Annotated in this window: 45 protein-coding genes (1 of these 45 cut by a window edge); 18 read left to right on the top strand and 27 right to left on the bottom strand. The window is 49.5% G+C overall.

The features are described from left to right. Position 1 precedes the first annotated feature (1 nt). Positions 2 to 289, bottom strand: a complete 288-nt coding sequence (locus B2952_RS10425) for a CopG family antitoxin (protein WP_073113580.1) — start codon at positions 287 to 289, stop codon at positions 2 to 4. A gap of 654 nt (positions 290 to 943) precedes the next feature. Continuing rightward, positions 944 to 2,083 carry a dTDP-4-amino-4,6-dideoxygalactose transaminase gene (rffA, locus tag B2952_RS10420; RefSeq protein WP_290736466.1) on the bottom strand — a complete coding sequence of 380 codons (1,140 nt, stop codon included), beginning with the start codon at positions 2,081 to 2,083 and terminating at the stop codon, positions 944 to 946. A 52-nt stretch (positions 2,084 to 2,135) separates the two neighbouring features. On the opposite strand from rffA, the gene B2952_RS10415 reads away from it, so the two are divergent. From B2952_RS10415 to B2952_RS10400, 4 genes are read left to right on the top strand one after another with little or no spacing between them, the layout of a single operon-like run. Then, a complete protein-coding gene (locus B2952_RS10415) occupies positions 2,136 to 3,362 on the top strand; it encodes an ATP-grasp domain-containing protein (RefSeq protein WP_290736469.1) in 1,227 nt (408 codons plus the stop codon). A gap of 14 nt (positions 3,363 to 3,376) precedes the next feature. Further along, the gene (locus tag B2952_RS10410; protein WP_290736472.1) at positions 3,377 to 4,516 is read left to right on the top strand and encodes a Gfo/Idh/MocA family protein; all 1,140 of its coding nucleotides are present in this window, start codon (positions 3,377 to 3,379) and stop codon (positions 4,514 to 4,516) included. Continuing rightward, positions 4,517 to 5,437, top strand: a complete 921-nt coding sequence (locus B2952_RS10405) for a glycosyltransferase family 2 protein (protein WP_290725007.1) — start codon at positions 4,517 to 4,519, stop codon at positions 5,435 to 5,437. A gap of 9 nt (positions 5,438 to 5,446) precedes the next feature. After that, positions 5,447 to 6,307, top strand: coding sequence for an ABC transporter permease (locus B2952_RS10400; protein WP_290736475.1), 861 nt, complete (start codon positions 5,447 to 5,449; stop codon positions 6,305 to 6,307). Here the strand turns inward: B2952_RS10400 and B2952_RS10395 are convergent. From B2952_RS10395 to B2952_RS10370, 6 genes are all read right to left on the bottom strand, one after another. Continuing rightward, entirely contained in the window at positions 6,291 to 7,586 is a 1,296-nt protein-coding gene (locus tag B2952_RS10395; RefSeq protein WP_290736478.1) for a type II toxin-antitoxin system HipA family toxin, read from the bottom strand. The genes B2952_RS10400 and B2952_RS10395 overlap by 17 nt on opposite strands. Next, positions 7,583 to 7,888, bottom strand: coding sequence for a helix-turn-helix domain-containing protein (locus B2952_RS10390; protein ID WP_290736481.1), 306 nt, complete (start codon positions 7,886 to 7,888; stop codon positions 7,583 to 7,585). The genes B2952_RS10395 and B2952_RS10390 overlap by 4 nt, the downstream gene beginning before the upstream one ends. Before the next feature lie 145 nt (positions 7,889 to 8,033). After that, the gene (locus tag B2952_RS10385; RefSeq protein WP_290781607.1) at positions 8,034 to 8,369 is read right to left on the bottom strand and encodes a DUF4143 domain-containing protein; all 336 of its coding nucleotides are present in this window, start codon (positions 8,367 to 8,369) and stop codon (positions 8,034 to 8,036) included. A 470-nt stretch (positions 8,370 to 8,839) separates the two neighbouring features. After that, positions 8,840 to 9,646: a nucleotidyl transferase AbiEii/AbiGii toxin family protein gene (locus B2952_RS10380; protein ID WP_349679837.1), complete on the bottom strand. Its 807-nt coding sequence runs from the start codon at positions 9,644 to 9,646 to the stop codon at positions 8,840 to 8,842. Beyond that, positions 9,643 to 10,542 carry a type IV toxin-antitoxin system AbiEi family antitoxin domain-containing protein gene (locus tag B2952_RS10375; protein WP_290736490.1) on the bottom strand — a complete coding sequence of 300 codons (900 nt, stop codon included), beginning with the start codon at positions 10,540 to 10,542 and terminating at the stop codon, positions 9,643 to 9,645. The genes B2952_RS10380 and B2952_RS10375 overlap by 4 nt, the downstream gene beginning before the upstream one ends. Before the next feature lie 631 nt (positions 10,543 to 11,173). Beyond that, on the bottom strand, positions 11,174 to 11,776 hold the full coding sequence (locus B2952_RS10370; RefSeq protein ID WP_290736493.1) for a type IV toxin-antitoxin system AbiEi family antitoxin domain-containing protein: 603 nt from the start codon (positions 11,774 to 11,776) through the stop codon (positions 11,174 to 11,176). Positions 11,777 to 12,044: 268 nt separating this feature from the next. On the opposite strand from B2952_RS10370, the gene B2952_RS10365 reads away from it, so the two are divergent. Further along, positions 12,045 to 12,206, top strand: coding sequence for a hypothetical protein (locus tag B2952_RS10365; protein ID WP_290736496.1), 162 nt, complete (start codon positions 12,045 to 12,047; stop codon positions 12,204 to 12,206). Between the two features lie 180 nt (positions 12,207 to 12,386). Here B2952_RS10365 and B2952_RS10360 read toward each other — a convergent pair whose 3' ends face one another. After that, a complete protein-coding gene (locus B2952_RS10360) occupies positions 12,387 to 13,079 on the bottom strand; it encodes a hypothetical protein (protein ID WP_173381212.1) in 693 nt (230 codons plus the stop codon). Then, the gene (locus B2952_RS10355; RefSeq protein ID WP_173381211.1) at positions 13,072 to 14,463 is read right to left on the bottom strand and encodes an AAA family ATPase; all 1,392 of its coding nucleotides are present in this window, start codon (positions 14,461 to 14,463) and stop codon (positions 13,072 to 13,074) included. The genes B2952_RS10360 and B2952_RS10355 overlap by 8 nt, the downstream gene beginning before the upstream one ends. A 214-nt stretch (positions 14,464 to 14,677) precedes the next feature. Between B2952_RS10355 and B2952_RS10350 the strand changes: the two genes are divergently transcribed. The 6 genes from B2952_RS10350 (at position 14,678) to B2952_RS10325 (ending at position 21,588) form a co-directional block, all read left to right on the top strand. Next, positions 14,678 to 16,066 (top strand): ABC transporter ATP-binding protein, encoded by a 1,389-nt coding sequence (locus B2952_RS10350; protein ID WP_290736499.1) that lies wholly within the window; start codon positions 14,678 to 14,680, stop codon positions 16,064 to 16,066. Continuing rightward, positions 16,066 to 16,806, top strand: coding sequence for a hypothetical protein (locus B2952_RS10345; RefSeq protein ID WP_290736502.1), 741 nt, complete (start codon positions 16,066 to 16,068; stop codon positions 16,804 to 16,806). The genes B2952_RS10350 and B2952_RS10345 overlap by 1 nt, the downstream gene beginning before the upstream one ends. A gap of 19 nt (positions 16,807 to 16,825) precedes the next feature. Continuing rightward, entirely contained in the window at positions 16,826 to 17,977 is a 1,152-nt protein-coding gene (locus tag B2952_RS10340; protein WP_290736505.1) for a DUF262 domain-containing protein, read from the top strand. A 41-nt stretch (positions 17,978 to 18,018) separates the two neighbouring features. Beyond that, positions 18,019 to 18,708, top strand: a complete 690-nt coding sequence (locus B2952_RS10335; RefSeq protein ID WP_290781605.1) for a hypothetical protein — start codon at positions 18,019 to 18,021, stop codon at positions 18,706 to 18,708. A gap of 74 nt (positions 18,709 to 18,782) precedes the next feature. Beyond that, complete coding sequence (locus tag B2952_RS10330; RefSeq protein WP_290736510.1) at positions 18,783 to 20,264, top strand: Fic family protein; 1,482 nt, start codon at positions 18,783 to 18,785, stop codon at positions 20,262 to 20,264. Positions 20,265 to 20,424: 160 nt separating this feature from the next. Next, complete coding sequence (locus tag B2952_RS10325; RefSeq protein WP_290736513.1) at positions 20,425 to 21,588, top strand: putative phage abortive infection protein; 1,164 nt, start codon at positions 20,425 to 20,427, stop codon at positions 21,586 to 21,588. A 153-nt stretch (positions 21,589 to 21,741) separates the two neighbouring features. Here the strand turns inward: B2952_RS10325 and B2952_RS10320 are convergent, their stop codons facing one another. The 6 genes from B2952_RS10320 to B2952_RS10295 are packed head-to-tail and all read right to left on the bottom strand — an operon-like array spanning position 21,742 to position 29,637. Next, positions 21,742 to 23,358, bottom strand: coding sequence for an NAD(P)/FAD-dependent oxidoreductase (locus B2952_RS10320; protein WP_290736516.1), 1,617 nt, complete (start codon positions 23,356 to 23,358; stop codon positions 21,742 to 21,744). Positions 23,359 to 23,361: 3 nt separating this feature from the next. Continuing rightward, complete coding sequence (locus B2952_RS10315; RefSeq protein WP_290736519.1) at positions 23,362 to 23,805, bottom strand: GtrA family protein; 444 nt, start codon at positions 23,803 to 23,805, stop codon at positions 23,362 to 23,364. Beyond that, entirely contained in the window at positions 23,793 to 24,830 is a 1,038-nt protein-coding gene (locus B2952_RS10310) for an NAD-dependent epimerase/dehydratase family protein (RefSeq protein WP_290736522.1), read from the bottom strand. Before B2952_RS10310 ends, B2952_RS10315 begins: the two co-directional genes overlap by 13 nt. Before the next feature lie 12 nt (positions 24,831 to 24,842). Beyond that, entirely contained in the window at positions 24,843 to 25,808 is a 966-nt protein-coding gene (locus tag B2952_RS10305) for an acyltransferase family protein (RefSeq protein ID WP_290736525.1), read from the bottom strand. Between the two features lie 19 nt (positions 25,809 to 25,827). Next, the gene (locus B2952_RS10300; protein WP_290736528.1) at positions 25,828 to 28,044 is read right to left on the bottom strand and encodes a hypothetical protein; all 2,217 of its coding nucleotides are present in this window, start codon (positions 28,042 to 28,044) and stop codon (positions 25,828 to 25,830) included. Positions 28,045 to 28,098: 54 nt separating this feature from the next. Continuing rightward, positions 28,099 to 29,637 carry a P-loop ATPase, Sll1717 family gene (locus B2952_RS10295; protein ID WP_290736531.1) on the bottom strand — a complete coding sequence of 513 codons (1,539 nt, stop codon included), beginning with the start codon at positions 29,635 to 29,637 and terminating at the stop codon, positions 28,099 to 28,101. 123 nt (positions 29,638 to 29,760) lie between these two features. Here B2952_RS10295 and B2952_RS10290 point away from each other — a divergent pair, with 123 nt between their 5' ends. Both B2952_RS10290 and B2952_RS10285 read left to right on the top strand, forming a co-directional pair. Continuing rightward, the gene (locus tag B2952_RS10290) at positions 29,761 to 31,482 is read left to right on the top strand and encodes an LTA synthase family protein (protein ID WP_290736534.1); all 1,722 of its coding nucleotides are present in this window, start codon (positions 29,761 to 29,763) and stop codon (positions 31,480 to 31,482) included. Next, entirely contained in the window at positions 31,479 to 33,506 is a 2,028-nt protein-coding gene (locus B2952_RS10285; RefSeq protein WP_290736537.1) for a hypothetical protein, read from the top strand. The genes B2952_RS10290 and B2952_RS10285 overlap by 4 nt, the downstream gene beginning before the upstream one ends. Here B2952_RS10285 and B2952_RS10280 read toward each other — a convergent pair. Continuing rightward, positions 33,503 to 34,336 (bottom strand): site-specific integrase, encoded by an 834-nt coding sequence (locus B2952_RS10280; RefSeq protein ID WP_290736540.1) that lies wholly within the window; start codon positions 34,334 to 34,336, stop codon positions 33,503 to 33,505. The genes B2952_RS10285 and B2952_RS10280 overlap by 4 nt on opposite strands. Before the next feature lie 103 nt (positions 34,337 to 34,439). On the opposite strand from B2952_RS10280, the gene B2952_RS10275 reads away from it, so the two are divergent. After that, on the top strand, positions 34,440 to 34,736 hold the full coding sequence (locus tag B2952_RS10275) for a hypothetical protein (RefSeq protein WP_290736543.1): 297 nt from the start codon (positions 34,440 to 34,442) through the stop codon (positions 34,734 to 34,736). 75 nt (positions 34,737 to 34,811) lie between these two features. Here B2952_RS10275 and B2952_RS10270 read toward each other — a convergent pair whose 3' ends face one another. After that, the gene (locus B2952_RS10270) at positions 34,812 to 35,249 is read right to left on the bottom strand and encodes a type IV pilin protein (RefSeq protein WP_290736546.1); all 438 of its coding nucleotides are present in this window, start codon (positions 35,247 to 35,249) and stop codon (positions 34,812 to 34,814) included. Positions 35,250 to 35,643: 394 nt separating this feature from the next. On the opposite strand from B2952_RS10270, the gene B2952_RS10265 reads away from it, so the two are divergent. Together B2952_RS10265 and B2952_RS10260 are read left to right on the top strand one after the other, a co-directional pair. Continuing rightward, complete coding sequence (locus B2952_RS10265; protein WP_290781603.1) at positions 35,644 to 36,921, top strand: ATP-binding protein; 1,278 nt, start codon at positions 35,644 to 35,646, stop codon at positions 36,919 to 36,921. A 144-nt stretch (positions 36,922 to 37,065) separates the two neighbouring features. Next, complete coding sequence (locus B2952_RS10260; protein ID WP_290724950.1) at positions 37,066 to 37,242, top strand: hypothetical protein; 177 nt, start codon at positions 37,066 to 37,068, stop codon at positions 37,240 to 37,242. A 250-nt stretch (positions 37,243 to 37,492) separates the two neighbouring features. On the opposite strand, the gene B2952_RS10255 is transcribed toward B2952_RS10260, so the two are convergent. From B2952_RS10255 to B2952_RS10230, 6 genes are all read right to left on the bottom strand, one after another. Next, entirely contained in the window at positions 37,493 to 38,386 is an 894-nt protein-coding gene (locus tag B2952_RS10255; RefSeq protein ID WP_290736552.1) for an Rpn family recombination-promoting nuclease/putative transposase, read from the bottom strand. 242 nt (positions 38,387 to 38,628) lie between these two features. Continuing rightward, the gene (locus B2952_RS10250; RefSeq protein ID WP_290736555.1) at positions 38,629 to 42,126 is read right to left on the bottom strand and encodes a glycoside hydrolase family 2 TIM barrel-domain containing protein; all 3,498 of its coding nucleotides are present in this window, start codon (positions 42,124 to 42,126) and stop codon (positions 38,629 to 38,631) included. Between the two features lie 112 nt (positions 42,127 to 42,238). Next, the gene (locus B2952_RS10245; RefSeq protein WP_290736558.1) at positions 42,239 to 44,260 is read right to left on the bottom strand and encodes a M6 family metalloprotease domain-containing protein; all 2,022 of its coding nucleotides are present in this window, start codon (positions 44,258 to 44,260) and stop codon (positions 42,239 to 42,241) included. After that, positions 44,257 to 46,308 (bottom strand): hypothetical protein, encoded by a 2,052-nt coding sequence (locus B2952_RS10240; protein ID WP_290736561.1) that lies wholly within the window; start codon positions 46,306 to 46,308, stop codon positions 44,257 to 44,259. Before B2952_RS10240 ends, B2952_RS10245 begins: the two co-directional genes overlap by 4 nt. A gap of 210 nt (positions 46,309 to 46,518) precedes the next feature. Further along, positions 46,519 to 48,621, bottom strand: coding sequence for a hypothetical protein (locus tag B2952_RS10235; protein ID WP_290736564.1), 2,103 nt, complete (start codon positions 48,619 to 48,621; stop codon positions 46,519 to 46,521). 24 nt (positions 48,622 to 48,645) lie between these two features. Continuing rightward, a complete protein-coding gene (locus B2952_RS10230; protein WP_290736567.1) occupies positions 48,646 to 50,790 on the bottom strand; it encodes a glycoside hydrolase family 9 protein in 2,145 nt (714 codons plus the stop codon). A 368-nt stretch (positions 50,791 to 51,158) separates the two neighbouring features. On the opposite strand from B2952_RS10230, the gene B2952_RS10225 reads away from it, so the two are divergent. Beyond that, complete coding sequence (locus B2952_RS10225) at positions 51,159 to 52,100, top strand: aldolase catalytic domain-containing protein (protein ID WP_290724934.1); 942 nt, start codon at positions 51,159 to 51,161, stop codon at positions 52,098 to 52,100. Between the two features lie 96 nt (positions 52,101 to 52,196). Here the strand turns inward: B2952_RS10225 and B2952_RS10220 are convergent, their stop codons facing one another. Continuing rightward, the gene (locus B2952_RS10220) at positions 52,197 to 53,672 is read right to left on the bottom strand and encodes a M16 family metallopeptidase (protein ID WP_290736570.1); all 1,476 of its coding nucleotides are present in this window, start codon (positions 53,670 to 53,672) and stop codon (positions 52,197 to 52,199) included. Positions 53,673 to 53,722: 50 nt separating this feature from the next. Then, complete coding sequence (locus tag B2952_RS10215; protein WP_290736573.1) at positions 53,723 to 54,652, bottom strand: cation diffusion facilitator family transporter; 930 nt, start codon at positions 54,650 to 54,652, stop codon at positions 53,723 to 53,725. 129 nt (positions 54,653 to 54,781) lie between these two features. On the opposite strand from B2952_RS10215, the gene B2952_RS10210 reads away from it, so the two are divergent. Continuing rightward, a complete protein-coding gene (locus tag B2952_RS10210) occupies positions 54,782 to 56,131 on the top strand; it encodes an efflux RND transporter periplasmic adaptor subunit (protein WP_290736576.1) in 1,350 nt (449 codons plus the stop codon). Positions 56,132 to 56,133: 2 nt separating this feature from the next. On the opposite strand, the gene B2952_RS10205 is transcribed toward B2952_RS10210, so the two are convergent. After that, positions 56,134 to 57,671 carry the 3' portion of a CotH kinase family protein gene (locus tag B2952_RS10205; protein ID WP_290736579.1) on the bottom strand. Its footprint extends 1,291 nt past the window's final position, so only the last 1,538 of its 2,829 coding nucleotides appear in the window; its start codon lies off the right edge, out of view; it ends in the stop codon at positions 56,134 to 56,136.

Genomic DNA, 57,671 nt, shown 5'->3' with positions numbered 1-57,671 from the left:
CCTACACCGCGACCTTGAATACGATACCACCCGTCACGTAACGGTGGATGATGGAATTGATGAGCGTCTGGTACGGCATGCCAGCAGCCTTTGCCATTTTCTTGATGCCATTCAGGTCATCAAGCTGCATACGAATAGTGATGTTCTTCGCCGAAGCAGACATAATGTCAGCCCGAATCCGTTCTTCCTCCTCGTGCGAAAGCGGAACTGTTTCGTCATTTTCCACCGCTTCCATCAAAGCGCGTTCTTCGTCATCAATCGGCTCATCTATAAATTTCGAGTTCGCCATTTTCTAACCTCCTCTGATACAAACGGCTTTTGAAAGCTGTTTTGAGAAAATATGTTCCATCGTTTTCCTCAATAAACGGAACGCAATGAACATACCCATCAACAAGAACAAGAAACATCCTTTGACCCTTATGTTCTGTTTGGTTATTAACCATCCTAGTGATAAACCGGCCCGCAAGGATTTCTTGCCTTACTGATTCCATATCGATGTTATGCTTCTGCTTGACCACGAGAGCTTTCTCCGTATCAAACCGCACCTTCATCTCTATATTTATAATATACATAATTTACAAATCCCTGTCAAGTTTAATTCAATCTTTTTTGCCCCGCGAATGATGTTACATCCGCGACTTGAGCAGGTCTTATAAGGGGAATTCTAGGCTTCTTGACAAGCAACGCCTCTTTTTCATTCATCATTCACTCCTCCCCGCAAACAGGCTTGAAATTGCGGGTCTTCAATTTTTTTTCGCGAGTATCGTCTACTCACTTGTGCACTAAATATAATTTCTCAGGGCATCATTGTCAATAGGTTCGCGACAATTTTTTGAACAGCCCTCCCGGCAGCCCCTTTATGTCCAAGCAAGTTTGGCCGCGGTGAAGGCAGAACCGTGCTGTAATAGTAATTTCACTATTTGCGATTACAACAAACAGAGTCCTATAATTGAACGCCGAAGAATTCCGCGACTTTCTTGCAGACAAATTCAATGTCTTCGATTTTTAGGCCGTAGAACATGGGCAAACGCAGCAGGCGATTGCTTTCGCGGGTGGTGAACTTGTCTTCGCCGGCAAAACGGCCATAGCGCTGACCCGCAGGCGAACTATGCAGCGGCACGTAGTGGAACACCGCGAGGATACCGTTGTAGACCAGGTGCTTGAGGAGCGCCGTTCGCGTCTGCAGGTCTTCGACCTTCAGGTAGAACATGTGCGCGTTGTGCGTGCAGTGTTCCGGAATGTACGGCAGTTCGAACAGGCCCTTCGCGGCAAGCGGCGCAAGCAGTTCGCGGTACATATTCCAGCTCGCCATGCGGTTGTCGTAAATCTCGTCGGCGCATTCCAGTTCCGCATAGAGGTATGCGGCATTGAGCTCGCTCGGCAGGTAACTCGACCCGAGTTCCACCCAGGTATACTTGTCGACTTCGCCCCTGTGGAACTGGCAGCGGTTTGTACCCTTCTCGCGGATAATCTCGGCACGGTCGCAGAACTTTTTATCGTTTATCAGTAACGCGCCGCCCTCGCCCATGCTGTAGTTCTTGGTTTCGTGGTAGCTGTAGCAGCCGAAGTCCCCGAGCGTACCAAGCGCCTTGCCCTTGTAGGTGGCCATCATGCCCTGCGCGGCATCTTCCACCACGAACAAATTATGGCGTTTCGCAATCTCGTTTATCTTGTCCATCTCGCAGGCCACGCCCGCGTAGTGCACCGGCACAATCGCCTTCGTCTTCTCGGTAATAGCCGCCTCGACCAGGTTCTCGTCCAGGTTCATCGTATCGGGGCGGATGTCCACGAACACGCACTTGGCTCCCTGCGAAACAAACGCGTCGGCAGTGGAGACAAACGTGAACGAGGGCATAATCACCTCGTCGCCGGGCCCGATGTCGCAGAGCCTGGCCGACATCTCGAGCGCATGCGTGCAGCTCGTGGTAAGGAGCGCCTTCGCCGTGCCGGTGTGTTTCTCGAGCCACTCGTGGCACAGCAGGTTGTAGGTACCGTCACCGCAAATACGGCCGCTCTCGACGGCCTGTTTCACGTAGTCAAGTTCTAGCCCCACGAAAGGCGGCTTGTTGAAGGGGATCTTCATGATGCAGAAAATATATATTTTTCAGGCGTAAAAAAGATATATTGTCCATACCATGAGTTTCAAAAAGAAAATGCTGCTCCTCGGGGGCAGCCACGCAGAAATTCCGCTAATCCAGGCCGCGCAGGCGCTGGGCTGGTACGTGATAACCACGGGCAACAACCGCGACGGCCTCGGTCACCCCTACGCCGACAAGACGGTATTCGCGGATTTCAGCGACAAAGATGCGATGTTTAAACTCGCCAAGAGCGAGGACGTGCAGGCGGTCTGTTCCGGATGCAACGATTTTGCGCTGCTCAGCACCGTCTACGTCTGTGAAAAACTCGGATTGCCCGGCCACGACAGTTACACGACAAGCCTTGAAATTCACCACAAGGACAAGTACCGCGCCCTTGCCACGCGACTCGGCATTCCGACCCCGCGTGCAATTACTGTTCCCGTCACCGGCACGGATTTTGCGGCCGATAATTGCGCCAACTTCGACGCAGCCATCGCGAACCTCACCTTCCCCATCATCGTCAAGCCGGTCGACCTCACCGGTGGCAAGGGAATCCACCGTGCAAGCACCCCCGAAGAAGCACGTGAAGCCTACAAGGATGCCTGCTGCCGCACACGGCAAGACCACATCGTAGCCGAAGAATTCGTGCAAGGTTCAAACCACGGATTTTCCGCCATGCTGGTGAAAGGCAAGGTCGCATTCGCCTTCTCGGACAACGAGCAATACTTTGTCAACAAGTACCTAGTGAGCGGAGCAAACTCGCCGAGCACATCGGGCAGCGAGACTCTCGCGAAACTCCGCGACTACAGCGAACGCATCGCGCGCGAACTTAACCTGGTCGATGGCATTCTGCATATCCAATACATCGAGAAACCTGACGGCACGCCCGTCATCATCGAAATCTGTCGCCGCCCGCCCGGAGATTTATACATCAAGTTCGTGAAGTACGCGACAAGCATCGACTACCCGAAATTCATCGTGATGGCCGAAACCGGCGAGGACATTTCCGGCATTGCCGACGTGCCTACGCAAGGTTACTGGCTGCGCCACTGCATAATGGCAGGGCCCGACATCGCAAACGGCAGCACTGTCCGCGACGTCACTTTTGCGCCCGAAATTCAAGGCAACATCGTCGAAAAATTCCTGTGGTACAAGCCCGGCGAACGCATCGCCGACAGGCTCACCTACAAGGCGGGAATCGTGTTCTTCAAGTTCCGGAGCCCCGAAGAGATGGAAAACAAGATCGCCCGCATGACGAATCTTGCACATATCGTGGTGGAATGAATTATATTAAAAGCATGAAAAAGGAACCTTACCAGATTGCGTTTATCGGTGGCGGTATCAACTCGGCCATCGGCGAAGTCCACAAGGCGGCAAGCCAGATGGACGGGCACTTCGAGCTCGTAGCGGGCGCATTCAGCACCCACGCCGAAACGAACAGCGAAACAGCACGCACCTGGGGCGTCGTTGCCGACCGCACCTACGCAAACTACCGCGAACTCTTGCAAGCCGAAAAGGGCAAGCTCGACGCAGTCGTTGTGCTCGCACCGACAGACTATCACAAGGACATCGTGATCGACGCGCTGAACGCAGGGTTCCCCGTGATTTGCGAGAAGTCCCTCGCCACGAGCGTCGCGGAAGGCGAAGCCATCGCGAAGGCCGTCACCGACACGAAAGGTTTCTTCTGCACCACGTACAACTACACCGGCTACCCGATGGTGCGCGAACTCAAGCAGTTTATCGCCGACGGAAAGCTCGGCAAAATCCAGCAGGTGCAGGTAGAAATGCCGCAAGAAGGCTTCATGCGCTTGGGCTCCCACAACGAGCCGCCCAAGCCACAGGCCTGGCGCCTCAAGGATACCGTGATTCCCAAGATTTCCTTGGACCTCGGGAGCCATCTGCACAACATGATTTTCTTTTTGACCGGCGAGCGCCCTGAACGCATCGTCGCTGACCAGGCCACCTTCGGGCTCTTCCCGCAAATCGTGGACAACGTGGGCGCCTTGGCGCAGTACACGAACAACATGCGCGCCCAGGTATGGTTCAGCAAGACGGCGCTCGGCAACCGCAACGGGCTGCGCATCCGCGTGTACGGCAGCGAGGGCAGCGCCGAATGGTTCCAGCTGGAACCCGAGACGCTCAAGACCTGCGACCTGCGCGGCAACGTGAGCCTGCGCGACCGCACCGGCGACGTGAAAATTGCGAACCAGCAGCGCTACAACCGCTTCAAGGCGGGCCACCCCGCAGGCTTTATCGAAGCCTTCGCAAACTACTACAAGGACATCGCCGACTGTCTCAAGCAATACTTTGAAACCGGAAGCTTTACAAGCCAGTACGTTTGCGGCATCAAGACCTCGCTCGAAGGCCTCGCCATGATGCAGGCCGCCGCGAAGTCCGCACAAAGTAACAAGTGGGAATCCGTCCAGCAGAGGTTTTAGATGAAACTCTCATTCGTAATTCCCTGTTACCGCAGCGAAAACACCATCGAGACCGTGGTGCAAGAAATCCGCGATACCGTCGCGACGCGCCCCGGCACCGACTACGAAATCGTGCTGGTGAACGACTGCAGCCCCGACGGCGTATGGCAAGTCATCAAGCGCCTCGCCGCAAACGACAGCCACATCAAGGGAATTTGCCTTGCGAAAAACTTCGGGCAACATTGCGCCCTTATGGCAGGCTACGGGCAGGCCACCGGCGACTACATCATCAGCCTCGATGACGACGGACAGACCCCCGCCAGCGAAAGTTTCAAGCTTGTAGACAAACTAGAAGAAGGCTACGACGTTGTTTACGGCTACTACGAACACTCCGCACAGCACCTCTTCCGCCGCTTTGGCACGTGGGTCAACAAGAAAATGGCCGAAGCGATTATCGGCCAGCCCAAGACGCTTCGCACCACCAGTTTCTTCATTATGCGCAAGTTCATCGTCGATGAAATCGTGCGCTACCCCCACCCCTTCGCCTATATCAGCGGGCTCGTGTTCCGAGCGACCAAGAACCTGGGGAACGTCGCCGTCGGTCACCGCCGCCGCATCGAAGGCGAATCGGGCTACACCATCGCAGGCCTAATCGGGCTATGGATTAACGGCTTTACCGCATTCTCCGTCAAGCCGCTACGTGCCGCTACCTTTATCGGCGTTATCTGCGCCCTCGTCGGCTTTGTCGCAGGCCTCTACGTCGTTTACCAGAAATTCCTCAATCCCGAAATTCCCGTAGGTTACACAAGCATGCTCGCCACCCTGCTGTTTGTGGGTGGCATGATCATGCTATTGCTCGGGCTTATCGGCGAATACGTGGGCCGCATCTACATCAGCATCAACCAATCGCCGCAATACGTGGTGCGCGAGCGGACGTTCTAGGGAAAGCAAATGGCCGCGGCACAGACAAGCGAATGGACCACAGTCATCAAGCCGAAATCGAGCCTGCTCTCGGTAGACTTCGGCGAAATCTGGCAGTACCGCGATTTGTACCGTATGTTCGTCAAGCGCGACATTGTCACTTGGTACAAACAAACTATTCTCGGCCCGCTGTGGTTTTTCATTCAACCCATCATGACCACCGTCATGTTCATGGTCGTGTTCGGCGGCATTGCAAAAATATCGACAGACGGATTGCCGCAGCCGCTCTTTTACCTCGCAGGCATTTGCCTGTGGACCTATTTTTCGGAATGCCTGAACCAGACGAGCAAAACCTTCATCGAAAACGCGAACATGTTCGGCAAGGTGTATTTTCCGCGCCTCGTGGTGCCGCTCGCCACCGTCACGAGCAACCTCGTGCGACTCAGCATCCAGATGGGGCTATTTTTCCTGGTATTTGCGTACTACCTGATTTTTACGGACGCGCCTGTGCATCCTAATTTATACGCACTGCTCACGCCGGTGCTCATACTGCTCATCGCTGCGCTCGCCCTCGGATTCGGCGTGCTGTTCAGCAGCCTCACCACCAAGTACCGCGACCTCACGTTTTTACTGAGCTTTATCGTGCAGCTTTGGATGTACGCAACGCCCGTAATCTACCCGCTCAGTACCATCGAGAACCCGCGCCTCAAAATGCTCATGCAGGCGAACCCGCTCACCAGCATCATGGAAACGTTCAAGTTCGGCATGCTCGGCGTGGGCGAATTCAGCTGGGCAGCCCTCGGCTACACCGCTGGCTTCGCCGCCTTCATCCTCGCACTCGGCGTTGTCGTGTTCAACAAGATACAGAGAACGTTCATGGATACGGTGTAAGCAATTCCCGCGCAATCTCTTCGCGATGGTTCTCGCGAACACCGCAGTCCTTCGCAATCTCGTTCCAACAAGCGACCGCGTTTTCGACTTGGTCTATAATTCCCGCGTACTTGCGGATTCCGATGCGTTCCGCTACCGCCTTGAGATCGTCGCGCGTGATATTTTCCTGTTTCATGTTCACGGACATCTGGTGGCGATTTATCCAGCGGCTCCGTAGGTTGTTGGCATAGCACAGATCGTATGCGGGTGCCAATTTCCAGGTTCCGTATTCGTCCATCAGGAAAGATATGTTCTTGGTGTGGTCGTCATTGTTCTTTGCCAAAACGTTGAAAACCATGTAGCGGAACACTTCCTCGTCGGCCTTGGCGTCGAGCCCGAGTTTGCGCATAGCGGCAAAAGCGTCCTCGTAGGAATGGCGAGCGTCACGGTCCAGGTGAGTCAAGGCGGCAAGCGTCTGCATGTGCAGTTTGGAACCTTCGTCCGTGCGGTCGAAACGTCTGGTCACAAAGTGGCAACCGCTGCTATCTTCTAGAATGCGGCTTTCGCTCATGCGGATTCCGGCCCGTAGCGCCATCTTGTAGTACGCGTATTCGACGTTCCCTATCCCGCGAGGAATTTCGGTGATGCTGTCGTGTTCGCGGTAGCTTACGCCGTCGAACTTGAGCAGCCAATAGCCGAACCCTTTTGGCGCAGGAACCTGGCCACTGCGCACTTCGCCCGTAGATTCGTTGTACGCAATAATCGCCTTTGGCTTTGCTCCTCCGGCAGAAGTGCCGACTCGCAGGATGTCGTACAAAGTCTTGTCCTGCTGCACAAGTTTTTCCCTAAATTTTTCGCGGTCCCGAAAAACGCTCTCGGCCAGCTTTACGAGATTATCCACAAGTATTTCCGTGGATTCGTCAAGCCCTGGTGTCGGCAAGCTGGGTTCAAACTCCAAGGCGCCCATAGAACGCTTGCCGACATAGCACAGGCGTTCCAGCGGTGTCACCGTCTCTAGCGGACGGCCCATGGTCTGGAACCATTCCGAAATAATCTGGTCGCCGAACCTATCCGGGAGCGAATCCGCAATAAGCCCGGGGAGCCCGCGAAAGCAGTCATTCCTATTCTCGGCAAAAGAGAAAACGCCCTTCGTCACGGGCATCTTTATAGGGGATACCGGCAACGGATTGCGGACAAAGGCTGGCTCATATTCGAAATAGGCGATACCCCGCGACGCATCCCACGAAAGCGCACCGACAGGCGAGCCCCACAAGTGCACGTTTACGACAAGTTCGCTCATTTGGCCTTGCTCCGTTTGATACGCTGGATCTTGCCGTCCTGCAGCCTGCGCAACAGGAGTGGGCTCACGGGAGGTTCCGGCAGGAACTGCTCTAGATTTTCGAGCAAGCCAAGAGAACGCAGCACGCTCAATAGGATTTGTACAGACACGGCACCCCCGCGTTCCATCTTGGCAATTGTGCCGACGCCAACACCAGCGGACTCCGCCAGTTCAGATTGCATCAAGCCCTTCCGCAGACGGTATTCCTTGAGTCTTGCTCCCATTTCCCTCAAAATAGAGGGTGTCGTCATTTCGTTCCACATGATTATAAATATACACAATAATTATCACAAAAAGAATGATTATCGTAAAAAATAGCGATAAAAACGCTTTTTATGATAGTTATAAATGTAAAAAAGAGTCGGTGATTCTAGGGGTTTAACCCCAAAAGGGTCGAATTCGACCCCTTTAAAGGAACATCACAAAATATATCGGCAAATACAGCACCGAACCTTTCTGCACCACCTTGGAGCTATTGGACAGCACGATTCCTTTTGCGTTCTCATTTGCGGCAAGCAAATTATCAATAGCGCTATGAATCCTATAATCCCTGCCAGACTTCACCTCTATCGGGACAACGGACAGCGAATCAAAATCGTCTATCAAGAAGTCCACTTCGCCCTTGTGCCGATTATCGTAATAAAAGAGTTTCTTCCCATGAGCCTTCAGTTCTTGTGCAACGACAGTTTCATAAACCGCCCCAAGATTAATGCTGGGGACATCGTTGAGATATAGTTTCAGCAAGTTCTTGGTCGAAGACTCAATCAACGGGAACTTGACATCCGTTATTGCAGAAACTTTTGTTTTCCATCATCGATTGAATCACGTCGCCTTTGAATCTTCCGGTACAGCATTTTTCAATCACTTTTTACTATAAAAATACACACTTTTCAATCGCTTTTGGCAATACTTTTTGGCACTTTTCAATAAAACCACGAAGTTCTTTATTTTGTGAAAAAACGCCAATAGTGCGCGATATTGCTAAAAAATGGGCGATTTTTCAAGGAATTTCACCTTTTTACACCGCGACTTTGAACACGATGCCGCCCGTCACGTAACGGTGGATGATGGAATTGATGAGCGTCTGGTAAGGCATGCCCGCGGCCTTCGCCATTTTCAGTTAGTAAGGATTTCTTACATACTGATTTTCCCAAGAATTGCTCCGTGCCGAGAGGTTGTCAAATATTCCTTGACAACCTCTTTTCTAAGAGACATCACCGTCTCCGACCGGGAAGTCTTTCTATAAAAATTTCCTGAACCATCTTGAAAGCACGTTCCGGCTCAAATTTGTCCGCATCGGGCCGCAGTAGCAGTTCGGTATCGCCCAGAAATTCAGGGTCCTGCATTTTCAGTTCCATGTTCTGCATGAATTGCTTGTAGCTAGGCGGCTTTTCTACAGAAAAATCCATATACCGATTGTAGCACTCCATAACTTTTTGTACATCTACAGAACCCTTATCGAGCGCGGCCTGCAGGTCAAACAAATCGCGCCCCTTCTTGCGCTGGTACAGGGCGCGGAGTTTCGTTCCGAGCAATTCTTCAAACGCATAAGTCGTAATTTCGCAGTCGCCTCTAAACCAATTACTATCCACACTGAACGGCATGTTGCGTAAGCCAAGAATATTGAAATGCTCAAAGCAATTTATTTCTATTTTCAAACGAATCGGCAGAACCGGAGGGACCTCGGATTCCATCCGAAAAAGCACCGTATTGTTATAGCGCTTGGGTTTCGTAACCCGATCCGGCATCCAGTCTAGAACCTCGCCAAGCCGAAAAAGAATAGGCTTTATCGGTCCCGGATTTATTTGCACCAAGTCGATATCTTCACTATAGCGAGGCTGCGGTTGCAAATAAAGTTTATGTAAAGCCGTCCCTCCTCGAAACGCCAATTCATTTTTCAAAAAATCGTCACTGAAAATATCCACAAGAGCACGACAAATAATCAGGTCCTGTTCAACCATCGCAGGGTCTGTCCACGGGGCATGTTCAGCCCAAGCCATTATCGAAGCCCGATCTATCATAGGTCGTCCACCTCGATGTCGATATTGCCGTTTACATGCCAGCGGTTTGCCGGAGCCTCTTCCCGCCTGTCTTGGTCGTTGTTCAACAAGATGCTATTCCAGAAACCTTGCATCTTCAAGACCTGAAATAGTGCATCGGCTTGGTCTTGCCGCGAAAGCACACATTCAAGCAAGTAGCCTAGTCGCTGAACGGTCGCAACAGTTGTGAACGGCAAGAGTTCGCCGACCCTCCCCATGTCCACAGAATCCATGAGTTCTGCCAGCACCGTGGCCACACGCTGATAACCGCCAACATGTGACGCAAACTGCACAAGATCTACTGCGGTCAACTCCGGCCCCGAAAAGCGCAGCGTTCCTATCTCAGCATTCTTTTTCATAACAAACGTTTCAGGAATCTCTTGTCGGTAGTTCCAATCGAGCAGGGAATTCTTGCCAGACGCCTTGATTCGCGGCACGACGGTCATTACTTGCGTCTTCATAGCCCGCTGGTGTGTAGCCCCGTGCAAGGCCGCCGCAGACAACAATCCCATATAATAGGGTTTGCCGACATAATCCATAAGGCCGTCAACATAATATGCGGGAGGAACCACTCCCTTCAGCTGATACTGGACCGGAACAATGACATAGAATCCGCGATAAACAGATTGCACTCGGCCTCGAGACACCTGACGCGACAATTCCGTATTTATGCTCTTGGAAGGGCGTTCCGCAAAAGCGCCCTTTACGTCGTCAATCGAGAAAGTCGCCTTGCCACGGATTTCTCTACTATGTATCCATTCCGATATATTCATTTTATCGTCAAAATCAACAATTTTTGTTAAGTTTAACAACTTTTCAAATAAATATATATTCTTTTGGGGGGTAAAGCAACCATTTACAGGACTTTTCTTCATCATCACCTCCCTGCGGACAAGCATGAAACCGCGGCGTTTTTTTGAAATTTTGAGCACTAGAACATTTGTTCACCATTAAATATAATTCCGGAACACGTCATTGTCAATACTTAAAGACAAAAATTGGCCAAATTCGGCCATATCGCTCGGCCGTGGCCAGAACCCGGAATATTAGTGGTGGACGGCATCCCGAAGGGCAGATTATTTGGCGACCTGTCCCTCAAGATGTCCCTCAAGAAGTCCCCCAAGAATTGTTTAAACAATCCGTTGTTAGACTCAATTTTTCAAAGCCTCTATTTGTGAAATTTTGTCGTTAAAAACAACAAACCGGTCCGCTTTCTAAGTTAGTAAGGATTCCTTACACACTGAATTACTCTCAAGCAATTTGCAAAAAATGCAAATTGCTGATTCGAACCAGTTCCCAAATGGAACTAGTTGCCCATCTGCCCTCCATACGAACCTGTGCATTTTTTGCACAGGTTAATTTCAGCAATTTATTCTCTCCGATCGATTCCATTGAGGAAAGGCAATTTTTTATTGTACCAAATTCGGTATAATTAAAGGGGCTCAAAGAGCCGAGAAATCTCCGTCAAATCCAGCATCTCCTTAGCGATTCAAAGTTTTTTTTCTCATATCACAGCAGCACCTCTAAATACGCTCTGAGTTTTTTTTCTACATGAAAAGTCTTTGCAAGTTGCATCAGTTTCGGAATATTCTTTTCTTTACGGCCGACGTACGTTTTAATTGCATAGGTTATTGTTTGGATATCGGCCGCAACTTTGGCCGTCATGATTTCGCACAAGGTTCTTTCGGCAGAATAGGTGCGAACAAGATTGCCCAAAGGCGTCTTGACTTCTACAATTTCAAGAGGATAAAGATTTTTCGATGAATGCTTAACCACAATTCCATTTTTCGCTAAAGAGGGCGAATGGTAAAACCCCTTAAATGTCATCGTCCACACAAACGGAGCGCGTTCAATCAGAGAATGCAGAAACAAAGCTGTTTCGCATGAAAAGATGCCCGTCGGGCAGCGATGTTGCAAGTCCAGGAGTTCATCTTCTTGGACTGTTGCCAACTGATACACCCCTCGCGCAGCCCTTACGATTTGCCCGGCATCGGCAAGCTGTTTCAGAAACATTCTATGGATACCGGCAAGAGAAGCCTCTTTCGCTGTAATCCGCCCTCCCTTTTCCAAGAGAAGGTCCATTAGTATCTTTTCTTTGTTATTGACAATCATACTAACAAATATACAAGATATTAGTATAAACGTCAATATATCCGTTTCCTTCATCTTTCACTCCTTCCCGCAAACAAGCTTGAAATTGCGGGTCTTCAAACGGTTTTCGCAAGCACCATCTACTCACTTGAGCACTAATATAATTTTTTAGGGCATCATTGTCAATAGGTTTCCGATTTTTTTCACCGGGCCTCGAATGCCGCAATTTCGCGCATTTTTGGCCTGCATCACACCCCGCGACACGCTGATAATCTATATTACTTACATAATGACTACCGCCATCGAGTTGCAGAAACCCTCATCGCTCGGTCATGCCCACGCAAGCGTGGTCGCGACGCTCGCTCATAGGGTTTTCGAGAACATCAGCAAGCAGTACCGCCTGGGGCTAGTGAGCACCGGGACGCTCAGCCACGACCTCAACAGGTTTTGACGCCTACGGCGTCAAGTCAACGACCACCACAATTTTTATTAAAATCTTAGGGCGTTTCCCCGGCAAGCCGGGGCCGGGTTGCCGCGGTACAAAATCGCCGCCTAACACGAAATCAGGAAAAACTACCCTAAAAGCAACTACAAAAAATTGCCCAAAGTTCGTCTTTGAGCATCTCTATTTTCAGTGTTCAAACAGCAAATGAATGTTGCTATGGCGATGCAACGAATTTGTTGATTCCATGATAAAATTCCAGGAATCCCTATAATCCATCTTCACCGCAAAATCTGAACTGCTTATAAAAGCGAGAAAGTCAGAAAGACGCCCCGCATACATTTCGTCAAACTTATTTGACAAATCTTTCTTTTCGGCATCAGACAAACTTTCGGCCTTGTTATGCAAAACGTGTTCCAAGTTTCGCGACAAGTAATAGATCTCGTACGGGATTCCCTTATAAATTTGTGTAGTTGAAAACAATCTTTTCACCACAGCCGTCTTTCGAGCATTTCGCTGCTTGATCCCATCAGGATTCGATGTCAATATTTTTTCGTCTGTGTAACAAATCTGCTCGTCGCCACTTTTTTGTTCTACGCAACTTTCAGGGACAAACGCACCATCCGTATCTATAAGATGCACTATTTTCTGAATATCATCCTTCTTTAATTTTGTCGAATTAAGAAACCTATCTATGGGTTGCTTGAGTTTTGACAAGATGGTTGCTGGCGATGAAAAATCTTGCGTGGTAATATCGCAGCGAAGGACGTAGACCCGCACCTCATTATTCTCAAAAAATGATTCCCACAAGCCTTCAAAAGAAATCTCATCCGAAATTCCTTCAACCAAGAACAGCAATACCTTTTTCTTAATGTTAGCCATCCTTAACCCCAGAATTTCTCAATGCGCGACGAATAAGATGGAATTTCGTTTCTGTAGCCAGGGGCTCATCTTGCCCGCCAATATTTAGCGCACGAATGTAGCAATCCCTAAGATTATTCGTCGGGCGAATATTCTTCAAATGGATGTACCTGTTTTCGGGATTGGTCGTCGTGAAAACAATGTTCTGTTTGTCCAAAATTTCTAGCGGACGCAGATTGTGCGAAGTGAACACAAGCTGCCCCTTCCCGCTTTCCATTATGACCTTCAGCAAATCTCCAAGCAGTACTTCGAAAACCCCCGCATCAAGTTCATCTATTGCCACACAAAAAGAATCATTGTTATACATGGCGATGATAAGATTTAAAACAGATAAAATCTTGCGAACGCCTTCGGATTCATATCTAATCGGGAGCCGTTTGTCCTGACGAACAGAAACCAGTTCGTATCGAACACCCATGGAGCCATCGTTCATAAGCTCCCTTCCGTATATCATCGGCTCAATAGATAAACCCGGGACCAAGGCGCCAAGGACATCCGCCATCGACGCCAACACGCTTTCGGTCAAATCAAAAATTTGCTCGTTTACCGTTATTGGTCCCTGTTGTCCGATAGGGATATCGCCTATGGCGGTAGCATCCTTATGCCGGTACTTTACGGACAGAGGTATCACGGCATCCATACTAATAAGACCAGAATGCACCCCCGTTATCGTAAAAAGATTAAAATTTGCGTAACTATTGATAGCCTGCACAATCTCAATCATTTCCGTTTCTTCCGAATCTTTCAGCAAAGCAAAGAAATCTGGCGAAAACAACAAGGACGTTTTTTTCTCCTGGGAAATTCTCATTGCAACAGACGCCTGGATCTTTTTCTCCTGACCTTTTACAATGCTGTCGTAGCGAGCTTTCGGCGTAAAGTTTGGTTTGTCATCAAAATTCAATTCGTACGAGAATAAATTCGTCATCCGTCCAGGGATTTTCCCTGCAACTTCTGACGCGACAGAAAGTTTCTCCGCAGCAAACGCGCAACCTACCTTGTAAGTAGCTCTCTTCGCAATAGTGCCTGAATAAAGGACGTGATAGGATTTTCCGTCGTCGAACTTTATTAAAAATTTTATAGATATGGTTGCCTTGTTGCTATCGAGATTTATGCACTTTTCCATATCGGTCCACAGGGGTTGCCCCATAGCAATCTGTTTGAACAGACCCAACGCCTGGATCACGGTAGTCTTGCCGGACCCGTTCTGCCCATAGAAGCCAATAACGGACGACTGATCAAAAGCCTTCGCAGGTAAAACATCTTGCTGAAAGTCAAAACTTCCATACTGGACATTCTTTAGATGTTCAATGGAAAGGGATAGTATGCGAATTTTGCTGTTTTTCATAAAAAATCACCAGTTGCATACTATAATATACAAAATTTTCAACAAAAATCACGTATTTCGTAATAAAAAATACGTTTTTACAAAAATCAAGGTAAATCTTCGCAATACCAATTTTATAAGGGACCTGCCGGGACAGCAAAAAATGCGCGTTTTTCGCGCATTTTTTCAAAATCAAGTTCCCGGCAGTCCCTTTTAATCTATATTACTCAACAAGATGACCGCCATCGAGTTGCAGAAACCCTCATCGCTCGGTCATGTCCAAGCAAGCTTGGCCGTGACACTCGCTCATAGGGTTTTCGAGAACATCAGCAAGCAGTACCGCCTGGGGCTAGTGAGCACCGGGACGCTCAGCCACGACCTCAACAGGTTCTGGCAGACCAAGGTTCTGCGCCGCGAGGACCCCTACCTCAAGGTGGGCGAAGTCAACGACCGCGCGCACAAGGGCGCAAGCGAATACGTGTGGGCCCTGAAGGACATCAACTTCAAGGTGGAACAGGGCGACGTCGTGGGAATCATCGGCAGGAACGGCGCCGGCAAGAGCACGCTCCTCAAGTTGCTGAGCCGCGTGACCGCCCCCACCACCGGGCGGACAGCACTTGGCAACTTCGTTGCCTTAGTGCGCATGGTCCTCGAGGGGGACACCATCCGCGCACGGGGCCGCATCGCGAGCCTCCTCGAAGTGGGCACCGGATTCCACCCCGAGATGACCGGCCGCGAAAACATCTACATGAACGGTGCCATCATGGGCATGAGCCGCGCCGAGATTACCCGCAAGCTCGACGAAATCGTAGACTTCAGCGGCTGCGAACGCTACCTGGACACCCCCGTAAAACGCTACAGCAGCGGCATGACCGTACGCCTCGGATTCGCCATCGCGGCACACCTGGAACCCGAAATTCTCGTAGTGGATGAAGTGTTGGCCGTGGGCGATGCTGAATTCCAAAAGAAAGCCATCGGCAAGATGCAGGACGTCAGCCGCGGTGAAGGCAGAACCGTGCTGTTCGTGAGCCATAATATGGGCGCGGTGAAGAATTTGTGTAAGACCGGCATGTTGCTCGAAAACGGGATGATTCGCAATACCGGGAATGTTAACGAAATTGTTGATGAATATTTGACACAAAACCAAAATATCGGTCAAACAGATTTCAACCAAAGCAATCAGCGATATGGCAATGGAATTTTAAAAATCAAAAAATTGCAATATACAGATTCTTCGGGGAACGTCACAAGCACATTCCAAGTCGGCCAAGAAGTTTTCGTCAAAATCGCATTTGACATCAACAAATCCCTCGACGGAGTCACCGAATCTTATATAGACATCGGAATTAACAACGAAAACAGCCATAGAGTCGCTTGGCTTAGTTCCAAGATTTTCCAAAAGGCTCTAGATTACAACAAAAAAGAACTCGTTATAAAGATTCCGCAAATGATGCTCAACCAAGGTAGCTATGACGTCAACCTGCATTGTGCTACAAATTTTGGAGTATCCGACTGGCTCCGTAACGTAGGACATTTTGAAGTTGTTTTTGACGATTTTTTCAAAACAGGCGTAAACATTCCCGATTCACAAGGAAGCTCTGTCTTAAATTTTGAGGTTGTATAATGGGATTAAGGGATAAAATAAGGGAATTCTATCTTGACAAAAGCGGGATTCGTGCAATTTTGGAAAGTCAAAACCTGCAAAACAGAATGGCACAAGAATCCCTTGCGGCAACAACCTTTTCCAACGCCATACAAAATTCAGAATGGCTGAAATATAAGAGTTTCTACCCGGGAAGATGGGCTGTCGAATACACATTCTTGCTCACATTGTTCCGCATTTTCGAACACCACAATTTCACAAATCTCCTGGAATTCGGACTTGGACAGACATCCCGAATGGTCCACCAATACACCGCATTTTACAATGTCCCCGCAATCACCGTAGAACACGATGACGAATGGGTAGAATTTACGCGCGAGGACACCCACAACGCTTACCCGATAAACGTAAAAATTTTGCCACTAGAAATGGTCGACTATAACGGCTATAAAACTAGAACCTATCAAGGCGTTAAGACTGCATTTGAGAACCAGAAATTTGACTTCATCCTTGTCGATGGCCCCTTTGGTTCCGAGCATTATTCCCGTTCACAAATAATTCATCTTGCAAAAAACAACCTTGCCGAAACATTCTGCATAATCATCGACGACTGCAATAGAATTGGCGAACAGGAAACCGTCGCAGAAGTGGAAAAAGTACTAAAAAACAATGGCGTAAAATACGCAATTAATAAATATTATGGATTATCGGATTTTGTTGTGATTTGCTCGGAAGATTTGAAGTTCTTGGCGAGCTTGTAAAGATACTAAGGAGCATAATATGAGCAACCGAACCTACTATGGCGAATATTCTCTTAAGTATTGGATAGAATTGGTCTTATCAAAAAAGATTGTATTGCCAGAATACCAAAGAACATTTGTATGGAATAAAGACGATGTTCTAAAACTCATACAGTCTTTCAAAGATAATCTTTTTGTTCCATCCATTACAATTGGAAATTATGAAGGACAGGATTTAATTATAGATGGTCAACAACGCCTTTCCAGTTTGCTACTCTCTTTTTTAGGAAAATATCCAAAATTAGACAAATTCTCATTTGAGAATACAGTTCCATTAGCGAACGAGAATGACGACGTTTCAGACTCTGATAACGATGCTCCAATTTTAGGGTGGACTTTCAATGAGTTGTTAAAAAAAGGATCCTCAAAGGAACAAATCTTATCATCCGATTTATCTGATTATGACACAATTACAAATCTTAACTTAGCGGAAGATTTTTTCGAAAACAACTATTTAGGTTTTTCATATTTAATTCCTGAAGACAATCCTCAAAAATATTTTTCATCTGTTTTTAAGAATATTAACGAATCTGGGAAAAAACTTTCATCTTTGGAAACAAGACGATCCCTCTACTTCTTAAAAGAAGGTATGGAACAATTTTTTGATCCAGATTGCATAAAAAATATTATTGTGGAAAAAGACAAGAAAAGAGAACGAATAGATTTCGTCAGATACCTGTCTTTAGATAGCCAATACAAAAAAAATGAGAACGCCAGCAATCTTTTAAAAAATTATGGAAAAAAGGAAGAGAAATACTATAACGATTTTATTGACCATTGTATAAGTCAAAACGCAAATGATATGTTTACGCCATTCAACGATTCCTTAAAACACAGAATCGAATCTTTAAAACAAGATATAAACAAACTAAACTTTAATGGAAAAACATTCACGTCTATTATAGATTGTGACATTTATTTGTTCGGCCTAGTATTCTATTCCATTTTCGAAGATAAACATATTAATGATAACGATGTCGCATCATTAAAAGAAAAATTAGAAGACTCCGTTAACGAAATAAAAAATGATTCCAGTACTGGTACTTTACATAAAAAGACCCCTTCAGCCTTGAAATATCTGCGATTAAGGGTATCTAAATCTATAGAGATATACAGGGAATACATGAGATGAGTATTCACGATAAGTTCATTCTTTCTCCTATTTCGAACATCTTGGAAGATGCTGTTGTATCTTGCTCCTTTTTGAAAAATGACATCAGGGCTTGTTCTTTAAGTGAATATATAACGCAAACCACGTTTCTAAAGCTTACTGGAGCGGGCGAGCAAAAGTGCAAATGCATCCTTTGGGAACTGGCATCTGCCGATTATGAATTCAGATATTCCTTTTTGAAAAATCAAGACTATGGTGAATGTTCCGACTATAAATCAAAATGCAAGATTTTGAATGATTTGATTGATTGTACAAGAAAGAACAACTCATTTGAAATAGAAGACAATGACCGATTAAGTATTCTCACCATAACAAAAGATACCTGCAACCAATTATTCAATACGTCCGTTTTTAAGGATTGGTTCCCTAAAGATTTATCATTCTTTGAAAATTTTTCTTCAAATATAACGACCAATCAAATCATCAAAGGCAAAACAATTTTCGCAAACAAAGACAATCTAAATTCTTCCGAGAAAAACAATTGCTTAAAAGACTGCTTTGAAAGCATGTATTCCCATAGAAATCGGTGTGCACACAACTTGTTGTCCTATCAAGACAACACTCCACCATTAAGCAAATTGCTCTCGTCGAATCCCAAATACGAAAACTGGTTTAGCCGCTACTTTATATTATGCTTGTTAGACGCTATTTTCATATTTCTATTCAAAAAATATTCCGAATCAATAAATTAAAGAAAAGCCACCCCCACCTAGCCCCTATTGCCTAAACGCCCCCACAGAATGTATATTTCCATTGAGGAAAGCCCATGCCAAAGAAAAGAATTTTCATAAGCAGCGTCCAGAAGGAGTTTGCCGAAGAGCGCAAGCAGCTTTTCGACTATTTAATGGATGATCCCATACTATCGAAATTCTTTGTACCGTTCATTTTTGAAGATTACCCTGCAACGGGGCGTTCGACTTCAACAGTGTATCTGAAAGAAGTTGAAAAGAGCGATATCTACCTTGGCATTTTTGGTGACGAATATGGCTTCCAAAACAAGGCTGGGCTTTCCCCAACGGAACAGGAATACAACCTCGCCCACAAACTACACAAAGACTGTCTTATCTACATAAAGAGAGATTCTTCTAAACGGCAGGCCAAGGAGAAAACCTTTATTCAAAAGGTAGAGGCAGATGTTGTTCGCAGGACCTTCGACAATTACGAAGAATTGAAGGCCGCCGTTTACAAATCGCTAGCCCTCTATCTTGAAGAAAAAGAATTGTTCCGCCTAGTCCCCTTTGATCAAGCCAAGGACAACGAAGCGACAATAAAAGACATAAGCGTCGATAAAATCAAATCTTTTATCGAGTTATCCAAGCAAAAAAGAAACTTCAAATTTAAAGAAAACATATCCGCAACGGACCTGCTAACGCACCTGAGTCTGATGGACGAATCTGGGCACTTGACAAACGCCGCCATTCTCCTTTTTGGGAAAAAGCCGCAAAAATTTTTCATATCGTCTGAAGTCAAGTGTATGCAATTTTACGGCAACGAAATCGAAAAGCCCATCCCGTCGTTACAGATTTACAAGGGAGATATTTTCCAACTTGTAGACCAGGCGACAAGTTTCGTCATGAGCCGCATCAACATGTGGATTGGCACAAGAGCCAAAAGTGCTTCCGTGCCGACAAAGCCCGAATTACCCGGCGAAGCCGTACGCGAAGCAATTGTCAACGCAATATGCCACCGAGACTACACAAGCAACGCCAGCGTACAAGTGATGCTGTTCAAAAACCGTCTCGAGATTTGGAATCCAGGACAGTTGCCATATGAATTGACCACGCAACAGCTTTACAAGCCCCACAAATCGCACCCCAACAACCCATTGATTGCAGAACCCCTGCAGCGTTCGGGGTTCATAGAAAAGGCTGGAACCGGCACCGGGGAAATCGTAAAACTTTGCCTACAGCATGGCCTGAAAAAGCCCCTATTTGAGCAAGACGGAGATTTTAAGGTCACCATTTGGAGACAAGCAACCGAACAAGCTACCGAACAAGCTACCGAACAAGTAACCGAACAAGTAACCGAACAAGTACAGAATCTATTGAACGTTCTTGCATCCCCGATGTCAATAAAAGAAATATTGACAGCCTTGAATCTAAAGCACCGTCCGACTCTGCTCAGTTCGTATATAAAACCCGCCATAGCACTAAATCTTGTAGAAATGACCAATCCAGCTTCTCCCAAAAGCCCCAAGCAAAAATATAGGTTAACAAAGAAAGGCGAAACTTTCGTAAATATTCATTAAAAAAATGAAGATTCAAAAGAAACAGGCATCGACTCCTTAAAGTTGCTTTGCGAGGCGCAGCAAAAGAGCGGCTCCACGTACTTGCCCAATGCTGATTACATAGCCGTAAAAAATTTCGTACGTAGAATCTTTTTTTGTTAAAAAAAACCAACGAGAAAATATGATGAAGTTTTTCCATTGGATAAAAGACAATCCTTTTCTAGCCGTTCTCGCGCTACTTGCTCTGACCGCAACGATTTTTGCCGTTATAACGCTGTGGCGGTTTACTGGTTTTTCCACTTTTGATTCTAGTACAGGAGTCATTGGCGATACATTCGGAATAATGAACCCCTTTATCGCGATTGCCGCAGCGCTTATTACTTTCGCAGCCTTTTGGGTACAATTTAAAGCGAATGAGGAGATGATTCGAGAGAACAGGAAACAACAAGCAATATCACGGTTCTACGAGATGCTCGCGATACACCGAGAAAATATCAAAGAACTCAAATGGATACAAAACATATACAGTACAAAAAATTCTAATTTCCGCTTGCTAAAACGCCCCGAAGAAGAAACAATTGAGAAAAACGGACGCCAGATTTTTCTTCATCACCTAATAGAGTTTACCCTCACTTACGACATTCTCGGGGTTCTTGCGCCAAATCAAAAAGCGATACAAAGAGTTCAGCGAGCATACAGCATTTATTATTTTGGAATAGACGATGAAATTTTCAACTATGGCATGCGAAACGCAATTTACCAAGCATTAACCGACGGCAACATAAAATCTTTTTCAAGCACAATAAAGAAAATATTCAAAGGAAAAATTAAAAGCACCGAATCACAAGAAATGAACAATATAATCCAAACATTATTTCAATACCGGAAATTCTTTATATCGCAGCCACCCTTCTTCGGCCATTTCGATGATCTTGACAATTATTACCGCCATCTATTTTTGATGGTTAAAACAGTAGCCAACGAAGACGAGAAATACCTACCACCAGACGAAAAGACAAATCTTCTAAAAATCCTTCGGGCACAACTTAGTACCCGCGAACAAATAATGCTGTTCTACAACTGGTTTTCCGGATTCGGCTACGAATGGGAAGAAGAATCCAAGGATGGGAACCATTTCTTTACAAAATACAGAATGATTCACAACATCATGCCACATTTAATGGTTCCTTTTTCAACAAATGATAAGGATTACGACAAAGCGCTTTCAAAATTCGTCCGCTATTTCGCGCATTGCGAGTCAATCTACCTTTTCGGCACTAAAGATGACCCCATCTTTGAATTTGAAAAGAACGACATTCATCATAAATTTAAATACAACAAGTAACCATTCTCCCATATGAAAGCACCCCATAATCGCACAAATACTTTTAAGACCATCCGTTAGCATTCACGTAATATTAAAAGATCTCTTTTTCTAAAAGGTGACGAACCCGACTAAAATTGGCCAAATTTGTTATTCCCGGCCTTTCCTTGAAATCTACCCTTTTTTCCCTTCGTGGTATTCTTCTTCGCTGTTCACGTTCCAGAGGGCAGTCTTGTCGGTTGAACCTTCGCGGATGCACTTCACGACTTCCATGGCGGCAAGCATGCTGTGGTCCATGTTGTTGTACTTATGCATGCCGTTACGGCCCATCAAGAACAAATTATCTATCGGGTCTACGTATTCGCGAATCTTGTTAAACTCTCCGTAGGTACCAAAGTAGGCCGGATACGCCTTCTTGATGTGGAACACCACGGAGTCGCGCACGTCATCGGGCCTTGCCACATCAATCTTGTCAAGTTCAGCGATGGCAAACTTGATAAAGTCCGCGTCGGGCATGCGCCACATCTCGTCGCCTTCGGTAGCAAAGTACTCGAGGCCTATCCACACCTTCTCGGGGTCGGCGACCAGGTAAGGGCTCCAATTGTTGAAAATCTGGATGCGGCCGAGCTTCACGTCGGATTCCTGCACGTAGATCCAGTTGTCGGCCACGAACTTGAGCTTACTTTCGGGAGTGCCTGGCTTTGCCGGATTTTTGATGAGCAATTTGTCGAGCAATAGACCCACGGTAATGAAGTCGCGGTACACAAGGCCATCGGCGACGCGCCTGACATCGGCAGGCACGGGAGTCCTCTCGTTGTCCATCGCAGCGACAAGATCCTTGACAGGCATGGTGCTGAGGAAGTAGTCACACGAGACAGTTTCGCGCGCAACAACACCATCTGAGCCCATACTTTCCACCACGACACACTCGACATGCAATCCGTCAGCCGAGCGGTTCACGCCCACGACCTTCGAGTTCATGCGGATTTCGCCGCCCATCTCCCTCACCTTCTCGGCAACCGTTTCCCACAGCTGGCCGGGTCCGAATTTCGGATAAAGGAACTGCCCAATGAGACTCGTCTCGGTATTCTTCTGGCGGATGTCGGTGGGCTTTGCGAAAATCTGCTTCACGGCATGCACCACAGTCTTCGTGATGGAAAGCCCCTTGATGCGCTGACCACCCCAGTCTGGGCTAATCTTGCTGCACGGCACGCCCCACACCTTCTCGGTGTAGTCGCGGAAGAACGTGCGGTAGAGTTCCACGCCGAAGCGGTTGATCATGAAATCTTCGAGGCTCTTCTCCTTGCGGGCGGGCAAAAGTTGCACCTTGATGTAGCTCATGCCAATCTTGAACATGCGCCAAAGGCCGAGGTTACGGATGGTATCGCCATTCAGCGAAACCGGGTAGTCGAAAAGCTTACGCAAGAAGAGGATTCGGCTGAGGCGGCTGCGGCAGAGCATCACGTAGTCCGTCTTCTCGGGGTCGGGACCGCCTTCCGTGAGCGGTACATTGCGCCCGATGGCAATGTCGTCCTTACTGGCGGCGCCCTGCAGCGGGAGTATTCCCTGCCACCAGTCCATCACGGTATCGCTCTTGCTGAAGAAGCGGTGCCCGCCGATATCCATGCGGTTGCCGTTGTAACGCGCCGTACGGGAAATGCCCCCAATTACATCCTCGGCCTCAAAAATGACGGGCTTTACGCCGGTCGTGCGCAAGAGTTCCAGCGCAGCGGTAAGCCCAGCCGGGCCCGCACCAGCGATAACAGCGATTTTGTTTTTTTCGCAACCCATAAACTACCTCTTATTTTTCTTAAATAATATAAACTTTCTCGCCAAGAAATTATATACAAGCACCACACCTGCCGACATAACCTTTGAGAACATTTCATTAAGATCAGCAAAACCCACCATTAACAACATAAGCAATTCATTCAAGCCCATGCCAACAAGGCTTATAATCACAAACACCGTTATTTCAAGCATTCGATGCTTTTCCATCTTTCTCTTTTCTGCACTAAAAACCCAGCCTAGAGAAAGCAGATAGTTCACCACATTGCCAGCCATAAGACCTATTAAGTTTGCGACCAAATAATGGACATCAAAATAGTAGAGTGTCAATGAAAAAACACCAAAATCTACTATAAAGGCAAGGCCCCCCGTCACAAAATACCGTAAGAATTGCCCTACGATATTTTGTTTATTGGAAACCGCAATTTTCAACAATTCTACGAAAGCCATTTCAACAACCTGATAATCCCCATATCGGCACACTCATTATGTGCCGAAACATTTGTCCGATGTTCAATAGCCCTACGATTCTGGTGGTAAAACTCATAAGCCCTCAAAAGCATTTCTTCATTTGTTTTTGTAGGCTTAAAGCCAAGTTCACGTTTAATCTTTGACGTGTCAAAAACAAACGTAGACGCAATCATCTTATACTGATATGGGCCAAGCGGAGAAATTCCCAATTTACTGGCCAACTTCATGCATGGAATAATAAACCATTTCGGGAAATGCGCCAACTTAGATTTGGATTCACCATGCTGAATTACATAACTATAAACTTCATTAAAGGTCTTTACATTGTCGGAACCGATGTTGAACACCGTTGTACCCTGATAACCAAGCGCAAGTTCGCAGGCATTCGCCAAATCCTTTGCATAGATAAACTGATAGCGATTATTGCCATCGCCAACCATCCAAAGCTTGCGATTTTCATCAATAAATTCAAACAAAATGGATAGCAAGCCTAAACGACCTTCATCCATAATCGTCGGGCAACGGAAAATCACAGAATCCAGTTTATCTTTCTTTGCAAATAGAATCTTTTCACCCTCCAGTTTCGATTTACCGTAAATTTCAATCGGATTCGGGATTTCTTCTTCGGTAACCGGAGAATCAAAATTTTTTGCCCACAAGCAGTTGGACGACGTAAACACCAGCTTTTTTACATTATGCCGAATACATGTATCAGCAATGATTTCAGTTCCCTCGACATTAGACGTCCAGAGGTCGTTTATCCGTTTGCGGTCATGGGCAAGCATTGCTGCAAGATGAAACACCGCTTCAAATTGATTTTCGTTAAAAAGTTTTTCCACGAGTTCCTTGTCGCGAATATCCCCCCGCACGCTGACAAGATTTTCATGCGAATCTGCATCCGGGCACAGGTCTATGCTTACGCACCTGTGGCCTTCTGATAGAAGTTGTTTTTTTAAGATGGAGCCAAAGAAGCCCGCACCACCAGTAATCAAAAAACAAGACATAAGAACTCCTTGTTACTCAATAAAAAATACCTTTTTACATAAGAACTTGTTTTTAGATACAAGCCATGTTGTAAAAATAACAAGCATAATCCGCAACAAAATCGCGCAATTAGTTTGAAAATCGCCTTCAAAAGACGCCCATATCTTATATGGAAGCCAGTATACAAAGATATTTTGATCAATCGAATGAACACAAAACGCAACCAGGCTATATCTGCCAACAAAATTTAGCAATGACCAAAGTCTGGATTCAGTCCTATATTTGGTGACAATCGCATGCAAGGCAAAAAATACGGCCAAAACGGCAAGAACCTCCGGCACATACAAAGCCCCGTAAGCACACAAATTCACATCAATATTTGAGAAGCCAACACAATAAACAAAGGCTATCAGACACACAATAGAAATCTTCTTACCCAATACGTTCTCCAGCAAGCCATATTTTTTAACCAGAAAACCTGCATAAAAAAAACCTAATGCACCAAAAGAAGCCTGAATAGAAAATGGCAGCGTAAAATATGACTTGGATAGGTTCGCAGCCATCGCAAAAACCAGCACCAGCACTCCTCGCAAAAGTTCGTTATTTACCCTCTGAAAAAAAGACCAATAAACGCTAACAAAAACAAGCGCCCACAAAAACCACAAAGGCCCCGCACTCAGAATATAAACCTCCCCTGGTGGCATTGTCCACGAAGCAGTTCCCAGCAGCAATGATTTTACAGCAACATCTATCGAATGCGTACCGCATACGGCATCTAAGAGACTCACAACAAGCAACATCACAAGGCTTGTAAATACTAAAGGGATAAGAAGCTTTGTTACACGATTCAAAAAAACTTCAGAAAACCGCTTCTCTTTGGAAAAGTATCCCGATATAACAAAGAAAAGAGGAACATGAAAAAAACTTAGCAAGTGATACAATTGCCAAGGAGGACAAGAATGTATAACAACAACAGAAATAATTGCTATACCTTTCATTATATCAAAAATAGAATCTCTAGTCTTTTGCATTTGGACACCCATACAAATAAATGGTTTCTGACATATTTATAGAAAGAGAATCTAATTTTTGGTACTCTCGCAATCTAAAGCTAGACACCAAATGAGAAATTTCTCCAATGGAGCAAAGAAAATCTACTCTGTCAAGAAGAATATCTTTTTGCGATAGCGAATCTTTAACAAATCTACGCCAATCACCTCGTTTGGCAATAAAACCGCGCTGTTCCTTAAAGAAAATATAGTTGAGACGTTTTCGCTCTTCTTCGAACTGCCCTTGAAAAAGAGGTTCTCCCACCGGAGTTGTTTCGCCAAAATAAGACCCTGTCCAGAATTGCATTCTCGAATCATCCACATAATTTCCTGTCACATAATAAAACAATTTTCCTCTGTTTTTAATCTGCGGAAAAATAGTATCGTCTCTGAACAACCCTATTTGAGATTCTGCTTGTTTGAGTTCTTCATTCCTTTTGTCATAATCTACATACGCAAAGGCTGTTAATATGAAAGAAATTACAATCAAAAGAAACTTGCGGAAAAGACTTGAAATATTAAAAAGAAACAAGCTAAATCCAACAGCAACAAAAAAAGCATAAAACATAGTATTCAAAATCTTTTTGGGGAATCCGAATAAAGCATTTGTTTCTCGTAATTCCGTATTAAAAAGACAATCCCCTATACACAAAAGTAAAATTGGGATAAACAGCCAAAGTTTTATACGTTTTTTATAAAAAAGTACAAAGGCAAGTAAAGCCACTGGCAACAACTGAAATTGAGGAAACGCTGCATAAATCAATAAGACTACCGCAAAACACAACAGCATAAACGGACTCTCGTGTTTGTTGGCAATCTTTAATACTATCGCAAAAATAATTCCCAAAACCCACAAAAATTGTAAAAAGATTAAATTGTCTACACTTCTGTACAAATCAGTCAAGTTAAACAATTTAAAATCTATAGTTCCCAAAAGTATATTTTCAATTAGTCCCTGTTCTCCAGCCGACAAAAAACATAAAGCAGATAGCACGAACATCAAAATATTCAAATTCAATTTCTTTTCGGGAATTAACAGTAAAACCAAAGACATAACAATAGCTCCACTACAAGGAGCGATCATAAAAATTGCATAACCAACCAAAGCAAGCGACGCATGTTGAGTCGTCAATTGAATTCCACCCAAATTGAACTTTTTATGGCGAACTAGAGCAATTTGTTCGTACACCAAATACGCAAAAAAAGGCAATGCCAAAATAAAAAACAACCATTCAATACGCCATGTTTGCACTTGATAAAGAAAAATATGTTTTGCCGCCACCCCCGTTGCAGACCAATAGAAACCAATAAACAACACTCCAAAGCACGCTTTTGCATATTTCAAAAGAATTTCATTCTTGGTGAATTTAGGCACAACAATTCCAAAAAACAAGACGGCAACGACTTCTCGCCACAGCATTAAATAAGTAACTGGATGATCATGGGTACAATTACCCCAATCATCGGGATAAATATCAAACACTCCTTTATGTAATAGAAAAGTCAAAGGAAATAGCAATGCAAATATTACAACAGGAACGCGAGTTTTAGGATAATACAGAAATAACCACAAGGGCAAACACCAGCCAGCAGTTATTGGATGAATAGCGGTCCCAATCAGAAACAGAATCAAACTAATATATTTTTTTGCAGCAAAAAGAGTTCCCAATCCTAAAATTGCAATTGCCAAAGAAAATAATCTAGAGGTATTAAACTTTTCTATATACGTCCAGAAGAAAACATGATCGTTTGGCATGTTGTCTCCCGAATAAACAATAAAGGCAAACAACAAAGGCACAAACCATAATCTTGTCCGAGTTGTTTTTGTAAAATAGTAGATAAATACAAATATGGCAAACAGGAAAAGCGAATGACCAAACAATGTAAAAAAAAATGTTCCCCTATCAATAGAAAAATGTGAGAGAATTAAATCGTAGATTATGGTAAACACACTATAACTATCTTGATTTCCAAACATAAATGGCGGATCATTTATAAAACGCTCTGGTTGCCATCTGTGTATGACTTGCAACAAATACAAACGTGCGTCACCAATAATCCCCTCATAATGATGCAAACAGAAAAATAGCGGTATTCCCAAAACAAAAGGCAACCACTTGTTTTTTAGCAAGGCTATAAGGGAATCAAAGAAATATTTTGAATTAACGCCGTTTAAGAAAGACATAACTTTATTCTACGATTGGTTTGTATCAAGGGAAACCTTTATGGTTATTGGGGTTCACCTCGAAAGCTTGTAAAAAAAAGAACCCTTTCCCAAAATCTGCTTTACATTTTTTCTATCAAATTTCGGAGATTCTTTTGTTTTTCCTTTTTTATAATCTTTTCTAAACGAGAACCCAAGGCCACACCTTAAACCATAATGAAGGCATAGTTTGTTTTCTTCATTCAATGAAATACCTGGATTACGATATTTGAACACAGGATACTTCGTATCCATAAATTGTCCAACAATACTATAATCATATAGTATCTGCAATAATTCAGATATTGAATATTTTGTTGTTAATTTATGCCGACTAAAAATGTTTTCTATATCCTTTTTAAAAAAAACGTATTTGTAATTTATCTTAAGCACGTTGAATATTTCTTGGATTTCAGGTATTACAGGAAACAATTCATCTACAAGTTCTCCTTTAAACCACTCACCATATTTCAAATCAGTTTCTTCAATAACATATTTATCAATAATACTTTTATTTTGACTAACCGCCACTTCTAACGCAGACTTTACATATTGAATAATATCTCTAGGCCTAAAAAAAGTTCTTGATATAATAAAATCAAACGCGTTAGTATCTGCCGATATGTTCTCTGTTATAAAAATCTTATTCCAATAGTTAACTTCCCTTTGTGCAACGCCATCTATGCTTGCTCCGATACGTTCATTTGCTATTTTAAAAAGTTCCTGTTCATACCACTGACGTGTTTTTGAAGGTGTCCAATTCAAAAAAATCCCAAAGTCTCGCCATTTATTTTTGTCTGCATATGCTAATTTTTCATATATATCATCTCTCAACAAAATCACAACACTCGCTTTCTTTTCTTGATTTAAAAATTTTGAATTAAGATCCATGGACGCCTTAAATAAGGCAATTATCATATTTTTATAGTTTTCTTCATCTTGGTAATTGTCATCCAATTCGTCAAAAAAAAGATGAAAATTTTCTTCTAACGGAATCGCTCTCACAAGTTCACTCGTCAAATCATTTGTATAATCTATGACATTTACGTATTTCTCTGCATACTGCGTTTCCTTTTTCACGCCAACATTAACCGATGCAAGAGGAGTACTCACGCCAGCGCCAACATTCCATCCTAACAATTTCACATTATTTAAATAATCTTTTGGATTTTCCTTAAGCGTTGGATTAATTAGCTCTAAAAAGAACTTAATTTTATCCCTTGCACCTTTTTCTACTTTCGTTGAATCCAAAAGAATTTTCGACATTTCTACAGAAAGAATGAAATTCCACAAGGCAACATATTTATTTGACGCTGTAAAGCGGTCATCGTAAAACTGTTCCATCAATTGCGTCGGGATGTCTCTGAAGCTAATTATATCCACATACATTTTTTCTTCAATATGCTTCTTAGCATAGCACGCAATCGCCGACTTTCCAGCCCCTTTTCTTCCTATTACAAAAAATTTGTTTTGCTTTTTTATTTCTTGGATATGTCCACAATCATAAAAATATTTTTCCAGCGAATCCAGTTTCGCATCGTTTTTTCCCATATCAATTTGTTTTAAATCTACCATTGTTTTGACCTTTTATTTCGCAATTATCCTTTTTCAAATCTAACAATCTCCAGCGCAGCTTTCGCATTTCAGCCACCTTTTTCTATATTCCATAACAGAATAATGCCCCTCCCGAAACCGTAAATGGACACCTATACCATAAACTTCTTTGTCACATCGGCCATTTCGGCCATTCTGGCGGTATTTCTGGTCCGTAGCAGAAGGCTGCGGCTGGTGGCGGTTCCTGTAGTTCCGGTACTGCACTACTGTCTGTTCTACAACTTCGACAGCGGACTCATAGGCGGGATATTCCCCCTACTGCCGCCCTACGTGGGCGCACTCTACACGGCATTTTTGTTCCGTTATTTCTCGTCTTTCGGTAAAATCAAGGACGGCATTTCCGCCCCCGAGAAAAAGCATGCCCTAATACAGGGAATTTTCGCCTGTCTCGGCCTGTTCCTGTGCGCGGTATATTCCAAGACCATCCCCTGGGCCATAGACACGTTCCCGCTCTCGAATGTCGAAGCGGTCCTCTTCACGGTGTTCGCCGGGGCAAACGAGGGCGCAGAGGAGTTCGTCATATCGTCGTTCATCGACAAAGCGCTTATACCTGGATTAACCTTGTTCTTTATTATAGAAGTCATTCTCATTGCGATATCGATTTTCTTGGCAAAAAAAAATGGCGGGTTCAAAGACTTCCTTTGGGGATGGCAAAAAATCGCTGCGGGAGCCTTCGTCCTCTATTGCGCCGTAATCTCGCTCGTGCTTCCAGGCATTGTCGCAAGTGCGCCCTTCAAGGCATTATTCCAGCGGCCAGTCGATTCAGAACTGTATCGGGAACATTACGCGCATCCCGATTCCATCAATGTGACAGCAACCAGGCAGCCCAAGAACCTGCTCGTAATATTCCTCGAATCCATGGAGACAAATTTCCGCCAGTACACACCTGAAATAGACAGCCTATTTGGACAATCGGGATTCGCTCCCGGCGGAGTAAACGTAGCCGGCACCAGTTGGACCATCGCGGGGATTACGGGCAAACTCTGCGGCATCCCCCTCAACATGCCCATGGGGATAAACGAATACGTCGGCAAGCTCCCGACTTACCTGCCACACGCACATTGCCTCATGAATGTTCTTGCAAAACAAGGCTACAACCAGGTGTACGCACAGGGGTCGAGCGGTGATTTTACACAGAAGCGGGACTTCTGGAGAGTACACGGGAATGTCACAATCCACGACATCGAGCATTACAAGGGAGCCGGTAAAATTCCAGACGACTACAAGGTTTTCTGGGGGTTCGAAGATCGCAAACTGTACGGGTTCGTCCGCGAAGAACTGGACAGTCTGGCTTTGCTGGGTAACCCCTTCGCGTTCTACATGCTTACGGTCGATACGCACCAGCCAGGGTTTGTAGACGACTCGTGCCAAGCCCAGTTTGCAGGCACACAAGGGGTGCTGCCGAAATCTCTACGCTGCGCATCATTCCAACTGGCAAGATTCCTTGACTGGGCCGAGCAACGGCCATGGTTCAGCAACACAGTCATCGCGGTCATGGGAGACCACGCCATGCCGTCGCTTTCATCCAAGGTAAAAATTCCGCCTGACGATACGCTCTACTGGACAAACTTCATGCTGAACCCGGCCCATCCCGTTCCGCAAAAACAACGCAGGTATTCCTCGTTCGACATTTTCCCAACGCTGCTGGAAGCTATGGGTTTCACTGTAGAAGGACGTTCCATGGGGCTAGGTCGGTCACTGTTTTCCGACACCCCCACACTGCTGGAGACATACGGCCAGCAGGTTCTGGATAGCCTTCTTCGCGAAAGGAGTATCCAGTACGACTACTTCTTGATGGGGAAATGAACTTGTCCGTAAAATTCCTTTTACCCCTGGCAGTATTGTTTTTCTTGTGCGTCAACCATTTCGACGGCTTCGAGCAAGACAGTATCCTCTATACGCTGCAGGCAATCAACAGGATCTTTCCGGGGCGGTTCATCGACGATCCCGCATTTATGTTCGGGAACCAGGACGCGTTCAGCCTCTTTTCGCCCCTTTACGCTCTGTTCATAAAATCGCTGCCCATAGACAAGGCGGCACTGCTGCTCACGCTGCTGACACACTGCGGGGTGGCGCTCTCTTTCGCCTGGCTCACCCACAAATGGACAACAAAATTTCACCGTCCGCAGCTAGCCCTGCCTGTAACATTGTTCTTTTTTTCGGCATATGCCTACGGCGAGTTTCGCAACGATATATGGGATACCATCAAAAATATCGAGGCATTCCCAGTAGCCCGTACACTTTCGCTTTGCTTCGGTTTCTGGGGACTTGCGCACCTATTCGACAAAAACAAATGGAAAACGCCCGCAATATTCCTTGCAGGTTCATTGATACACCCTCTAACTGCAGGATGGGGACTCCCACTATGGCTATTCTTCCACTTCAACAAGACAAGGCTTCCCATTGTAGCGGCAGCCGCTCTGCTCCCAGCGACAATACTTATCGGCAAGGTTCCTTGGGCAGCCTATACCGATGACTGGGTCTATATCGACTGGAGCATGGAAGGGTTAGACACGCTCCTGTTAAACCTCACCTTGAATCTTACTTTTTTCATTTTGGCATCAACCAAGTTCGTCCAATACAAGGTACTGAAAAAATTCGCCGTGGCACAAACTTTTGTTGCAGGAATAGCCATCTACTGGTTTATCGCATCGGTGTTCACGCACCACATTTTCTTGTTCCAAGTCCAGACCTTCCGCATTCTTTGGCTTTGCCAGGTTTCAGCCGTGCTTATACAGTCCTTTGTTGCTATGCGCCTGTATACGACAAAATTGCGCAAAAGCAAGCCTCTCAGCATTTGGGACAAAATATTTTTTGCCATCACATTCGTATATTGGATAGACTCCCCATTCATACTCGTCGGGGCAATTGCCGCAGTCATACTGTATGCAACCCGCGAAAAGAGTTGCTCTGGAAAAGTCCGCGCTGCGACCGTCTGCGCATGGATTGCTACAACCGCCTTTTCGGCTTACTGGATTGTCTTCTTGCATAGGCAATCCCTGCCGGAACTGTACAAAAGCTACCTGACTTTCATACAGGAGCTTTTTGCCGCGACAGCGGCACTTGCGCTAGTTGTGCATACCGTCTGTCCGAAATGGCGAAAGGCCGTCATCGTCATCATGCTGCTTTGCTCCGTTGAAATCCTCTGGGGAAATCAGATTTTCCCAAAGCAGAATTTTTCGTTCGCTTTCATTTTGGCGATTGTCTGTTGGGGAATAATAGTGCAGGCGCAACAGGCGGAGAAACCCGGCGGCAAAGTTATTACTTTAGTGACGCTGGCCATATTGCTTTGCATTTGCGTCATAATCAACTACGACCACCGTGATAGCGAACAAAAAGAAAGAGAACATGCAATGAACCAGTTCGTAAAGGCTCCGCCTTTCCCCGAAATTGAAAAACGCGGAAGGGTCCTTTACTCCGTAAAGGATTACGCCGGGAAACTGCCGCGAATACACTTCCTATCGGGAGCCTATTACGACGAACAGTACGAAGTCGGGAGCATCTTTTTCAAGGGTCACAAGGATGTATCGCAAGCCCGCGAAAAAATGGTTTTCCTAGGCTCGCAACCGACCGATGCCGAATGGAAAAAACTCAAGTGGCAAGTCCGCAAGTTCTTGGCATCAGAATACCTTTTCAAGAAAGATTCCCTGGTGTCGCGGGTGCGCCACCTGTGCGGAGAGCAAGAGATAACGCACCTCGTGACAGACATGCACGACTTGCCTTTTACAAAAGACGATTCGCTAACTCTATGGTACAAGGATGAACAAATCTATCTCCATTCGTGCGAAAGCGTGATGAAAAATATTGTCACACCATCGACAAGTGACTAGAGCTTGTTAAACTTTTTCATTTCTTTATCCAAGAAAGCATCTACGTATTTTGCATAAATTAAAGTCGTTTCCAGGTTTCGGTGGCCGAGTAGTTTACTTGTTACTGGCAAGGGTATTCCGAGCGTTATGCAAGTGGTGGCAAACGTGTGCCGTGCAAGGTGGCAATGTATATGCTTGTGGTATCCGAGTTTTTGCGCAGCACTACGCAGGGTTCTGTTGAAGTGCGAATTCTCCACAACGCGGAAAACCTTACCTGCCTTCATCTCTGTGGGAAGCAGGAGCCTTGCCTGCACCGGAATGGGGATATACACCGGATCACCCGTTTTGTGCATCTGCTTGCGGATTTTCCAATCAAAAATCTCGCTTGCATCGAGGGAACGAAGATCGCTGTAACGCAGCCCGGTAAAACAACTGAACAAGAACACCCGCATGACATCCTGTTCCGTTTGCGTAAGAGACATGCCGCGGTCTTCGAAATTCAGGCAAAGCCTCTTAAGTTCGCCTTTTGTCAAGAACCCGCGACGAGAATAAACACGACCAATTTTCACCTTGTCAAATGGATTTTCTTTCAGTATACCATCCTGGAACATCTTGTTCGTAAAATTCCTGAAAACCGAAAGTGCCTTGTTTATCGTGACCGCCCTGTTCCCGCGCTTGACCAGATAGACCTTATATTCTTGCACAACATCGGCGTTCAAATCCTCGCACTGAAGGTCGGGCTTGAAATCCGCTATTTTCTTCAGGTTCCAGAAGTATGTCCGCACCGAAAGCGGCGCGAGATTATATTTTTCTTTGTCCAGATACTGCATTGCCGTATCGAAAAAACGCATGGGATAATCCTCCGTGGAATTGTTGTTGATTGTTCCGGCCCATCCGAAACAGAGGGGCAATGTTAGGATTATTCCCTCTTGATGCTTTTTCGCAAGAACCTACGTGCATCTGCAGGATTCTTACTTCGCAGAGATGAATGCTGTGGGTGACAAGTCCCAGATCGGTTACAAGGAACCCGCTAGTACGGTGTTTACTTACAACGTCACAGTGTCTGGCGCCGTAGCAACATTCACTGCTGTGAATAGCGAAACCGCTTTGAACGATTGCCAGCTGAACGCTGGTTCTTGGAATGTGGCTTCTCAGGCAGGATCTAGTGGCTTGGAACACGAAGCAACTGTTACAGGTGATGGCTGCGGTGTCCTTACGCCTTCGTTCACATCTATCGGTGCCGGCACGTAATTATACGATTGTCATCTAAACAAAAGGAACCTGCCATGAGAGGCAGGTTCCTTTTTTGCAATGTTTCAGCAGAGATTAGTTGTGCGTTGCAGCGCCAATCTGAGTGAAGGACGGCGTGAGAGCTTCGCAAGCCGGTTTGCCAGAAGGCGTCGTTGCCGTATGAGAAACTCCACCAGAAGCAGGCGCAGAAGTAACTGTCCAAACAGAGCCCGTTCCACACTCATTCAAATCACTCTTTGACGTGGCAGTCCAAGTTCCTGCTGTGGCAGCGTCATAAGTGAATGTATTGCTAGCCGGGGCGTTGTAGCCAATCTGAGTGCCGGTGCCGACAGCATTCATTTCAGCATAGTAGCTGTCCTGCAGATGCACATAGGTACCAGCTGCGGGGCCGACTTCAGAGGCCTTGGACTTGGCGATCATGCCGAACAGCTTAGGCACTGCGACGGCGGCGAGGATGCCCATGATCACGATCACGACCATCAATTCAATGAGGGTAAAACCTTGTTTCTTCATAGTGTACTCCTTGTTGTTTGTGACACACTTTTTTGAGTCCTGGCCCGAAATTGAGCGTCCGACTCGTTTACATTCCCTAATATACACAATTTTTTTCGGAAAAGCAATAGTTTTGTCAAACTTTTGTCATTTTTGTGTCATAACAACCTGGAGCAGACGCAAAAATTGCTTTTTTCGACCAAAATCGCCGTTTTAGGGGTGTTTCGGATGGTTACAATTATAGATTTTTTTCGCAAAAAAGGGGACTTCCGCCGAAATTTTTTATTCCAATGTGGAATATATCACACCCCTTTTGTCACGGTTTTGTCATTTAGAAGGGAGATCCCCGCCTTCGCGGGGATGACAATGATGGTTGGCAAATTTTACCAACTAGTTGGCAAATTTAGCCAAATAGTTGGTTAATTTCGCGAAACAGTTGGCAAAATCAAACAACAACTTGGCAAACTATTGCTTTTTGTTGGCAAACTTTTGCATTAACGAACAAAGTAAAGAGATGGAGCCATGCGTGCGCCCCCTTTTTACAATTTGTTCAATCGGCCAAAAAAAGATCGTATCTGCAGAAATCCCTGGCATAGAGGTTTTCCACCGGCCTGTCTTCTACAAAGGCATGGGACGGACAAAAGGCTCCTTTGTCCGTGTCGGCGATTCGGATGAGCCAATGAGCGAATACGAAGTGTACAGCTACGAGGCGTTTCGCAGACACATCCGCGACGATGCCCGAGCCATTACCGAAGCGCCTCTTGACACCCTAAACAAGGCCGATGTCGAAAACTATGTTCGGCTATGCAAGAGGGAGCGCAAGAATCTTTCCGAAAATGTCAGCAGCGAAGAAATCTTGGAACTAATGGGAGTAATTCATTCCGGTGCGCCCACGGTAGCAGGAATTCTTTCGTTTTCAAAATACCCGCAAGGTTTTTTGCCCCAGCTCTGCATCACCGCAGTGCGGGTTCCCGGCAACGAAATGGGCGACCTCGGTGCGACCGGCGAAAGGTTTATCGACAACGCCAGGCTGACCGGGACCATCCCGCAAATGCTAGAAGATGCAATTTCGTTCGTCCAAAAGAACAGCCGTCACAAGACGGTCATTGACAAAAACGGGAAACGCACAGACAAAGAAGAATATCCGTCTATCGCAGTACGCGAGGTTGTCCTGAACGCGCTGGTTCATCGCGATTATAGCGTCTATTCCGAAAACACCCCCGTTCGAATTGAAATGTACGACAACCGGCTACAAGTCATAAACAGCGGAGGATTGTACGGGAAAACCACGCTAAGCAATCTTGGCAAAATCAGGCCGGACACAAGGAACGCAGTATTAGCAAACATCCTCGAGATTCTAAAAATTACCGAGAACCGCTACTCAGGCATCCCGACCATACAAAAGGAAATGCAAGAGGCGGGATTGCCTCCAGCCGAGTTTTCCGTTCGTCATGGAGAGTTCTACGCAACACTATATAACTCGGTGAACCAGCCCGAATATTCCGGCAAGCCCGCCGACATTCTGGCCTTCTGTTCCGTACCAAGAAGCCGGGCAGAGTTGCAGGGTTTTACAGGAATGTCACAGTTCTATACCATGAGCCACATTGTCCAGCCGCTGTTGGAAAGCGGCGCGCTGAAGCTGACCCTCCCCGAAAAACCAAAGAGCAGCAAGCAGCGGTATGTAAAGGGCTGAATATAAACGTCCCGGGAGTCCCTTGTTTCCGCAGTGTAAAATCGAGAATCCGTGGCTCGTGACTGCTTTTCGGCCATCCGACAGCCTGCCCGGCCCAAGTTTTCTCGACTAATATGATATTAGATGTTAAATTAGTCAAGAATTTTGATTAATGGAACGTTTTTGCGCCGCAAGCAAGGCGCGATTTCGCTGATTTTTCAAAAATTGGGGATTAAACGGGGCTATTTTGCGGGTTTCAATCCCCAGTTTTCAGAACAAAGTAACATGAAAATCAAAAAATCGAACCGCAAGTCCGGCGGAAAAGTTCATTTTGGGGATTGAATTGTTTTTTTTCGCGTTTTTCATCCCCACCTAGAACCCCAAACGGCGCTCTAGATTACATACAAATTATAAAATTGGGGATTAAACCCAATGTTTTCCGGGCGTTCAATCCCCAATTTCACGGTTTTGTCATTTGATGGCGAGAGCCGCGTCCACTTTTTCAGCAGGAACGCCAATGGAACGGAGGTATTCCGCAATCCTAGCCTCACGGGCGGCGTTCTTTTCGCGTTCTTTCTGTGCTCCAAGCTTTTTACCGCGACGAAGGCCGTTGCGCTCCGCAGCACGGCGGCGGTCGCCGGCAGTAACAATCCCCAGTGCCTGTCCTATACTCATGCGCATACGCAACTCCTCTACGACGTTTTCGTCGATGTACTCTCCTAAAAACCTTCAAGCCGAGAGCAGCGGAAATGCTTGCATTTCCATTGCCGAGGCGAAGGGTTTTCTGCAAATATAATTCAATTTTTTCGACAAGGGTAGCCCTCGATTCATTTTCCATCTTCGAGAGCATCCGAACAATTTGTTTTACGACACCTTTCAACTTTTCACCATTGAACGCGTACTTCATCACCAGTGCACCAACGGCTGCTTCAATGTTCTTTTCGGCAAAACACTTGCTGTCGGGAATATCGGCAAGGTTCACAAGGACGCATTCAAAAGGCAATTCGCGACCGTTGAACTCGCCCCTGAACTTCGCACGAAATTCTGCCATAGGGTCCCAGTCCTTCTGGCCATTGTAGATGATGATAGCCTTCGTCGGATACCAGCCGAAATCGGACGAGCCCTTGTTCACCATGATCTCGAATACATAGCGGTAGATTTGCGAGAGCACGTCCTTCTTGCGGTAGGACTTATGTTCAAGAAGAATACCCACGAAGATTTCGGGACCGTTCTTGAGACTCGCCTTGAAGGCAAGGTCCGCCTCGCCCCACTCCTTCACATTGCTGTAGTTACCGGGAATGAGTTCAAGGGTCTGCATATCGACTGACGCAAGCATCCTGCGGAGTTCAGGATTCCGGTACTGCGCAAGCCGCAGGAGGGTACGAGCATTCTCAGGGACAGCATAGATGTAACGGAAGAAGGGATCGTGCTTACGACGCACGGGCGCCTTCGGTTCTTTTTTCAAATCGGCTTTGTTCTCAGCCATTTTATAGTCCTTTTGCGCGGCAAAGCGACCGCTTCGCGGACAGGGGTTCCCCTATCTATACATAAAAACGGCCGAAACGGGAAAATGTTCCAAAAATGCCAAAAAATTTTTCTTTACGCAAAAAGATCCTCGCCTACGCGAGGATGACGAAAAAGATCGCGGGGATGACGAGAATGGTCGCGAGGATGACGACAAACGCCCCGGCAAAACCGGAGCGTTTATGCTTTGGGGTGTGGAATTCCCTATTTCACGATAATGCGGAACACGGAGCCTGCATTGCCGCGGACGAGGTAGGAGCCTGCGCGCTTGACGGAGTTCTTGGTGAGCGCGCGGAGGTCTTCGACGCCGTGGGTCGTGAATTTCGCCACGAGGCGGCCCTGCATGTCGAACACGCTGTAGTTGCGTTCGTTCTCGGGGAGCAACACCATGGGGCGGCGCGGAATGTCGGTCTTGTCGCTCGGGCCGATATCGGCCGTTTCCGTCACGTCCTTCTCGGGCTGGTTCTCGTAAATCTCCTTAATTTCCTTCTGGCCATACGGTGCAGGCGGAAGGTCGTTCGTACCGAAGTTGCGGAAACCGAGCAGCGAGTATTCGGTCGGGTCGTTCAGTTGCTTGCGGATAGGCGCAATGCGGAACTTGTGAGAGTATTCGCGGTTTGCGTTCAGACGATATTCGTTGAGCGGTTCCGCACCCCAGCTGTTGATGCCGCCGAGGCCCATCTGACGCAGGTCGACACGCATCGTGATATCCTTGTTGCGCTTGAGTTCCCACGGAAGCTTGGTATCGGAAAGCTGTTCCGGAGTGTAGTGCTGCGCGTTGAATTCCATGCGCGGGGAGCCCACGACCATCACGCCCTTGCCCGATTTTTCGTTGGTGAGCGTCGCCCACTTCACGTCGGTGCGCTGGCCCGTTTCGCCGATTTCCATGTACATGACCGTCATGGAATCCACGAGAGTCGAGTAGATGCCCATGAAGCTGCCGCGGTTACGACCGATGTAGTTCTCGTCGGGGCCGCGACCGAAGTAGCGAACCTTCTCGTAGCCGCCCGGCACGGTGAATAGCGTACCCACGTTCGGGATGTAGCTCCTGGAGCCGTCCGGAGTAAACGAGTATTCCACCACGATATCGCCGCTGCCGTACACGTAGTAGGTCATCTTCATCTTGGAATTGCCCACGTCCGGGAAGCTGAAGTTGAATGTCACCCGGGTTTCCTGCGGAGATACCTCGTCGACTTCGGAAGTCACGGAGCGGTTCTTGCTCGCCTTGCGCCATTCGCCATGGCCACGTTCCATGTTGTAGCCCTTGTCGTTGTCGGTCGGGGCGCGCCAGAAGTTCGGGATACCGCCATTCTTGATGATGGTATCGCCATCGAGAACATAGCTCGCAAGCGTACCCGCCTTCTCGTCGAAGGTAATCTTGAAGTCGGTTCCTTCGATGGTGAGGCCGCTCCCCCTAGAAACCCTGTGACCATCCAAAGAGCTTATATCCACTTCGGTAGACCAGAGCTGGCCCAGGTTGATGCCGAACTGTTCATGGGCGACGCTGTGACCCGCCTTGGCCCAGAGTTCATCCTTCTTCAGGCGGAAATCGATATCCAGGAAGTACTCGGCACCGATTGTCGTCTCGATATCCGGCATTTCGATGGTCACTTCCTTCTTCTGCAGAGGCCCGATATTCATCTGCGAGCCGCTCAGCTTGCCGTCCTTGATAACCTTGCCGTTCTCGCGAATCTGCCAGTAGGCATCGAGGAAGTCGCCGAGGTTCTTGAATAGGTAGCGGCTCTCGATTTCGATCTTGCCCTTCGCGGCGTCGACGTTCTTCACGCGCAGCTGGCTATACTGGTACTTGACTTCCCACATTTCGGGCTGAATCTTTCTATCCGGGAACACGAGGCCGTTCGCGCAGAAGTTGTCGTCGTTCTGCCAGTCACCCCACATGCCGCCGAATTCCCAGTACGGAGTGCCCTTGTGGTGCAGGCCCTGGTCAATGAAGTCCCAGATGAAGCCACCGAAGGCGCGCGGGTTGCCGTAGAAGGCGTTCATGTATTCCTGGAGGTCGCCCACGGAGTTGCCCATGGCGTGTTCGTATTCGCAGAGCATTACCGGCTTGTTCGCATCCTTGTAACCGGCGATATAGTCGTAGCCCCAGTACATCTGGCTCGTCACGTCGGCATTGTTGTTGTCGCCTTCGTAGTGCACGTAGCGGGTGGAGTCGATTTCGTGGGCGCGCTGGCGTTCGGAGGCAAACACATTGCCGTTACCGGCCTCGTTGCCGAGCGACCACAGGATGATACTCGGGTGGTTCTTGTCGCGCTGCACCATGCTGTTCAGGCGGTCCACCACCGGAGCGCGCCAGTCATCGCTGCTCTTGGGCAGGTCGCCGTTTGCGCCGTGGCTTTCCACGTTCGCCTCGTCAATCACGTAAATACCGTACTTGTCGCAAAGGTCGTACATTACCGGGTTGTTCGGGTAGTGCGACATGCGGAGAGCGTTGATATTGAACTGCTTCATCAGGATGATATCCTGTTCCATGCGCTCGTAGTTCACTGCGCGTCCGTTATCCGGGTCGAGTTCGTGGCGGTTCACGCCGTGGAACTTCACCGGCATGCCGTTCACCAGCAGGCGCGGGACTCCGTTGTCCTTCTTGATTTCGACCGTGCGGAAACCAATCTTGTTGCTTTCGACCTGGATAATCTTGCCCGCGTTATCCTTGATGGTGAGCACCGCCGTGTAGAGGTACGGAGTTTCTGCAGACCAGCGGTTCGGCTTGGCATACGGGATTTCGAAATGCACGCTCTTTTCGCCACCGTTCGCGCCGATACCCGAGACCTTCTGCGCCGTCGGGGCAATCACTTCGCTGCCGGCATCGTTGTAGAGCGAAAGTTCGACGGTATATTCGCCCGAAGAGGAACCCGTGGAATTGTAAATCCAGGCAGTCGTCTTCAGCAAGCCATCGGTATAGTTGTTCGTGAGCGTTGCGTCAATCTGGAAGTCCTGAATATGGACCTCGGGCACGGCGTAGATGTACACGTCACGCATGATGCCCGAAAGGCGGATGAAGTCCTGGTCTTCGAGCCAGGAGCCGTCGCACCAGCGGAACACCTGCACCGAAATGTTGTTCTCGCCCTTGCGCAGGTACTTGTTGATATCGAACTCGTGACCCGTGAAGGAGTCTTCGGAATAGCCCACGTAGTTGCCGTTCACCCACACGTAGTATGCGGATTCCACGCCCTCGAAATGCAGGCGGATGCGCTTGCCGGCCCACTTGTCGGGCACGGTGAAGGTGCGGCGGTAGTGGCCCACCGGGTTAAAATCGGTCGGGGCGCCCGGAGCGGACACGCGGTTGTTCTGCGCCCACGGGTAAACCACGTTGGTGTAAATCGGGTGGTCGTAGCCGAGAATCTGCCAGGAACTCGGCACAGGAATCTCGTCCCAGCCGGACACGTCGTAGTTGTCCTTGTAGAAGTCGTTGTTGCGCTGGCTCGGCTTGTCTACGTGGTAGAATTTCCACTTGCCCGAAAGCGTCTGGTACCATTCGGATGCATGGCGGTCGCCCTTGATGGCCTCCTGCACCGTAGTGTAGGGCATCGAGGTCACGTGCGGGTTAAGCCGGTTCACACCGAAAACGCGCGGTTTGCCGTTCCATTCGTCGTTCGGGCCGCTCTGCGCAAAAGCGGAGCCCGCAAGTGCAGCAAAAATGGCCGCACACGAAACAACCTTGGCTATTTGGGAATTCTTCATAACATCCTCTTTGTTTATTCTACACCATAAAGAAAAATACCCCTTTTTGAGGGGCATTTAAATGTCATTTCGGCAAGTTCCGTGGATATTTTATCAAGAGGGGATGGGCTTTTTAATCAAAATTCAGCCGCAAAGTCCGGATTCCGAGCGATTTTCCCCGAACCGAAACCATGATAGCGAAATGCCCCCTGCCGAGTCCGGAAAGGTCCATCACGGCCGATTCCCCGGCAAACGCGGAGCGCATCACCTCGTTTCCCTGCATGTCGAATATGCGGACCGTCTTTGTCCCGCCCGTTCGGGCATTCACGGCCAGGCGGCGGCCATCTAGCGACATGGAGAATTGCGGAGGCACCTGCGTCTGCACGGCAAACGTGGCCGACGAAACCGCTTCTGCCGAGCTACTGGACTTGACCGTCTCGGAACTGCTGGAGACGGCCTCCACCGAGCTGCTGGACTGCGACGACGAAGATCCCGCAGACGAAGCCGGGACCGGCGATTCGCATTTTGCGACCTTGACGGATGCATCCAGAGTAAAACATACAAACGAATCATCCGCCTTCACGAAGTTGAACACGCCCGGAACCGGAGAGGCCGTTCCCGACTTGTAGACCAGCGGCGAATAGGAAGTCTTGGAGCCCCATGTTCCACTCAGCAGCGGCGCCTTGATATCGACGCGGTTAAAATTGCCCATCCCGTTGATATTGTTGTTTTCCCAGGCCTCCAGTTCGTACTTGATATACCAGACCCAGACCCCGTTGTAGGCGTAGTCCTGCCCATGCGTAATGCCGGTATCGTATCCCTTTGCCGGGCGGTATTCCACAATAAAGTATTCATCCTTGTCGGACGGGTTCGTGACCGAATACGCCTGGCCCTGGTCGATATCGCCAAGCATGATTACGCCCGTATCCGCGGTCGTGAGTTCCGAAAGCGTCATCCAGCCCATCGTCTCGCGTTCGAACGCATTGAACTTTGCAGGGATCCGTCCGTTTTCATTATACATTCCCAACGACATCAGGTCGTAGGAGGCGGCGCCCAGTTCATCTTCGCCCGAATCCCTTACCCCGTAATGGTCCATAAGCCCAAGCACATGCGCAAACTCATGGACAAAGATGCCGAACTTGTTCAAGTTGCCCGCCCTGTACAAATCGTTGTCGGCGTCTTCGAGCTGGGCGATCAGGAGATACTTGTCAAAGACATAGCCGAAGTTGTTCGGCTTGTATCCGAAAGGAGCTCGGAACACGTTGTTCGAACCATTGGCCTGCATCCAGAACTGGTGCGCCCAGAAGTCCTCGCTGTAGACCAGGACATCTTCTTCGCGGCCAGGGAACAGGAAAATAAAGCCGTCCACCAGCTTCTTGTTCTTGTTCGACACGTACTTGTCCACGTCGAAATCCGCACGCTTCACGAGCAGGTCAACCCCCTCCTTCGTCAATTCGTTTTCGTAGAGCGAGTCGTTTGCCGAATTCACATACTGTACAAGCTCTTTCGAAATCGTGATGGGGAAAATGTCGAAATGCGGGCTGAAGTTCCCGTTGGAAGATTCCAGATAGAAATCGCGCACGCTGCCGATGTTCCCTTCGCTATCGGAATAGCCTTCCTCGTTAAAAAAACGCCACATCCTTGCAGAATCGACGGCAGCCTGTTTCGGGGTCGAGACCAGCAGCACGGGGAACCACCTCTCGCCCATCACCCAGTTTTCGGCACGCGGGCGCTTGCGCTTGACGGCGGTACCCGTCGCATCGTAGGAATAGTCAGCCGCGACAGCGTCGTATGCCACGTTCTGATTCCGGAAGCGTTCTCCCTTTTTTGCCCTGTAGGCCTCGCGGGCGGCCGCCTGGTCAATACCGGCGACAAAAGCCGTTTCGCGGGAATCGCGGAGCGCAGGGTCCTTCGCCTTCACTCCCGAACGCAGGCCGTCATTGCCGACGTAGACGAAATCCCCCGCAGAATCGCGTTCCACGAGCAGCCCGTCGGCGGTCTGCACAAAATGATAATGTTCATCGCCCAAGGTGCGCACGCTCAGCGTCGAGCCGTCGGACTGCACATGCTTTTTTACAAAGGGGTTTGCCGGATGCGCGAAAGCACCCGTCACGCACAAAGCGGATACAAGCAACGTTGTCTCAAGCAGTTTCATCGGATACCTACCATTCTATAGCCCAGCGATTTCCCTGCCGCATCCACGCGCACAATCAAGAAACCGCTCCGTGAAACAAGCGAACGCGACTTACGGAGGTTTACGCCATGCGACATTCCATCAAACGATTCCGCAAAGACCAGGTGCCCCTGCATGTCAAAAAGCCGCACCTTTTTCGCTCCCGCCACCGGGGCAAGCACATTCAGCATTCCGCCTTCGTAGCGCACCTCGAAACCCACGTGCGGCACGGCGTCCGCGGCAATCCGTTCCGTAGCCGAAGAAGAAGCCACGTCCGTCGACGAACTGCTGCGCCACGGCCACCGGAAAGAAGAACTCGACGAGGAACTCATTACGGCGCTGCTGGAACTCTCCACAGAACTGCTCGAAGCTACGGAGCTGCTAGAAACCACGAAACTGCTCGAGCTTTTTGCAAGTTCGCAGCTACCGACAGCGACGGATCCGTCTACGGCAAAGCACACTAGGTCGTCCTGTTCCTTTATATTGAAGAGTCCCGGAAGCACTTCCACATTCTTCCACGAAAGCACGGGCGAAAGTTTCGTCACGTTCTGGCTTCCGGGGAACGGGTCATCCTTCAAGTGCGACCCGCCGTAGGATGAAGAGGCAAAGCCGTCGTAGTAGTCCGTCACGCGCAGGTTTCCCGCTTCCACGACATCCACGCGCTGGTGCCTCGGCACATCGTTGAGGTTGTCATCGGTCCACGAATTCGCATCGTAGTCGATATGCCACACGAGCAATCCATGGTTCGGGAGGGCGGCGTCCCACTTGACCTTCTGGCGGTTCTCGAACACGAACCACTCGTTTTTGCTCGCACCCGCATGGTAGGCAAAGTTGCTCGTACCGAGCGGCGGGAGCGTCTTCACCTCGGAATCTTTTTCGAGAGTCGTGTATTCGAGCCAGCCCATGTAATTCCGTTCGAAAGCGCTATAGTTCGGAGGATTGTTCTGCCCGTTATACATGCCGGTCGCCATCACGTCCCACGCGTGCGCACCCGGAGCCTGGGTATCGGAATTGGAATAACTTATGTAGCAACTGTCGCTCCATACGCAGTAATGGTCCCTGAGTCCCATGGTATGGCTGAACTCGTGGATAAACCTCTCGAAGATATCACCGACCTGGTTCAAAATAAAGTAATTGTTAAATCGTTTCCCGTTTCCGGCATTCAGCCTTCCGCAAGCGTTCCACCGAAGTTCATACTGGAACCCGCCCAGGTGAGAATCGCCCGACTCGACGATGCTCCCCGCATACAGGACCGCAAAGGCATCGACCTCGCCATCATTATCGGAATCGTAGGCACCCGCATCGAACGACGGATATTTCGACAAGACCGCGGCAATCGTCTTTTGGATCAGCTGATATTCCACGCCGATATAATTCCGGAAAGAATCGCTGACCTTGACGATATAGAGGTCGAAAGACGGAACGAATAGTCCTCCCGACTGGTCTATGAAGTAATCGCGGATCGAGCCGACGTAGTTCTTCGCCTTGTAATTTTCCTGGTTCATGTAGGCATACGTACTGGCGGAATCCGCATTCTTCGTGTTGTTGTCTTCTACCAGGAATACGGGAAAGCGGTTCGTGCCATTCGCATGCGAATATGCCGCCGGAAGCCTCAGGACAGGCGGGACATCTTCTGCGGCGGAAGCGGATGCATTAGCACCCCCAGCGGCGTCCGGACTTTTCGCCGTGGGCACCCAGGAAGCGCGTTTCGATTTCTGCCTGGAATCGGGCCGTTTGTACCTGTCGGGGTGCTTTTCCCTGTGCCTGTCGCGGACCTTCTGGTTGTCGAGGCCGTTCAGGAACGCCTTTTCTTCGGCAGTGCGCTTTCCAGGATTTTTCGCCTTGAACCGGGAACGTTCGGCATTCTCGTCCGCAAAGAAGAACACTCCGTTCGAATCGCGCATCACGAGGAAGCCATCTTCTGTCTGCGTGAAACGGTAATGTTCGTCGCCGAGCGTACGGACAGAAAGGGAATCGCCATCGTTATCGATAGTCCTGAGCACGGGATTCGAGGGATAGGCAAACGACATGGCCGTCAGCCCAGCGCACAAAGCCGAGCAAAAGAAAAACTTGTCAAGAGAATGGGTTCCCATTACCAAACCGCTCCTTTACATTCATCAAACAGCATTATAAATATATCCTCGGATACGTGTAAAAACAATCGCACGAAATGATTTTTTCGTGTAAAACTTGTGTTTGTCGCCTGTTTTTTACGATTTCCGAGCGGGATGGTCCCGTTTTTAGCGCACTGCGGGCGCCACCCTGAAATACCCGGCAAGCCGGCCGCCCAACTCGAGACGCACCACGAGGGGAGAGCCATGAGCGATGCGGCCGAGGTCCAGCCGATGCGATTGGCCCGCGAACGAAGCCGAAGCGAGCGCATTTCCCTGCATGTCGAAGACGCGGACAATTTTCATTCCGGATTCGGACACACGGATTTCGAGCGTGCGACCTTCCATCGCGATATGGAAGCCAGCCGCTCCCGGAACGTCGCGCCCCGCGAATGTCGTCGAGAAGCTGGACTCCGGTTCGAATGACGAGCTCGATTCGGCGCTGCTCGAAGACTCCATCACGGAACTGCTGGACTCGACCTGCGACGAACTCGACTGGATGCTGCTGGAGGATTCCACGCTCGAGCTGGATTCGAATTGCGCGCTGCTGGAGCTTTCCTCGCCGGAACTCGACCCAAGCGACGAACTGCTCGATTCGAGCGCAAAACTGCTCGACGAGACACGGATAAATTCGCAGTTTTCCACGGCAACCGTCGAATCGAGAACGAAACACACGTTCGTGTCAGGTTCGACAATGTTGAAGAGACCGGCAAGCACCACGGAACTGTCCCACGCGAGCACCGGCGAAAGCTTCGTCACGTCCAGGCTTCCGGGGAACGGATCGTCCTTCTGCCGCGCCCCACCGCCCTGGCTCATGTAACCGCCCGTCTGGCTGAAAACGCGGATATCGCCCGCTTCGACTATATCCACGCGCTGGTGCTCCGGGACATCGTTCATGGCATCGAGAGTCCATGCGCCGGAATTAAATTCGATATGCCACACAAGCATCCCGTGATTCGGGAGGCCGCCATCCCACTTGACCTGCTGGCGGTTTTCGAATACATACCATTCCTTGTCATTTACGTTCACGTAGTATGCAAAGTTGTTCGTACCGAGCGGGGGAAGCGCCTTCACCTGCGAATTCACTTCAAGAGTCGAGTAATCGAGCCAACCCATGAAATTTCGCTCGAACGCGCTGTAGTTGGGCGGCTTACGGTAGCTCCCGTTATACATGCCGGTCGCCATCACGTCCCACGCATGTGCTCCCGGAGCCTGGTAGACGCTGTCTGCATAGTAGGCGCTGCAACCGCTCATCCTCACGCAATAATGATCCTTGAGACCCATCGTATGGCTGAATTCATGGATTAGCTGCACGACATGGCTTGCACCTTGGTCTATGATAAAGCACGTGTTGAACTTTTTCCCGTCCGACGTCTCGACAACCGAACTGTATTTTTTGAGTGTAGTCTGGAAGCCACCCAGGTGCTTGGTCCCCAGCTTGTAGCGGGAACCCGCATACATCACGCCGAACGCATCTATCTCGCCATCGCTATCGTAGTCATAGAGCGAGGCATCGAACGACGGGTACTTTTCGAGCATCGAAAGGACGGCGCGCTTCATGAATTCCGCCTCCTTCCCGATGTATCCGCTGAACGGTTCGCTTTCGCTCACCAGGAAGATATCGAATTGCGGTTCGAATACGCCCGACGACTGATCGACAAAGTAATCCCTTGCCGACCCCAAATAGTCATCCTCGTTATAGCCTGCAACATTCAACCGCGCATACATTCCCGCAGAATCGAGATTTTGCAATCCATTCGCTTCGCCTGCCACAAGGATTATCGGGAATCGAAGTTTCCCTGCCGAATGGTGCGATTTCGGGAGTACCTTGGGAACCCACGGTGCAGGCGCCACCCGATGTTCCATGTCACGGTCCGCAAACCGGTCCGGAGTCCGGCGGCGATGCTCCCTGAACGTTTTTTCACGGTTGAGCCCGTTCAGAAACGCCCTTTCTGCGCTCTTGCGTTTATGCGCGTCTCTCGCCTTGAACTTGGAGGGTTCGCCATTTTCGTCGGCGTAGTAGAAGACATTCTTTTCGTCGGCAACCACGAGGTAGCCGTCTTCCGTACGCGTGACGCTGTAATGTTCGTCGCCCAGGTCCTGGAGCGTTAGCGTATCGCCATCGTTGATGATACTGCGACGCTCGCTAGGATCCAAAGGGGATGCAAGCACTGCAGCCGGCAACAGCACGCACAGCAAGGCATTCCCGACAGTCAAGCGAAATTCACGCATCAAGCACTTCCTATAACCGATTTGCTAGCGGACAAGCACCTTCTTCGCGCCGTAGCCGTCGACCTTCACCAGATAGGCGCCGCTCTTCACGGATTCGAGGTCTAGCGTCGCGCGGCCCGCATTCAAAGTACCCGAGGCGACCTTCGAGCCGTCAAGCCCGAGCACCGTCACCGTAACGCCGTTCCTTGCGCCGGCAGCGTTCACCGTGAGCATACGGCCGGAAAGGTGCACGCCAAACCCTGCGGCAACGACATTCACCTTCGGAACAGAGACCTTTTCCGGAACTGCGATAAACGGTTTGTTCTCGTCGTAACGGGCGACAAGCGCATTCATGAACCACGTGGTATGCGGGAGCCACTGTTCGTCCCAGCGCCACACCTGCCACGATTCCTTCATCGCATCGAAGCCCACCGCGGCGACACCGTCATCGGTCCAGGCGATTCCCGAACCGTCGTTGTTCTTGCCGGTAATGCCGTTCGCGATACCGCCCTTGAGCGTCGCATCGTAATTCGACTGGCCGTCATAAATATTGGGATTCTTCTTGCCGATACCGTACATCATGCAAGTTGCGTAAGGGTTCTTGCCCAGAATCCAGTCGAGCTGGTCGGCAGCGTATTTGTTCACGCCGTCATCAAGCGACTTGAGAGCATTTGCAGCATACACCGCAGCAGCGGCAAGGCTTGCAATTCGTGCATCTTCGCCCTGCCACCAGTAACCACTCTCATTGTCGTGCGGAATAAAGAAACCGTCCTTGATGGCATTGTTCGTCTTGTAGGTCTGGCGAGCATAACCGAACGGGTTTTCTACCTTGTTCGTAATGGTGACAAGCCATTTCAGGTGCTTTTCGATGGCAGTCTTCGCGGCTCTCATGATATCTGCCCCAGGAATAACGCACTCTACGTCAGGCGGACACGGTTCGTAATCCACCATGGCTTCCGCTTCCAAGTAGCGCACCAACGCCATCAGCGGGAGGCCAGCATCGCTCGCATGCCAGAACGGGCGCGTCTTCGCGTCGTCGCTCCAGAAATACCCGTCATCGCTCAAGCGACCGACAAGGTGCTCCGCACGCGCCTGCATATCCTTCTGGTACTGGCTATTGCCTGTAGCCACATAGAGTTCCGTCGCTGCGAGGAGAGCCGTGTAGTCGTCGATGATGTTTTCCTTGCCGTCGTCACAGTAGGCGCAGTTGCCGCCCATGCTCTGCTTCGAGGTCAAATGTTCGTAAGCCTTCTTCGCCGCATCCAGGTACTGCGCCGCAGTGTAGTCTCCCTTGGCCGCAATGTTCATCCCTTCGAGATGCGCCACGCGGGCAAGGCCGGCAATCGCCATGCCACCGCCTTCACGGAACGCCGTCTGGTAATCGGCACTCTTTATGCCGTCGGAACCCTTGAACGCACAGAGTTCGCGCTTGCCCATCGGGCTTCCCCAGTTGTCGAACACCGTCATGTAGAAGAATCCCTGGTCGTCGAGCATGCGCACCAGGAAATCCGCACCGAACGCCGCCTCGTCGGCAGTCTTCGCCTTGGTGCTCGTACTGCCGAGCAACTGCGGAATGTGTTCTGCCGCAAAAGCGAGCGACCACACCGTGAGCGGAATCTGCTGCGGGTTCAGGTAGTTCGCATAGGAAAGGTGCGAAAGGTACTTGCTCACGTCGCCGCTCGCATCGTACCAGCCGCCGTGGACATCGCGGGTGGCGCCGCTCCCGTACACGGGAATCTTCTGGTCCATCGCCACAATTTCTTGCCGGCTCGCGCGGTCGTTGTAGAAGTAATCCATCACCATGCCAAGAGTCTTTTGCGCAAGGGCCTTGTCACCGATGAAGAACTTCTGCGAAGCCGACGGGCTACCCGCAGACACTTCCACATGGAAACTGCCCGACTGCAGCGGTTTGTCCGTAAGCTTGATGGTGTAGAACTTCCCGTTGTTCGTCCAGTTGTCCGGATTTACGCCCGCACCGAACGTGCCTGTCGCCACGGAGGCGCCGGTCATGTCGCCATCCGGGTCAAACCACAGGGTCCACTTTTGCCCTTCGAGGTTGTCGGTGCTCTTGACCACGATAGAAATCGGCTGGTCGGAGTCGTAGCCCGCCTCGTTAAAGTAGAAGGTATTGTCCGCGAAAGCGGATGCCGCAATCGCGAGGGAAAGGGGTATAAACGTTGTTCTCTTCATGGTATTGAATATAAGTTTTCGGGGCTAGTTTATCAATAAAGAAACTATTAGGTGTGCTCCCCGCCATGTCCTTTTGCTTTATTTTCTACGCAAATTTAGCGTTAAATAACAGAGCGGATGTAAGTCCCGATTTCTTTTCAGACCTTACATTCTCAAATTACAAGCCAATAGCAAGCCTTTCCATAACGTAAGGGCTTAGGTTTTCAAACAAGGCAACCGCCCATGGCAGTCGAATTTCACCATTTCACCGCTTTTCAACGCTTGTTTTGCGTTAAATAAGCCATTTTCTTTTTCAGCCATACTTTTTTCCTTGACCGGCGCTTTTGCAGAACCTATCTTTGCGGAGCAATTAAAAAAGGAACCCAACCATGTACTACGAAAGCATCAAAGTTCTCGACTGCACCATCCGCGACGGCGGACTCGTCAACAAGCACGACTTCTCCCTGGAATTCGTCCGCCGCCTCTACACCCTCCTCACCGCAGCCGGCATCGACTACATGGAAATGGGCTACAAGAACTCCCCCGAACTTTTCGACCCCAAGGAATACGGCCCGTGGAAGTTCTGCGACGACGACCTGCTGTGGAAAGTGAAGGACGGCATCGATTCCAAGATGAAGATGGCCGTGATGGCCGACGTGGGCCGCGTGAACATGGACGCCGTGAAGCCCGCATCCGAAAGCCCCTACCAGATGTTCCGCGTGGCAAGCTACGTGAAGAACATCGACAAGGGTATCAGCATGGTGAACGCCTTCCATGACATGGGTTACGAGACGACCCTCAACATCATGGCCGTAAGCCGTGACCGCGGTCCGGAACTCGACGAAGCGCTCCACCAGGTGCAGGAAGAATGCAAGGCCGACGTGCTCTACCTCGTCGACAGCTTCGGCGCATTCTACCAGGAAGACATCGACAAGGAACTCGCGCGCTACAAGGGAATCGTGAAGGGCAAAAAATTCGGCTTCCACGGCCACAACAACCAGCAGCTCGCCTTCTCCAACACGATCCAGGCCATCATCAACCACGTGGACTACCTCGACGGTTCTGTTTCCGGCATGGGACGCGGCGCGGGCAACTGCACCACCGAGCTTCTGCTCAGCTTCCTCAAGAATCCCAAATACGACCTGCGTCCGGTTCTCGATGCCATCGAGGAACTGTTCCTCCCGCTACAGCAGAAGTACGAATGGGGCTACATCATCCCGCAGATGATCACGGGCATGCTCAACCGCCATCCGCAAGACGCCATCGCCGTGCGCAAGACGGAAGACCGCGACCACTACCGCAAGTTCTACGAAAAGATGGTCAACGACTAATCCAAAAGGCGAATCCAGCACGAAAACCTGCTTTCGTATTGGTGAGCCGAAGGATTAGGGACTGCGAAGCAGGCCCCTAGGAGCCGAGCGTCGCCCCTACTTCTTCAGCAGGAACCCGGCAACCGACTTCTCGCGGACGAAAGTCTGCTTCGCAGCCTCCTGAACGGCGGCTGCGTTTACTTTTTCCAGTTCGTCGGCCCAGTTGAGGAAGATGTGGTAGTCGCCGAACATCTCGTACCAGGCGAGCATCGTCGCGACATTTTCCATATCGGTAAAGCTGCGGACAAGGCCCGCATAGGTATGGTTCTTCACCTTCTGGAATTCGCGTTCGCTCACGGGTTCGTTCTTGAGCTTTTCAAGTTCTTCCCATACGATCTTCTCGACCTTCTCCGCATCGGCATCGAGCCTTAGGCTCACCATCACGGAGAATTCGGATACATACTTGTTCGGGCTGTTGCCCGCCTTCACGCTCACCGCGAGCTTTTCCTCTTCGACCAGGCGCTTGTAGAGCCTGCCGGAACGCCCGTTCAGCACGCCTTCCGCGATATCGAGCGCATAGAGGCTCGGGTCGCCCACTTCGGCCGTCTTGAACACGAGCGAATAGAGGTTCGGCGCATCGGGGCGAATCTGCTTGAAACGCTTCTCGCCCACCTGCTCCGGGTCACGCACCGTAATCGGCGGGAACGCCTCGCCCGCGGGAATATTGGCGAAATACTTATTCACCATCTGCATCGTGGAAGCGGTATCGAGGTCGCCCGCCAGCACGAGAATCGCGTTGCGCGGCTTGTAGTACTTGCGGTAATGCTCGTCGGCCATTTCGCGGGTCAAGTTCATGATGTCGGACGGCCAGCCGATAGTCGGCACGCGGTAGGGGAACGCCTCGTAGATAAGCGAATTCATCGTCTCGAAAAAGCGGCCCGTGGGCTTGTCGTCGTAACGCATGCGGCGTTCCTCGCGCACCACGTCGCGTTCGGAGTAGAATTCGCGCAACACCGCGTTCTGCATGCGGTCGGATTCCAGCCACATGAAAAGTTCGATCTTGTCCTTCGGGAGCGTCACGATGTAGGCCGTCATGAGGTCAGTCGTGAACGCGTTGAGGCCCGTGCCGCCCACGGACTGGTAGGCGCCCCAGAGTTCATCCTTCACAAAGAGCTTGCGCTGTTCATTCAAGAGTGAATCGTGTTCGGCAGTGAGCTTCTTTACGGTAGCGGTATCGCCCGCAAGCTTTGCCGGACGGATAAGCGCCTGCAGGCTGTCCTCGCGCGCCATGAACGCCGCATCGGCGATGCTGTCGGTGACGCCCACCTTGTTGGTGCCCTTGAAGAGTTCGTGTTCCAGGATATGCGCAAGGCCGGACTTTCCCGGAACCTCGTGCACCGAGCCCGTCACGTAAAAGAGGCGGCAGCTCACCGTGGGTGCCTGCTTGTTCGGGTGCAGCAGCACCGTGAGCCCGTTTTCGAGAACTTCCTTGTGGACGGGGAGATTCACGCCCGCCTGGGCAGGGGCAAACAGCATGAGCGCACCCGCAATACCGGCAGCAATACCAGAAACCTTTCGCATAAGACCTTTCATAGCCATGAATTTAGTAAAACTTTTTCCGAGGGTTTCGCCACACGCGCGACCTAGCGCTCAAGCGTCTTGATTTCGCCGCGCCTTACGCGTTCTTCGCTGTACGGGTCGATGTGCACGAGCGCATCCACCACGTTCTCGCCCGCGTCGATGAGCCTGCGTTCCACATCCTCGGCCAAATCGTGCGCCGCAAGGAGGGTCATCTCGGCAGGCACCACCACGTGCAAATCCACATGCAGGTCAGAACCCACGTAGCGCGTGCGGAACCCGTGTATGCTGATGACGTTCGGGCAGGCAAGCGCCACTTCCTTCAACTTCTGCGCGACCTCCTCGCTCGCGCCCACATCGGCGACGCGGTGAATTCCGGGCCAGGCAATCTCGTAGCCGGAATGCAGGATAAAGCAAGAAACGATAATCGCGCCGACAGAGTCCGCGAACCAGAGCGTCGGGAAAAGTATCCCGAACAGGACCGCAATCAGAACCGGTATAGAACTGTACGCATCGCTCCGGTGGTGCCACGCGTTCGCCTCCACGGCCTCGCTCCGGATGGCACGGCCCTTCGCCCGCGTGTAGCGGAACAGGGCTTCCTTCACGACGATGGAGACCGCCGCCATGATGGCCGCAATCCACTCGGGGTGCGACTGCTCGCCGTTTACAAGGGCCATTATGGCATTGTAACCGAGCCCGATACCCACCGCGCATACGGCAAGCCCGATACCCACCGAGATGAGCGTCTCGAAACGCCGGTGCCCGTACGGGTGGTCCGCATCGGGGGGCGCGTTCCAGAACTTGGAACCCACGATTATCGCGATATCGGTAATGAAATCCGATGCACTGTGGATGGCGTCGGCAACAAGCGCCTGCGACCCGCCAAAATAGCCCGCGAAGAACTTGCCCACGGAAAGAACCACGTTCCAGACAAGCCCTACCAGCGTTACGCTGCGGACCTCGGAGCTGTCGTCTTTCTTTCTGATGCGCGTCATGCGACCTAATATAAAATTTATTTTATAAGCAAATGAAGGCGTTTTTCGCTTCCCATGCAACCTTTTTGGCCCGCCGGGCATCAAAATACTCGAAATAAGGGCAATACTTTCTATTTTTAGGCTGCATCTATGAAAATCTTGAAGAAATTGCTGAAAATCGCCATCGTGCTCGCGGTACTTGCGGGCATCGCCTACGGCGTGAAGTTCTTCTTCTTTACGGAGAAGGCAAATGACGCCGCGGGCCCGCTCGTGAGCGCGAAGGTCACGCAGACTACGATTTCGACGACAATTTCGGCAACGGGAACGCTAGAGCCGGTCGACCAGGTGGAAGTGGGCACACAGGTCTCGGGCGACATCGCGAAAATCTACGTGGATTTCAATTCCAAGGTCAAGAAAGGCCAGGTGATTGCCGAACTCGACAAGTCGAAGCTCAAGGCGACGCTCACGCAGGCAGAAATCGCCTACCGGAGCGCAGAAAACGACTACAAGTACAAGGAATCAACCTACAACCGCGTGAAGAAACTCTCGGAGAGCAATTCCGCGAGCGCCGTGGAACTGGAAACCGCCGAATACAACATGAACGCGGCAAAGTTCGCCGTGGAACGCAGCAAGAACGAGGTGAACCAGGCAAGGCTCAACCTGAGCTACGCGACCATCAAGAGCCCGATTGACGGCGTAGTCCTGAAGCGCGCGGTAGAAGTGGGCCAGACGGTGGCCGCCTCCATGAGCACGCCCACCCTGTTCGTCATCGCGAAGGACCTAAGCCAGATGAAGGTGATGGCCGCCATCGACGAGGCGGATATCGGCCAGGTGAAGCAGGGCCAGAAAGCGACATTCACCGTCGACGCATTCCAGGGAGAATCGTTCAACGGCGCGGTACAGGAAGTGCGCCTGAACCCGACGACCACGAGCAACGTGGTGACATACACGGTGGTGATTACCGCGGAGAACCCGGAACAGAAGCTCTTGCCCGGCATGACGGCGACCTGCACCATCGTGACGCAAGAGGTGAAGGATGCCATCGCGATTCCCGTGAAGGCACTCAAGTTTACTCCCGCAGACGGGACCCCGATGGCAGACCCGAAGGACATGCCGCGCCCGCCGCGCATGGGTCGCGACTCGCTCGCAGGCGACAGCGCATTTGCGAAGGGAGACTTCCCGCCTCCAGGAGGTTTCGGCCCGCCGGGTAGCGGTACCGGCGGCTCCGGAAAGTTCGGGCCTCCGGGCAAGACGTTCAAGAAACGCGCCGGAGCGAAGAAACCCGCGGGCGACCACGTGTGGGTCAGCATCGACGGGAAGGCGGCCCCCCGCAGGGTCAAGACCGGCATCAGCGACGGCGTGAACATCCAGATTCTGAAGGGGCTCTCCATTGGCGATTCCGTAGTCGTAAGCCAGGAAAGCGTCGGCGCCGCCAGTACCGAGAAGGCGAAAGCGTCGAACCCCTTCATGCCCAGCCCTCCGGGCCGGAAAAAGAAATAACGTTATTTGAACAGCGCCTTCACGGCAGCGACTTCGCCCGGAACAATCGTGCGCGTCGCATCCGCGACTCCATCTTCCCATCCGGCAAACACGCCGCCATCTACAGGCTGAGCCGTGAGCCTTACCGGGAATCCTTCAAAGAACTGCACCGTCAGCGCGGGGGAATCGAGCGGCAGGCCATGGACAAGGATTCGTCCCTTCCCTTCCGTCCGCAGGTCGACCGCAGCGGCCGCCCCCAATTCAAAATGAGCCTGCATTTCCGAAGCGAGCTTCGCCGGGCGCTCCTCGATAAACTTCTCGATAAGCCCCAGCTGCCGCTCCATCCTAGACGCGTTCAGTTTCCAGCGTTTCTGGTCGCGTGCGATTTCCGGTTCGATTTCCGACATCATTGCGTCGAGACGCGCACGGACGCGTGAACTTTCGAAGTTCATTGCTAGCAATGCGGACATGCGGTTGATGAACGCGGCCTTGAAGCCCTCGTTTTCGAGCAGGCGGCGCAACAGCAGCGTATGCTCGGGGCCATTGGGCCAGCCGGGACCATCTTCTGCCGTCACGAAGTCGAAAATGTTCAGATCCTTGTACTCGCTGTACTCGTTGCCCATGCCGAAATCCAGGTCGTAAAGGAACCACTTCCACTTGGTCTGCGGATTGGTGCCGCGCCACTTCTTCACGTTGTTTGCCGGCCAGTCGCGGTTGTCCGCATAGATTTCGGTTTGCATGTAGTTGAGGTAGTTATCGATATCTATCTGCGAGGCCACCTGCGCATAGTTTTCCTCGTCGTCCAGGCTATTCGCCTCCAGCCATTCCATGAGCCTTGTGTAATCGACCGAAGAGCCCGCCGATGCGGCATTGTCCGCCTTGAGCAGGTCGATAGCGCCCGGGTCGATTCCATAATGAGTCTCGAAATAGTATTCGGTACTGCGTTCGCGGATGCTGTGGATGCCGTAGTACTCGCCATTGTAATAGACGACGGCAAATCGGCCACGCTGGTAATCGACGCCGAGACCTTCGCTTACGGAACTTGCGAGGCGGTCGCGGACGTAATCGTTCCCGAAGTTGCTTCCGTTGTTGCGGAGCAAGAAGACCTTGAACTTGTCGAGTTCCGGATACTCCGGGAACAGCGCATACTTGAGGCGGTTTTCGCCATACTTTTCGCGGAAGGTGATGGCGACCGACTTCTTGGAGTTCTGGCGGCTGTAATTGCCGAAAATCTTGAGGCCCGCGTTGTGCGCGAAGGCAGGTGCATTCGTTCCCGGCTCCATCAGTTCGACCGTCACGGGAATTTCCTTGTCGAGCCAGTAATTCGCACCGTAATGCGGTTCCTTTTCCTGTGCGAAATTTCCCTCCATGTAGATTCCCGAATCCGGGTCAAAAAGCGAATTCGGGTCGGCCGACAGGAACACCGCAGGGACTGCCGGCGCATTTTCGAATACGTAGGTGCGCGTCATGGTTTCGCCCGGAAGCTTGTAATCCACAAAGCTCGCGCAACGGACCGTCACCGTGGAGTTTATCTGTAGCGAAGGCGTCAAGGGGCTTTCGT

The organism is Fibrobacter sp. UBA7003, from assembly GCA_002449765.1.
In the GTDB taxonomy this organism is placed as follows: Bacteria; Fibrobacterota; Fibrobacteria; order Fibrobacterales; family Fibrobacteraceae; genus Fibrobacter.
Note: the sequence above shows the minus strand (reverse complement) of the source record. Positions and strands in the feature narration are given on the sequence as shown.

Coding starts and splice junctions, on each gene's coding strand:
- B2952_RS10240 (WP_290736561.1), bottom strand. CDS start 46,308: ATGTCGTTTGCCTATCCCTCGAATCCCGTGCTCAGGACTATCGATAAC.
- B2952_RS10375 (WP_290736490.1), bottom strand. CDS start 10,542: ATGATGAAGAAAAGTCCTGTAAATGGTTGCTTTACCCCCCAAAAGAAT.
- B2952_RS10350 (WP_290736499.1), top strand. CDS start 14,678: ATGACCGCCATCGAGTTGCAGAAACCCTCATCGCTCGGTCATGTCCAA.
- rffA (WP_290736466.1), bottom strand. CDS start 2,083: ATGAAGATCCCCTTCAACAAGCCGCCTTTCGTGGGGCTAGAACTTGAC.
- B2952_RS10295 (WP_290736531.1), bottom strand. CDS start 29,637: ATGGTAGATTTAAAACAAATTGATATGGGAAAAAACGATGCGAAACTG.
- B2952_RS10310 (WP_290736522.1), bottom strand. CDS start 24,830: ATGTCTTGTTTTTTGATTACTGGTGGTGCGGGCTTCTTTGGCTCCATC.
- B2952_RS10255 (WP_290736552.1), bottom strand. CDS start 38,386: ATGGCTGAGAACAAAGCCGATTTGAAAAAAGAACCGAAGGCGCCCGTG.
- B2952_RS10290 (WP_290736534.1), top strand. CDS start 29,761: ATGGACACCTATACCATAAACTTCTTTGTCACATCGGCCATTTCGGCC.
- B2952_RS10320 (WP_290736516.1), bottom strand. CDS start 23,358: ATGGGTTGCGAAAAAAACAAAATCGCTGTTATCGCTGGTGCGGGCCCG.
- B2952_RS10340 (WP_290736505.1), top strand. CDS start 16,826: ATGAGCAACCGAACCTACTATGGCGAATATTCTCTTAAGTATTGGATA.
- B2952_RS10360 (WP_173381212.1), bottom strand. CDS start 13,079: ATGGCTAACATTAAGAAAAAGGTATTGCTGTTCTTGGTTGAAGGAATT.
- B2952_RS10285 (WP_290736537.1), top strand. CDS start 31,479: ATGAACTTGTCCGTAAAATTCCTTTTACCCCTGGCAGTATTGTTTTTC.
- B2952_RS10245 (WP_290736558.1), bottom strand. CDS start 44,260: ATGAAACTGCTTGAGACAACGTTGCTTGTATCCGCTTTGTGCGTGACG.
- B2952_RS10215 (WP_290736573.1), bottom strand. CDS start 54,652: ATGACGCGCATCAGAAAGAAAGACGACAGCTCCGAGGTCCGCAGCGTA.
- B2952_RS10250 (WP_290736555.1), bottom strand. CDS start 42,126: ATGAAGAATTCCCAAATAGCCAAGGTTGTTTCGTGTGCGGCCATTTTT.
- B2952_RS10400 (WP_290736475.1), top strand. CDS start 5,447: ATGGCCGCGGCACAGACAAGCGAATGGACCACAGTCATCAAGCCGAAA.
- B2952_RS10230 (WP_290736567.1), bottom strand. CDS start 50,790: ATGAAGAGAACAACGTTTATACCCCTTTCCCTCGCGATTGCGGCATCC.
- B2952_RS10280 (WP_290736540.1), bottom strand. CDS start 34,336: ATGCGTTTTTTCGATACGGCAATGCAGTATCTGGACAAAGAAAAATAT.
- B2952_RS10415 (WP_290736469.1), top strand. CDS start 2,136: ATGAGTTTCAAAAAGAAAATGCTGCTCCTCGGGGGCAGCCACGCAGAA.
- B2952_RS10380 (WP_349679837.1), bottom strand. CDS start 9,646: ATGATAGATCGGGCTTCGATAATGGCTTGGGCTGAACATGCCCCGTGG.
- B2952_RS10325 (WP_290736513.1), top strand. CDS start 20,425: ATGATGAAGTTTTTCCATTGGATAAAAGACAATCCTTTTCTAGCCGTT.
- B2952_RS10270 (WP_290736546.1), bottom strand. CDS start 35,249: ATGAAGAAACAAGGTTTTACCCTCATTGAATTGATGGTCGTGATCGTG.
- B2952_RS10300 (WP_290736528.1), bottom strand. CDS start 28,044: ATGTCTTTCTTAAACGGCGTTAATTCAAAATATTTCTTTGATTCCCTT.
- B2952_RS10365 (WP_290736496.1), top strand. CDS start 12,045: ATGACTACCGCCATCGAGTTGCAGAAACCCTCATCGCTCGGTCATGCC.
- B2952_RS10235 (WP_290736564.1), bottom strand. CDS start 48,621: ATGCGTGAATTTCGCTTGACTGTCGGGAATGCCTTGCTGTGCGTGCTG.
- B2952_RS10315 (WP_290736519.1), bottom strand. CDS start 23,805: ATGGCTTTCGTAGAATTGTTGAAAATTGCGGTTTCCAATAAACAAAAT.
- B2952_RS10345 (WP_290736502.1), top strand. CDS start 16,066: ATGGGATTAAGGGATAAAATAAGGGAATTCTATCTTGACAAAAGCGGG.
- B2952_RS10210 (WP_290736576.1), top strand. CDS start 54,782: ATGAAAATCTTGAAGAAATTGCTGAAAATCGCCATCGTGCTCGCGGTA.
- B2952_RS10370 (WP_290736493.1), bottom strand. CDS start 11,776: ATGATTGTCAATAACAAAGAAAAGATACTAATGGACCTTCTCTTGGAA.
- B2952_RS10355 (WP_173381211.1), bottom strand. CDS start 14,463: ATGAAAAACAGCAAAATTCGCATACTATCCCTTTCCATTGAACATCTA.
- B2952_RS10330 (WP_290736510.1), top strand. CDS start 18,783: ATGCCAAAGAAAAGAATTTTCATAAGCAGCGTCCAGAAGGAGTTTGCC.
- B2952_RS10220 (WP_290736570.1), bottom strand. CDS start 53,672: ATGAAAGGTCTTATGCGAAAGGTTTCTGGTATTGCTGCCGGTATTGCG.
- B2952_RS10225 (WP_290724934.1), top strand. CDS start 51,159: ATGTACTACGAAAGCATCAAAGTTCTCGACTGCACCATCCGCGACGGC.
- B2952_RS10405 (WP_290725007.1), top strand. CDS start 4,517: ATGAAACTCTCATTCGTAATTCCCTGTTACCGCAGCGAAAACACCATC.
- B2952_RS10305 (WP_290736525.1), bottom strand. CDS start 25,808: ATGAAAGGTATAGCAATTATTTCTGTTGTTGTTATACATTCTTGTCCT.
- B2952_RS10390 (WP_290736481.1), bottom strand. CDS start 7,888: ATGTGGAACGAAATGACGACACCCTCTATTTTGAGGGAAATGGGAGCA.
- B2952_RS10425 (WP_073113580.1), bottom strand. CDS start 289: ATGGCGAACTCGAAATTTATAGATGAGCCGATTGATGACGAAGAACGC.
- B2952_RS10410 (WP_290736472.1), top strand. CDS start 3,377: ATGAAAAAGGAACCTTACCAGATTGCGTTTATCGGTGGCGGTATCAAC.
- B2952_RS10395 (WP_290736478.1), bottom strand. CDS start 7,586: ATGAGCGAACTTGTCGTAAACGTGCACTTGTGGGGCTCGCCTGTCGGT.